Here is a 57,671-nt window from a genome sequence, read left to right as displayed (position 1 = left end):
CGGTGCCGATCAGCTCGCCGCCAAACAGGCCGGGCTGGTTAGCCTCTTTTCCCGCCTGAGCAACATCCAGGCCCCTGAGCTGGCCCCCGCCCTGGCAGGGGAGTCCCGTGCCTACCGCCGGGTCTGTCGCCTGGCCATCAAGTTTGACAAGAATGGCCGCTGCACCCGGCTTGGCTTTCGCCGTCGCCAGTCCAACGACCTGGTCGAGATAGGCAGCTGCCCTGTGCTGGCAGACCCCCTCTCGGTGTTGATTGCCCCGCTGCGCGCTTGCCTGAACGGGCTCAAGAGTCAGCGCGAACTGGGCCACGTAGAGCTGATCCAGGCTGAGCAGGGAGTGCTCATGTTGCTGCGTCACACCGGTCGGCCAAACGAGATGGATCGCGCCCTGTTGCTGGCATTTGCCGAGGAGCATGGCATCGACCTCTATCTGCAGGCGGCAGATGAGCAGATAGAAGCGCTAAGTCAGCGGTTTGCCCCCTCTTATCAACTAGATGGCCTGGCTCTTGCATTCGCTCCCGGTGATTTTATCCAGATCAATGGTGGCATCAACCAGGCCATGGTGGCCCAGGCCATCGACTGGCTCGGGGTGGGGGCCGGGGACAAGGTGCTGGATCTGTTCTGTGGCATAGGCAACTTCACCCTGCCGCTGGCTCGCAAGGCCCGGGAAGTGGTCGGGGTGGAAGGGGATCTTGCCATGGTGGCGCGCGCCACTCAGAACGCCGAGCGCAACGGTATTGGCAATGCCCGCTTCTACAAGGCGGATTTGAGCGGCGATATCGCCGGCATGTCCTGGGCGAGGGAAGGCTTCGATCTGGTGCTGCTGGATCCCGCTCGCCCCGGCGCCTTGGCCGTGATGGAGCATGTAGTGAAACTTTCCCCTAAGCGGGTGGTCTATGTCTCCTGCAATCCGGTCACCCTGGCTCGGGACAGCAAGGTGCTGATCGAGGGGGGCTATCGCCTGAGTCAACTCGGCATGCTGGATATGTTCCCGCACACAGGCCATCTCGAATCCATGGCGTTGTTCGAGCTGGGGTGATTGCAGTAATCTGATACCTCGCCAAGGAGGACAACCACAGCCGGGCAGTATCTCCGGCTTGAAATTCGGTTGTTGCATCCCCATTTGAGGCGAGTCTCGTCAAAGTGCGGGGGCAGGCGTCAGCCTGGGCCCCAATAATTAAGGATTGATACCATGGTTGCGGTTCGCGATATTCATTTGAAAGACAACTTCACCCTGGATGAGTGGATACGTTCTCTCTCCCTCGGTGAAGCTGAGAAAGACCAGTTGCGAACCGTATACCAGTATTGCGTGAGTCAGGGCGAGGAGGGGCTCACTTCCCGGCTGTTGGTGCGCGGCGTGGAAATGGTGGGCATCTTGATGATGCTCAACATGGACGTCGCCACCCTCAAGGCCGCCATCCTTTACCCCTTCGTCGAGACCGGCCTTATCCCGGCGGCCCGGATGGAAGAGGATTTCGGCACCAAGATCGCCAAGTTGGTGGAAGGTGTGCTGGAGATGGAGGCCATCCGCTCCCTGCAGACCCTGCATCGCAGCGAGACCTCACCGGAGCAGGTCGACAATGTGCGGCGCATGCTGCTCGCCATGGTCGAGGACGTGCGCGCCGTGGTGATCAAGCTGGCGGAGCGCATAGCCTGTCTGCGCGAAGCCAAGCTGGCGGATGAAGAGACCCGGGTGCTGATGGCCCAGGAGATCACCAACATCTATGCCCCGCTCGCCAATCGGCTCGGCATAGGTCAGCTCAAGTGGGAGCTTGAGGATCTCGCGTTTCGCTACCTGCACCCGGAGACCTACAAGCAGATCGCCAAGCAGCTCGACGAGAAGCGCCTGGACCGCGAGCGCTACATCCGCGAATTCGTACAATCCCTGCGCGATGCGTTGCAAGAGGCCGGGGTCGAGGCCGAGGTCTATGGCCGTCCGAAACACATCTACAGCATCTGGCGCAAGATGCAGAAGAAGCACCTCGAATTCAACGAACTGTTTGACGTGCGCGCGGTGCGGGTCGTCACCAAGCGGTTGCAGGACTGCTATGCGGCGCTTGGTATAGTTCACACCCATTTCCACCACATTCCCCGCGAATTTGACGACTATGTCGCCAACCCCAAGCCCAACGGTTATCAGTCCATCCACACTGTGGTCGTGGGTAACGAGGGCAAGGCGGTGGAGATCCAGATCCGTACCGACCAGATGCACCAGGATGCCGAGCTCGGCGTCGCGGCCCACTGGCGTTACAAGGAAGGGGCCCAGGTTGCCAAGACCACCACTTTCGAAGACAAGATCGAGTGGTTGCGCAAGCTGCTCGCCTGGCAGGAGGATCTCTCCGAGAGCGGCTCCCTGCTCGAAGATCTGCGCAGTCAGGTGTTCGAGGACAGGGTCTATGTGTTCACCCCGAAAGGGGATGTCATCGACTTGCCGGCGGGCGCCACGCCCCTCGATTTTGCCTATCACGTGCACAGCATGATCGGCCACCGCTGCATAGGTACCAAGATAGATGGCCGGATAGTGCCCTTTACTTACACCTTGCAGACCGGGGATCAGGTCGAGGTGATCACCCAGAAGGAGCCGAACCCGAGCCGGGACTGGATGAACCCCAATGCCGGTTTCCTGCGTTCGAGCCGGGCCCGCGCCAAGGTCGCCACCTGGTTCCGCAAGCTGGACAGGGACAAGAATGTCGCCGCCGGCAAGGAGCTGCTCGATAAAGAGCTGGACAGGCATAACCTGACCCTCTCCAAGGTGGACAAGCAGGCGCTGGAGCGCTTCAACGCCGAAGAGCTCGACGATTTGCTGGCGGGCATTGGCAGCGGTGATATCCGCATCAACCAGCTGCTCAATTACCTCGATACCCGCTACAACAAGCCATCGGCGGAAGAGGAAGATCGCCGCCTGCTGGCGAAGCTGGAGCAGAAGGCCAATACGCCCTTCCGCACCAAGCCCAAGGATCACATCGTCGTGGAAGGGGTGGGCAATCTGATGACCCACATCGCCCGCTGCTGTCAACCGATCCCCGGAGACGCCATCCAGGGCTTCATCACCATGGGCCGTGGCGTCTCGATCCACCGGGATGACTGCGAGCAGCTCAAAGAGTTGTCTCGCCGCAATCCTGAGCGACTTATCGATGCGGTCTGGGGTGAGAACTACTCCGGCGGCTACGGCCTGACCATCCGCATCCTCTCCAACGACAGATCCGGCCTGCTGCGCGACATCACCACAGTGCTCGCCAACGAGAAAATCAACGTGATGGGGGTGCGCTCGCGCTCCAACGTCAAGGATCAGACCGCCGAGATCGATATGGAGCTGGAGATCTACAACATCAACGCCTTCAACCGCGCCCTGGCCAAGCTCAGCCAGCTTAACGACGTGATCAGCGCCAAGCGCCTCTAAACTCCGCTGACCGGCCCGTGTGGCCGGTCACTCTTTTGACGAATCGAAAGCGAAGACCCCATGTCCAATACCCAAGGCTACGACCTGCCCCGACTGCTCGAAATAATGGCTCAACTGCGCTCCCCGCAGGGCGGTTGTCCCTGGGATCTCAAGCAGAGCTTCCAGACCATAGTGCCCCACACCCTGGAGGAGGCCTATGAGGTGGCCGATGCGATAGAGACTCAGGATTGGCAGGGATTGAAAGGGGAGCTGGGGGATCTGTTGTTCCAGGTGGTGTTCTATGCCCAGCTTGGCAAGGAGCAGGGCTTGTTTGACTTCGCCGATATCGTTGCGGCGGTGAGCGAAAAACTCATTCGCCGTCATCCTCATGTCTTCGCCGATGCAGACCTGAATGACGAGCAGGCAGTCAAGCTGAACTGGGAGGCGGAGAAGGCCAAGGAGCGTGCGGCGCTGGATAAGTCGAGCGTGCTCGATGATATCCCCCTCGCCCTGCCGGCCCTGACCCGGGCCGCCAAGATCCAGAAACGCTGCGCCACAGTGGGGTTTGACTGGAAGACCCTCGGCCCCGTGGTAGACAAGATCCACGAGGAGATCGACGAGGTGATGGAAGAGGCGTTGATGGCGGATGTGGACGAGGAGAGGGTCAGCGACGAGCTCGGCGATCTGCTGTTTGCCACCGTCAATCTGGTCCGTCATCTGGGCAAGGATCCCGAACAAGTGCTGCGTGGCGCCAATGCCAAGTTCGAGCGCCGCTTTCGCCAAGTTGAGCACTTTATCGCCGCAGAAGGGCTCAAGATGACCGATTGTTCCCTGGAAAAACTCGATGCCGCCTGGGACAAAGCCAAGCAAACCGAGCAAAGTTGATTTGGCGCAAGGCGTGCGGTGCCCGGGCCTGATAGATTTTTGTTCATTGTTTGGGAGAGGGGGTTTTGGTATACTGTTTCCCCGTCCTGCTTCATCCCCGAAGCACCCCTTAAAAATCCCTAAACTTCTTTCAGGTTCAGCATGACGACAAAATATATTTTTGTAACTGGTGGCGTTGTTTCATCCCTCGGCAAAGGCATTGCCGCAGCTTCTCTGGCAGCCATTCTGGAAGCCCGTGGTCTGGATGTGACCATCATGAAACTGGACCCCTACATCAACGTGGATCCGGGCACCATGAGCCCGACCCAGCACGGTGAAGTGTTCGTAACCGAGGACGGGGCCGAGACCGATCTGGATCTGGGCCATTACGAGCGTTTCATCCGCACCAAGATGACCCGTCGCAACAACTTCACCACAGGCCGTATCTACGCCGACGTGCTGCGTAAAGAGCGCCGTGGCGATTATCTGGGTGCCACCATCCAGGTTATTCCGCACATCACCAATGCCATCAAGGAGCGGGTGATTGCCGGTGCCGAAGGCCATCAGGTGGCCATCGTCGAAGTGGGCGGCACAGTGGGCGACATCGAATCCCTGCCGTTCCTCGAGGCCCTGCGTCAGCTGGCGGCAGAAGTGGGTCGCGACAGCGCCATGTTCATGCACCTGACCCTGGTCCCTTACCTGGCGGCTGCCGGTGAGGTCAAGACCAAGCCGACCCAGCACTCCGTCAAGGAGATGCTCTCCATCGGTATCCAGCCGGATGTGCTGATCTGCCGCTCCGACCGTGCCATTCCGGCCAACGAGCGTGCCAAGATAGCCCTGTTCTGCAACGTGCCGGAGCGCGCCGTCATCTCCATGAAGGACGTCGACTCCATCTACAAGATCCCGGCCCTGCTGCGCTCCCAGAACCTCGACAACTACTTCATCGAGCGTTTCGGTCTGGTGTGCAAAGAGGCGGATCTGTGCGAGTGGGAACAGGTTATCTATGAAGAAGCCAACCCGACTGCCGAAGTGACCATCGGCATGGTGGGCAAGTATGTCTCCCTGCCCGATGCCTACAAGTCCGTCAACGAAGCACTCAAGCACGGTGGTCTCAAGACCCGGCTGTCGGTCAATATTCGTTACATCGACTCTCAGGACATCGAGACCCGCGGTGCAGAGCAATTGGAAGGCCTGGACGCTATCCTGGTCCCGGGTGGCTTCGGCGAGCGCGGCGTGGAAGGTAAAATTCTGGCCGCCAAGTATGCCCGTGAGAACAAGATCCCGTATCTGGGTATCTGCCTCGGCATGCAAGTCGCGCTGATCGAGTTTGCGCGCAACGTCGCTGGCCTGGAAGGGGCTCACTCCTCCGAATTCAAGAAAGATTGCGCTTATCCGGTCGTCGGCCTCATCACCGAATGGGTTGATGAAGAGGGCAATGTCGAGACTCGTACCGAGAAATCCGATCTGGGTGGCACCATGCGTCTGGGTTCCCAGCTCTGCCACCTGGTCGAAGATTCCAAGGTGCGTCAGATGTACGGCAGCCCGACCATATACGAGCGTCACCGCCACCGTTATGAGGTGAACAACAAGCTGTTGCCGCAGATTGAAGCGGCGGGTTTGAAAGTGACCGGTCTCTCCGCCGACAAGAAATTGGTGGAAATTATCGAGATCCCGGATCACCCTTGGTTCGTGGCGGCGCAGTTCCATCCGGAGTTCACCTCGACTCCCCGTGATGGTCACGCCCTGTTTGCAGGCTTTGTTAAGGCCGCTGGTGAGTATCAGAAGCGCAATTTGAAGTAATTGAAAATCAAACGCGGTTGAGGCAATGTGCCACAACCGCTTTTTTTGAAATGCCTTTTGTTGTTTTTTTACGAAACCTGAGGAAATACACATGTCCAAGATCGTTAAAGTGATCGGTCGTGAAATCATCGACTCCCGTGGTAACCCGACCGTTGAGGCCGAAGTGCATCTGGAAGGTGGTTTTGTTGGTATGGCAGCCGCTCCGTCTGGCGCCTCCACCGGTTCCCGCGAAGCGCTGGAACTGCGTGACGGCGACAAGAGCCGTTTCCTGGGTAAAGGCGTGCTGAAAGCCATCGAAGCCGTCAACGGCCCGATCGCCCAAGCGCTGCTGGGTAAAGATGCCAAGGATCAGGCCGCTATTGACCAGATCATGATCGATCTGGACGGTACCGAGAACAAATCCAAGTTTGGCGCCAACGCCATCCTGGCCGTTTCCCTGGCCAACGCCAAAGCTGCTGCTGCTGCCAAGGGCCTGCCGCTCTACGCTCACATCGCCGAGCTGAACGGTACCCCGGGTGTTTACTCCATGCCGCTGCCCATGATGAACATCATCAACGGTGGTGAGCACGCCGACAACAACGTCGACATCCAGGAGTTCATGATCCAGCCGGTTGGCGCCAAGACCCTGAAAGAAGCCATCCGCATGGGTGCCGAGGTCTTCCACAACCTGGCCAAAGTGCTGAAGTCCAAAGGTTATGCGACTGCCGTTGGTGACGAAGGTGGCTTCGCGCCTAACCTGAAATCCAACGCCGAAGCGCTGGAAGTGATCGCCGAAGCCGTTGCTGCTGCCGGTTACAAGCTGGGTAGCGACATCACCCTGGCCATGGACTGCGCCGCTTCCGAGTTCTATGACGCCGAGAAGAACGAGTACAACCTGAAGGGCGAAGGTCGTATCTTCACCTCCAACGAGTTCTCTGACTACCTGGCCGACCTGACCACCAAGTTCCCGATCGTCTCCATCGAAGATGGCCTGGACGAATCCGACTGGGACGGTTTTGCCTACCAGACCAAAGAGCTGGGTAGCAAGATCCAGATCGTGGGTGACGACCTGTTCGTAACCAACACCAAGATCCTCAAGCGCGGCATCGACAACGGCATCGCCAACTCCATCCTGATCAAATTCAACCAGATCGGTTCCCTGACCGAAACCCTGGCTGCCATCAAGATGGCCAAAGATGCTGGCTACACCGCCGTCATCTCCCACCGTTCCGGTGAGACCGAAGACGCGACCATCGCCGACCTGGCGGTAGGTACTGCTGCTGGCCAGATCAAGACCGGTTCCATGAGCCGTTCTGACCGTGTTGCCAAGTACAACCAGCTGATCCGTATCGAAGAAGCCCTGGGTGCCAAGGCTCCGTTCCGCGGTCTGAAAGAAGTGAAAGGTCAGTAATTTCTGCCTGCACTTCAGCGTCACGCTGTTGAAAGCCCCGCCATCTGGCGGGGCTTTTTTATTTTTAACGCCAAGCTGGCGCTTTTCATCAGCGGCCGGGCCAAGATGCATCTGCTTTCTTTTGTCTTTCCCACGAATATGGGAAACTAGGCCGCTTGGAAGGAGACCCAGTGCATGCGGCTATTCACCCTGATCCTGTTCCTCCTGTTGGGGGGCTTGCAATATCACCTCTGGCTGGGGAAAAACGGCCTGTCCGATTACCATGAAATGTCCAATGCCATCGATCAGCAAGAGCAGGACAATCTGGCGCTTAAAGATCGTAATAGTCTGATTTATCGTGAGATTGACGATCTGACTTCGGGCCTTGAAGCCATCGAAGAGCTGGCGCGCAACGATCTCGGTTATATCAAGCAGGGAGAGACCTTCTACCGGATCATCCCAAACAAGAAGGATGAGCCTGCTGGCGGCGACGATGATGAATAACTGTCCCCCGGCGCCGTTCGGCTTGACGGCCGTGGTGCCTGCTGCCGGCATAGGTAGCCGCATGGGGGCCGAGTATCCCAAGCAGTACCTGTCCCTGGCTGGCAAGACCATTTTGGAACATACCCTGCTCCGGCTGCTGGCCCATTCGGCTATCACCCACATAGTGCTGGCACTGGCCCCCGATGACCGTTGGTTCGAGACCCTGGCGCTGGCTCGGGATCCCCGTATCCTGCGGGTATCCGGCGGCAGTGATCGTGCTCGTTCGGTACTCAATGCCTTGCATCAGGTGCAGAGTGACTGGGTACTGGTCCACGATGCTGCCCGTCCCTGTCTCACTTCGGCGGATATTGATGCGCTGCTTGCGGTTGGTCTGACCCCGGACGGTGCCATTCTTGGCTCCCGGGTGCGCGACACCATGAAGCGCAGCGACGAGGCGGACAACATCATCGCCACCGTGCCGCGGGAAGCTCTCTGGCATGCGCTCACCCCCCAGCTGTTTGCGACCCGAGCCCTCAAAGGGGCGCTGGAGGAGGGGCTGGCGCTAGGCGCCCTCATCACTGACGAAGCGTCCGCCATGGAGCGGGCCGGGCATGTGCCACGCATGGTTGAAGGGCGTGCCGACAATATCAAGGTGACCCGGCCCGAGGATCTCGCCCTGGCCGGGCTGTTTTTACGCCAGCAGCAAGACGAGCTGGCCACTAGGAGTAAGGAGCAGCCATGATCCGCATCGGCCAGGGTGTTGATATACACAAGATTGATGGGGCTGGTCCCTGCATGTCAGGAGGGCGTCAAGGATGATCCGCATCGACCACGGTGTTTATACACACAAGATTAATGGGGCAGGTCCCTGCATGTCAGGAGGGCGTCAAGCATGATCCGCATCGGCCACGGTTTTGATGTACATAAGTTTGGCGGGGTTGGCCCCTGCATGCTGGGCGGTGTCGCCGTGCCCTATGAACAGGGGTTGCTGGCTCACTCGGATGGCGACGTGGTATTGCACGCGGTGAGCGATGCCCTGCTCGGTGCCATAGGTGCCGGCGATATTGGCCGCCACTTCCCCGATACGGCGGCGCAATTCAAAGGTATTGATAGCCGTATCCTGCTGCGGGATGTCTTTGTGCGGGTACGGCAGGCGGGCTATGTCATCGGCAATCTGGACGTGACCATCATTGCTCAGGCCCCCAAGATGGCGCCTCATATCGAGGCCATGTGCGCCGTACTGGCCGCCGATCTGCAATGTGAACTGAACCGGGTGAACGTCAAGGCGACCACTACCGAACAACTGGGCTTTACGGGGCGCAAGGAAGGCATAGCCACCGAAGCCGTCGTCTTACTGGTGAAACAATAATGTCGCAACAACTCGCATATCTGCACGGTACCCCAGAGGCCCGTGGCATTCTCAAGGCCCAGGCCAGTGATTTCGTGGTGGTCGAGGATCTCGGCTTCGAGCCTTGCGGCGAGGGGGAACATATCTTCGTGCGAGTGCGCAAGACGGGCGAGAACACTGCCTGGGTGGCAGGCCTGCTGGCCGATGCTGCCGGGGTCAATCGCAATGCTGTGACCTGGGCTGGCCTCAAAGATCGCCATGCGGTAACCGAGCAGTGGTTCGGTATTCACCTGCCGGGCAAAGGTGCGCCGGACCTGTCGGTGATCGAGAGCGACAGCATCCAGATCCTGCAGGCCAAGCGCCACAACCGCAAGCTGCGGGTCGGTTACCTCAAGGGCAACCACTTTCGTCTGCGTCTGACTGCTCTGGAGCAAGCTGACAGTCTGGTGTCTCGCCTGCAGGCCATCGCCGCGCAGGGGGTGCCGAACTACTATGGTGAGCAGCGCTTCGGTCGGGGTGGCAGCAATCTGGACGCGGCCAAGGCGATGTTTGCCGGCAAACGGATCAAGGATCGCAACAAGCGTTCTCTTTACCTTTCTGCTGCGCGCAGCATGCTGTTCAATGTTATCGTCAGCGCCCGCGTCGAGCAGGGACTGGCTAGCGAGTTGCTGGCCGGGGATTGCGTGATGCTCAAGGGCAGCCACTCCATCTTCAGTGAAGAGAGCGTGACCCCTGAACTGGCTGCGCGTCTGGCCTCAGGCGACGTGCAGCTGACCGCCCCTCAGTGGGGGCGTGGCCGTCTGGCGAGCCAGGGCGCCGCCGCCGAATTTGAACAGGCGGCGTTGGCCCCTTATCACGACTGGTGTGATGGCCTGGAGAAGGCCGGGCTGGATCAGGACAGACGTCCGCTCTTGCTCAAGCCGGAAGCCATGAGCTGGACGTTGGATGCCGAGGCCCTGACCCTCTCGTTCTTCCTGCCGGCCGGTGCCTTTGCGACCAGCGTGGTGCGCGAATTGATGCAGGCTGAAGAGGCCGATCATGGGGTCAGGAATCAGGCAGATGGCAATGATGCGCCCTCTGTGGAATAACGACGTGGCAGCGGTGGCCTCTCGGCCCTCCCTTGTTTGATGGTTTCAGGAAGAGCACAGATGCGCATTCTGGTGAGTAACGATGACGGTGTTCATGCCGAGGGCATTCATGCCTTGAGCGAGGCGCTGCGCAGCTGCGGCGAGGTGATAGTGGTCGCGCCGGATCGCAATCGCAGCGGTGCGAGTCACTCCCTGACGCTGGAGACACCTTTGCGGGTCAGTTGTATCCCGCAAACCGGTTATCATGCGGTCAAGGGCACGCCGACCGACTGCGTGCACCTGGCGGTCAACGAACTGGTACGCCCCGAACCCGACATGGTGGTGGCCGGGATCAACCACGGTGCCAACCTGGGTGACGATGTCATCTATTCGGGCACGGTCGCTGCGGCGACCGAGGGGCGCCACTTGGGTTACCCCTCCCTGGCGATCTCCCTGGTGGGCCGGACGCATTTTGCCTCGGCCGCTCACTACGCCGTCCAGCTGGTCAAAGGCTTGATGCAGTTTCCGCTGCCGGCCAATCAGATCCTCAACGTCAATGTGCCCGACCTGCCCCTCGCCGAGATCAAGGGCATCAAGATCACCCGGCTCGGCAATCGCCACCGGGCCGAGTCAGTGATCCGCGCCCAGGATCCTCGCGGCCAGACTATCTACTGGATTGGCCCGCCCGGCTCGCAACAAGATGCGGGCGAGGGCACGGATTTTGCGGCTGTCGAACAGGGCTATGTCTCTATTACTCCCTTGACCATCGACATGACTGCTCACGGCAGTCTGGCCGGGTTGGGGGCATGGTTGGAACAACAGGGATGAAGGTGTGATAGTACAGCGCCTTTTAAATCAGCTTATTGCCCAGGGCGTCAGCGACTTTCGTGTACTCGCCGCGCTCGCCAAGGTGCCACGCCAGCTGTTTGTGGATGAGGCCATGGCCCATAAGGCCTGGGATAATACCGCCCTGCCCATTGGCCAGGGGCAGACTATTTCCCAGCCTTACATGGTGGCGCGGATGACAGAGTTGCTGATGCAAAACGATCCGGCCCATGTGCTGGAGATTGGCACTGGCTCTGGTTATCAAACTGCGGTGCTCGCCAACCTGGTTGAACAGGTCTATACGGTAGAGCGGATCAAGTCCTTGCAGTTCCAGGCGAGACGCAGGCTCAGGCAGCTGGATCTGCACAATGTCTCGGCCAAACATGGCAATGGCTGGCTCGGTTGGCCGAGCAAGGGACCCTTTGATGCCATTTTGGTGACCGCGGCGGCGAGTGAAGTGCCGACTGCCCTCACCGATCAACTGGCCGATGGCGGCCGCATGATTTTACCGGTAGGGGACAGTCATCAGACCCTGCAACTTATCGAACGCAACGGTTCCCAGTTGACCAGTCGAGTCCTGGAGCCGGTGCGTTTTGTGCCCCTTATTGACGGAGATGTTGAGTGAAGCTGTTTTCTCGCCTGTATGTGTTGGTGATGCAGTGGGCCCGCCATAAATATGCCCCCTATTACCTCTCGATCACCGCCTTCATCGAGTCAATCTTCTGGCCCATTCCGGTTGATGTGATGCTGGCGCCCATGGCGCTGGCCAAGCCGCACAAAGCCTGGCACTACGCGGCCCTGGCGACCTTCTTCTCAGTGTTGGGGGCCGTGGTGGGTTATGGTCTGGGTTATGCACTCTGGGATCCCGTGGTGCAGCCTCTGGTGGTCTCCGTCGGTTATCAGGACAAGATTGCCCTGGCCCAGCACTGGTTTGAACAATGGGGGATCTGGGTCATTTTCATTGCCAGCTTCACCCCCATCCCCTACAAGGTATTTACCGTGACGGCAGGGTTGCTCCATATGGCACTCCTTCCCTTCATCATCACCTCTCTCATCGGGCGCAGCATGCGTTTCTTCCTGGTGGCGGGTTTGATGCGTTGGGGTGGTGAGCGGATGGAGCAAAAGCTGATGCACTATGTCGATCTGCTTGGCTGGATCTGTATCGCCCTGGCTGTCGCGGCCTATTTCTGGTTTAGTCGTTAAGGATATTTTTATGAATGGGCATATATGGCGGGGGTGTGCCGTTACCCTCTTATCCGGTTTGTTGGCAGCCTGTTCTTCCAGCACAACCCCAGCGCCGGTACAGGGGTTGTCAAGCGAGGGCTCGGTGCGCGCGGTGCCAAGCCGGCAGGGAAGCATAAGCAAACCGACGATTTCGGGGCGCAGTTACACGGTCAAGCGTGGCGACACCCTCTACTCCATCGCATTCAATGCGGGTAGCGACGTGCCCTCCCTGGCCAACCTGAATGGCATAGGTGCGCCCTATAACATACATCCAGGCCAGGTGATCCGGCTGGATGGCGCCGAAGGCAGTCCGGTGATGGTCAGCAGTACCAGCAGCGGGAGCGCCGCGCGTACCTATCAGGTGCGCCGTGGTGACACCCTGAGCAGCATAGGCCGCCAGTTTGGTGTCGCCAATCAGACCCTGGCACAGCGTAATAACTTGAGTGCGCCCTACAATCTGAACGTCGGCCAGACCCTCAATGTGGGCGGTTCGGCAGCCGCATCCGGTACCACCATGGCGGTGGCAAGCAGCCGCCCAACCAGCACTGCGACCACCCCGGTCAGCACAGGTACGACCAGCGCATTTGTGACCAATAAAAGCGTTGCCCAGCCTGCTCCAAAAGCATACGCTGGCATCTCAGTACAAAATAACAACAGTGTCACACAGAACAATAACAATGCCTCATCATCGCGCCTCGCTTGGCACTGGCCCGCTCAGGGTCGGATAGTCGAAGGCTTCTCTGTCGCTGAACAGGGAAACAAGGGTATAGACATCGCTGGCCAGAAGGGGCAACCCGTCTACGCCGCCAGTGGCGGTAAAGTGGTCTATGCCGGAAGCGCATTAAGAGGCTATGGCAAGCTTGTCATCCTGAAACATGACGACGACTACCTCTCGGCCTATGCACATAACGATGCGCTGCGAGTCCGGGAAGGAGATGTGGTCAAGGGTGGGGCTGTTATTGCCGATATGGGAAGCACGGATGCGCCGGATGTGCGCTTGCACTTTGAAATCCGGTACCGAGGCAAGTCGATCAATCCAATGGGATACTTGCCAAAGCGTTAACCCCAGAGCGTAGTGCTAACTCTGGTTCAGGTCAGGGAGACACACCATGAGCCAAGAACAACTGGTTATGCAGGATGCAGAGTTCGATGAGGAGCTGGAGGTTGAAGAGGCTGAAGTGACAGAGACGGCGACAGCCGACACCGAGGAGTCTATCTCCGAAGAGTTGTTGGCGCCGGATCTGCACAAGGTGATGGATGCCACCCAGCTCTATCTGGGAGAGATAGGATTCTCTCCCCTGCTCACCGCCGAAGAAGAGGTCTATTACGCCCGTCGCGCCCTGCGCGGCGACAAGGCGGCCCGCAAGCGCATGATTGAATCCAATCTGCGCCTTGTGGTCAAAATTGCCAGACGCTACAACAATCGTGGCCTGGTGCTGCTGGATTTGATTGAAGAGGGCAACCTCGGCCTCATCCGTGCCGTGGAAAAGTTTGACCCAGAACGGGGTTTTCGCTTCTCGACCTATGCCACCTGGTGGATCCGCCAGACCATAGAACGGGCCATCATGAATCAGACCCGTACCATTCGCCTGCCCATTCACGTGGTCAAGGAACTCAACGTCTACCTGCGTACCGCCCGTGAACTGTCCCACCGCCTCGACCATGAACCCACGGCCGAAGATATCGCCTTTGCCCTGGATCGCTCGGTCGCCGACGTCAATCGTATGCTCAAGCTCAACGAGAAGATCACTTCGGTCGATACCCCGATAGGTGGGGATCGTGACAAGGCGCTGCTCGATGTGCTGTCCGATGAGCGCGGCATGGGTCCCGAGCTGGAGTCCCAGGAAGATGACATGCGCAGCAGCATAGTCCACTGGCTGGAGGAGCTGAATCCCAAGCAGCGCGAGGTGCTGGCACGTCGTTTCGGTTTGCTCGGTTATGAGCCTGCCACCCTGGAAGATGTCGGGGCCGAGATTGGCCTGACCCGGGAGCGGGTTCGTCAGATCCAGGTCGAGGGCTTGCGTCGTCTGAGAGAGATCATGGTGGGGCAGGGGCTCTCTATCGAGGCGCTGTTCCGCAGCAATTAGCGGCGTGCCGGTGAGAGATCGCAAAGCAACAGATGCAAGAAGGGGCCTCGGGGCCCCTTCTTTTATATGTACCGCCAGCGTGATTCAAACCGGTTGCAGCGTATCCAGCGGCCAGCGTGGCACCGCCTTGACCTCCAGTGGTTCAAACACGCCAGCTTTGAGTCGCTGCATGCCCGCGTAGGCAATCATGGCGCCATTATCGGTGCAGTATTCGGGGCGTGGGTAGAAGACCTCCCCCTTGAGAGTCGCCATCAAGTCGGCCAGCTGGGCGCGCAGATGGCGGTTGGCACTGACACCGCCGGCCACGACCAAGCGATTCAGCCCTGTCTCTTTCAGGGCGCGGCGACACTTGATGGCCAGGGTATCGACCACGGCATCTTCGAAGGCGCGGGCGATATCGGCGCGGGTCTGCTCATCATCCCCTTGTGCGGCTATGGTGTTGGCGGCGAAGGTTTTGAGACCGGAGAAACTCATGTCGAGCCCGGGTCGATCGGTCATGGGGCGCGGGAACTTAAAGCGCCCGGTGACGCCCTTCTCTGCCAGCCTGGAGAGCAGGGGGCCACCCGGATAATCGAGCCCCATCAGCTTAGCGGTCTTGTCGAAGGCCTCGCCGGCGGCGTCATCAATGGATTCACCGAGCAGTTGGTAACGGCCAATGCCATCGACCCGCACCAGCATGGAGTGACCACCGGAAACCAGCAGTGCCACGAAGGGGAACTCGGGCGCCGTCTCTTCCAGCATGGGCGCCAGCAGATGACCTTCCATATGATGCACGGCGATGGCAGGTTTGCCCCAGGCCATGGCCAGGGAGCGGCCTATGGTCGCACCGACCAGAATGGCGCCGACCAACCCGGGACCTGCGGTGTAGGCGATGCCATCGATGTCATCCTTGCCAAGGCCAGCTTCCAGCAATGCCGCCTGGATCAAGGGGATCGTCTTGCGAACATGATCCCGGCTGGCGAGTTCGGGGACGACGCCACCGTAGTCCGCATGCAGCTTGACCTGGCTGTATAACTGATGGGAAAGGATCCCTTTTTGATCGTCGAAGATCGCGATCCCGGTTTCGTCACAGGATGTCTCTATGCCCAATACACGCATTGCTAAAAAATTTCACTGCTAAAATGAGACGGCTATGGTAACCTTCGCGGGTTTTTTAAACCAGAGCGATCTCTGCGGGTTTACTTTTATTCCCTGTCCAGAGTATAATTTCGCACCATTTTAAGACATGCTGATCGACTGATGATCAGCTAACAATTTATCACTGAGGTGAAAGGCACATGCCAGTAATCAAAGTCCGTGAAAATGAGCCGTTTGACGTTGCTCTGCGTCGCTTCAAGCGTTCTTGCGAAAAGGCCGGTATCCTGTCTGAAGTTCGTAGCCGTGAGTTCTACGAGAAGCCGACTACTATCCGTAAGCGCGCCAAAGCGTCTGCCGTTAAGCGTCACGCCAAGAAGCTGTCTCGCGAAAACGCTCGTCGTATCCGCCTGTACTAATTAGAGTTTCTGCCATGTCTCTGAAAGATCAGCTCAAGGATCAACAAAAACTCGCCATGCTTGCCAGAGATAAGGCTCGCTTGGGGACGATTCGTTTGCTGATGGCCGAGATAAAACAGCGTGAAATTGATTCCCGTATTGAGCTAAATGATGAGGATATCCTCGCTGTCGTGACCAAGATGGTCAAACAGCGCCGTGATTCCATCAGCCAATATGAGGCCGCTGGTCGCCAGGATCTCGCCGATGTCGAAGCCGCCGAGATCCAGGTGCTGCAGGAGTTCCTGCCGCAACAGCTGACCGCTGCCGAAATTGAAGCCCTGATAGTGCAAGCCATCGCCCAGAGCGGTGCTGCCGTCATGGCCGATATGGGTAAAGTCATGGCTGTCTTGAAGCCAAAAATTCAGGGACGCGCCGATGTCGGTGCCGTCAGCGCGTTGGTGAAAACCCGCCTGGCGTAATAGGCAGAGCCCTTGTTGGTCGAAAGAAGCCGTGCTTCCCTGGGAATGCGCGGCTTTTTTTATTTTTTCTCTCATGAAACAGGATGGTTATGGCAGGCCGGATCCCGCAATCTTTCATCGATGATCTGCTCGCTCGTACCGATATTGTCGAGCTGATCGACTCCCGGGTACGACTGAAAAAGGCCGGCAAGAATTATCAGGCTTGCTGCCCATTCCATAACGAAAAGAGCCCCTCCTTCACCGTCAGTCAGGAGAAGCAGTTCTATCACTGTTTCGGCTGTGGCGCCCATGGCAATGCCGTTGGCTTTGTCATGGAGTATGACGGCCTCGAATTCCCTGATGCCATTGATGAACTTGCCAGCATGCAAGGCATGCAGGTACCCCGCGAGCAGAGTGGCAGTGGCGCTGCCGGATCCCAGCCTGCGGTCAGCAAGGATCTGTTTGAGCTGATGAACCAGATTGCCCGCTTCTATGAGAGCAACCTCAAGAGTGCGCCACAAGCGGTGGAGTACCTCAAAGGACGAGGGCTCAACGGCGAGGTGGTCAAGCGCTTCAACATTGGCTACGCCCCGGGAGATTGGGATCAGGTCAGGCGGCGTTTTGGTGCCAGTCGGGATCATGAGCAGTTGTTGATCACCGGTGGCATGTTGATCCCCCGTGACAGCGGTCCGGGCAGCTATGATCGTTTCCGCGATCGCATCATGTTCCCCATTCGTGACAAGCGGGGCCGGGTCATCGGCTTCGGTGGCCGGGTGTTGGGGGAGGGTACGCCCAAATATTTGAACTCTCCCGAGACGCCTATCTTCCATAAGGGCCGCGAGCTGTTTGGTCTCTATGAGGTCAAGCAGGCCCATAAAGAAGTACGCCGCGTCCTGGTGGTGGAAGGCTATATGGATGTGGTGGCGCTCGGCCAGTTCGACATCGACTATGCGGTGGCCGCGCTAGGGACGGCCACCACTAGCGATCACGTTCATACCCTGTTTCGCACCACGGCCGAGGTGGTCTGCTGTTACGACGGTGACAAGGCCGGACGTGAAGCGGCCTGGCGGGCGCTGGATAATGCCCTCTCTCATCTGCAGGATGGCCGCGAGCTCAAGTTCGTGTTTCTGCCCGATGGCGAGGACCCCGACTCTCTGGTGCGCCAGATAGGGAAAGAAGGCTTTGAACAGTTGCTGGATCAGGCACAGCCTTTTGCAGACTTCATGTTTGAGCGCCTGGCCCGGGATGCGGCACTCTCCGGCGAAGCGGGCAAGTTCGAGGTGGCCAACAAGGCTGCCGAACTGATACGTCGCGTCCCGGAAGGCTTCACCCGCGAGGGACTCATAACCCGACTCTCCAGCATGATGCGCTGGGGGGAAAACCAGCAGCGGATCACCGAACTATTCTCTCGCCATACCCCATCCAAGGTGGAGCAGGCTAAGCCGCACCGGGGCAAGCTGACCCCTCTGCGCCGGGCACTGGCGCTCATGGTGCAATACCCAGGCATCACCGCCGAACTACCAGCCATGCCGGAGCTGGCGGGGCTCAGGTTGCAAGGCATTGGCTTTTTGCTCAAGCTGCATCAGCAGATCCTGGCGCAACCCGGCATTACCACGGGCATATTGCTCGAGCACTGGCGTGGTACGAAAGAGGGGGAGATCCTTGCCCAGCTCGCCATGCATGACTTGTTCGAAATCCAGCTCGAACGTGAGCCTGATATCCTGGGGGAGTTGCAAGACACCTTTGTCGGCTTCATCAACCAGTTCTTGAAGCAGCGGATAGAAGAGCTACAGGCTAAGGTGGCCCAGCAGGGACTCACTGCCGAGGAGACCCAGGAGCTGATGATGCTGATCAGAGAGGTACAAAGTGAGAAAAGAAATGATATCGGGGCTTGATATTTGAGTGGTTGGTCCCAATATAAAGATTGTTGCCCGAATCGACGGGATTAGATGCAAAAACGTATAACCGCCTGGCCCCGACAAACAAAGCGGGCAGGGGTTTCTCAGACCGACGCCGCAACCAGACATAGCATGTCTGGCGGTTTTCTATTAGAATTGGCTATTTGCGCACCAGCGCATTGCTCGCGCAACCTAGCAACACCAACCGGATGAGTTCTATGGAGCAAACCCCGCAGTCTCAGCTTAAACTCCTCGTTGCCAAAGGTAAAGAACAGGGCTACCTGACTTATGCCGAGGTGAACGATCACCTCCCGCAAGAGATCGTTGACTCTGATCAGATCGAAGACATCATTCAGATGATCAACGATATGGGTATCCAGGTAGTGGAAAACGCACCGGATGCCGATGACCTTATCATGGCCGAAGGCGGTACCGCCGACGAAGACGCTGCCGAAGCAGCGGCCCAAGCACTGGCCTCTGTTGAATCTGAAATTGGTCGCACAACCGACCCTGTCCGCATGTATATGCGGGAGATGGGTACCGTCGAGCTGCTGACCCGTGAAGGCGAAATCGACATCGCCAAACGGATCGAGGACGGTATCAATCAGGTACAGAGCTCAGTCGCCGAGTACCCGGAAGCCATCACCTATCTGCTTGAACAGTACGATAAATTTGAAGCCGAACAGCTGCGCCTGTCCGACATCATTTCGGGTTTCATCGACCCTAACGAAGCCGATGATGTGGCGCCAACAGCGACCCATATTGGCTCCGAACTCAGCGAAGACGATCTCGCTGACGAAGATGAAGACGAAGATGAAGACGAAGATGAAGACGGCGACAGCTCGGACGATGAGGCGGACACAGGTCCTGATCCTGAAGTCGCTCGCGAGAAGTTTGGTGAGCTGCGTGCCCAGTACGAAGTCACCCGCCTCTCTATCCAGAACAATGGCCGTGCCCACGACGACACCCAGGCTGCCATAGCGCAGCTGGCCGACGTATTCCGTCAGTTCCGCCTGATGCCCAAGCAGTTCGACCGCTTGGTCAACAACATGCGCGAGATGATGGAACGGGTGCGGATCCAGGAGCGGATCATCCTGAAACTCTGCGTTGAGCAGGCCAAGATGCCGAAGAAGACCTTCGTCGCGGCCTTCACCAACAATGAGTGCGATACCGCCTGGTTCGAATACCAGAAGCAAGCCGGTAAAGCCTGGTCGCCCCGCTTGGTCGAGATGGATGAAGACGTGCTGCGTGCCATCGGCAAGCTGCAACAGATCGAAGTCGAGACGGGTCTGTCCATCGCCCAGATCAAGGACATCAACCGTCGCATGAGCATCGGTGAGGCCAAGGCCCGCCGTGCCAAGAAAGAGATGGTTGAGGCCAACTTGCGTCTGGTTATCTCTATCGCCAAGAAGTACACCAACCGTGGCTTGCAGTTCCTGGATCTGATCCAGGAGGGCAACATCGGTCTGATGAAAGCGGTAGACAAGTTTGAGTACCGTCGTGGCTACAAGTTCTCGACCTATGCTACCTGGTGGATCCGTCAGGCCATTACCCGCTCCATCGCGGATCAGGCCCGTACCATCCGTATCCCGGTGCACATGATCGAGACCATCAACAAGCTCAATCGCATCTCTCGTCAGATGTTGCAGGAGATGGGTCGCGAGCCCAATCCGGAAGAGCTGGCCATGCGCATGGGCATGCCGGAAGACAAGATCCGCAAGGTGCTCAAGATCGCCAAGGAGCCTATCTCCATGGAGACGCCCATTGGTGATGATGAAGACTCCCACCTGGGCGACTTCATCGAGGATACCACCCTGGCCCTGCCGGCCGATGCGGCCACCAGCGAGAGCCTGCGCAACGCGACCCGCGAAGTGCTGGCCGGTCTGACCGCCCGGGAAGCCAAGGTGCTGCGGATGCGGTTTGGTATCGATATGAATACGGATCACACGTTGGAGGAGGTCGGCAAGCAGTTCGACGTCACCCGCGAGCGTATTCGTCAGATCGAAGCCAAGGCTCTGCGCAAACTGCGTCACCCGAGCCGCTCGGAAGTGCTGCGCAGTTTCCTCGACGAGTAACGACTCGCTTGCTGACAAAGCCCCGCCATGCGGGGCTTTGTTTTATTTATGCCAAAGGGATCACGAACTTGCGGCCAGATTGGACAAAATGTCGCCAAGTGATTGATCTGGCTATGGACTAGGACTTTTTCATCCCCTATAATCCACGCCGCAAAGCAATACCCATGGCCCCTTAGCTCAGTTGGTTAGAGCATACGACTCATAATCGTCAGGTCCCCAGTTCAAGTCTGGGAGGGGCCACCAAATTCAGACAAAGCCGCTCATGTTGAGCGGCTTTGTCGTTTCTAGCCTCTCACCAACGCCTGTCCAGATCCTCGGCATAGAGCGCCATGGCGCCCTTGTACGGGGTCAGTGAAGGGTCCGCAGTACTCTGTGCAAGCAGACCGAGCAGTGCCTCGCAAGCCTCTTTATGACGCCCCTGGTTGTAATGGACCATGGCGCGAAAGGCCGTGAACTCGCTCGCCTGGGGAAACAGTGCCAAGCCCTGCTCCAGGGTGACCAGGGCCGCCTCATGCTGACCCAGGCTGCGATATGAGCTGCCGAGCCCCAGCAGGGCACCACGCAGGGAAGATCCAGCGAGTCCTAAGGTGATGGCCTGCTGATAGAGATGTATGGCCTGGGCCTCGCGCCCGAGCATGTCGTGCAGGCTGGCCACTTCATAATGCAGCTCGGCGTGTAGCGGGTGCTCGATGAGTTGCAACAGGCCGTGCTGGCGAGCTTCTTCGATCCGCCCCTCGACCCTGAGGGCTTCCAATAGTTTCATATGCGCTCCTGCATGGGGATGTACAGGCAGTATGCCTGCCGGTCGGCAAACAGGGAACGGTGGCCGTCTGGCTGAGGAGAGAAGAGTGATGGTGCTTGGCCCCATGAAAGGCCTCCTGCCCTGTGGGCAGGAGGCCATGGGAATGCCCGAGGGTCATAGGGGCATCCTCCCTCTGCGGCTTACTGGGCGCTCAGGCTGTAGGTCAGGGTCTGATCGTTGAAGCGCACACGGTACTGGCCGCTGACCGGGGTGAAGATGTCGGCACCACCCTGCTCGGCCACACCATCCTTGTTGGTGTCGCCGTAGTTCTGGGTCCAGTCACCCTTGACGTCGAACTTGAAGCGCTGGTTTGCCTGGCCGTCGAAACTGACTTGCGCTTCCCACAGGTTGTCGGCGACCAACGTCATGGCCTGCGATCCCCAACCGTTGGGCGTACCACGGAACTGCAGGGTCGGCAGCACGCTGTTGTAGGCACCGTTGCCGTCAGTGACGGTCACGGTGGCGCTGGCGCTGGAAGTCAGCCCTTCGGTATCGGTGACGGTCAGGGTGATGGTATGGGTGCCCGGAATATCGAACTGGACCGTCTCAGTGGGGGCGCTGCCGCCGCTGGACCAGCTATAGCTTGCCACGCCCTCATCGTCGCGAGAGGCGGAGCCATCGAACACCACGCTCTCCCCCGCCTTGATGCTGGGGGTCTTGGGCGAGAGGACGGCGACCGGTGCCTGGTTGCTGGCCTGGGAGGTGACCGTATAACGCAGGTCGCCTTCGCTCAGGGTGATGCGGTAGCTGCCCGCCCCGCTGACCAGGATATCCTTGCTGCTGCCCTTGTCGGCGATGCCGTCCCCTTCATTGTCGCCGTAGTTCTCTGTCCAGTTGCCGAAGACGTCGAACTTGAAGCGCTGGGCACCGGTGGCGTCACCGCTGCCGCTCAGGGTCAGGGTGGCGGACCAGACGCGGTTGGCATCGACTGTCATAGGGGTGTTGCCCCAGGCGTTGTGGGTGCCGCGCAGGTTCATGCTGCTGAACTTGTTGCCAGGCAGGGCGGTGCCGCCGCAGGGGCTGGCCTTGGTGCAGCCGGCGATGATGGCGGCGGCCTTCATGGCCGGCACGTTCAGGCTGGCCTTGCCGCTGCCGTCGACGGTGACATAGCCCCCGCTGCAGTAGTCATTGCCACCCAGGAGGTTGCAGTACTCGCCCGCCGGCAGGCCGGTCTGCACCGAGGCCACCAGGCTGCCGCTCTCGTTGTTGATGGCGACGAAACCCTTGTCTCCCCGACCGAAGGCTATCTGGTTGTTGCCGTTATCCCACCAGTGACTGACAGCTTGCCCCTCGGTGCTGTTGTGGAACAGGGCCATGTTCATGATGGTTGGCCGGCGCTGCTCGCAGTTCCACTGGCCATCGGTGCAGGGCGTGCTGCCCGGCGCCCCCTTGTCGGTTTCATAGGTGCCCATGTTCTCGAAGCGGTAGCCCGACATCACCTGCTTCCAGCCATAGGGCCAGGCCATCATGAAAGTGTTGGCCAGCTCATAGCGGGCACCGCTCATGAAGGTGAGCATGCCGCCGCCGCCGTGGCCGCGCTCGCGGTCGTGGTTGACCACGAAGACGAAGGCCTTGTTGGAGGGGAGCAGGCCCCAGCTCTCGCCGAGGGTCTTGAGGTTCTTGATCTGGCCGTTGAAGTTGGCGGCGAGATCCGTGCCGTATTTGAAGTCGGTGACTGTGTCTATGTAGGTGTAGCGACCCGGCTGGATGTCCGCCGATTCCCCGCCTGCACCTATCACCTCCAGATAGGCTTTGGGGCTGCCCGCCTTGTCGAGTATGGCCTTCACCTCGCCGGGGGCCATGTGCTTGGCCGCATCGATGCGAAAGCCCGCCACGCCCCAACCCAGCAGGGTCTTCATGTAGCTGGCTATCTGATCCTGCACGTAGGGAGAGCCGGTATTGAGATCCGGCATGCCGTAGAGGGCGCCGTTCCAGACGTTGTTGCTGTCGCCGTAGTTGGTGATGTCACCGCTGTGGTGGAAGTCGTTGTAGCCGAACTGGGGATACTGATATTGCCCCGAGTTGTAGCTGCCGCCGCCGGTGGCTGTTCCGGTGCCCGAGGCCAGCTGGTTGAAGACGGCGTCGGCATAGACCTTGACCCCGGCCGCATTGCAGCGGGTGATCATGCTCCTGAGCTCCGCCTCGCTGCCGCCGAAGCTGTTGAAGTTCTTGAAGCTGACGGGCTGGTAGACGGTCCACCAGACCTGGCTCCCCTGCTTGTGCTCGGCGGGTGGCGTGATCTGGACGCCGCCGAATCCCTTGGGACCGAGCACTGTCTCGCACTCGTTGGCGATGTCGTTGAACTTCCATTGGAACAGGTGGACCATGACCCCTTCGGCGGCGGCTGTGTGGCTGAATGAGCCCAGCACCGCGGCGAGCATGGCGGTTCGAAACACTGTGTTGTGCATGACGATTTTCCCTTCGATCTTGTTATTGACGTGTCACTGTCTTTTGATATCGAACGGACCGCAAACTACCTCGTTCGGCTCAGTAGCATTGATGAAATCGAGGTAATTGAAAATCGAACAGCAGAGATTAATTAAGAATTGTGAATGAAAATGCTTTCATGGCAGGGGGGCAAGAGGGGGATGCGTCCTGGCCGATGAAGGGCTAAAGCAGTTGTAGCCGCCGGAGAGAGGCGCTCCTGCGGGCGGATGAGCAGGGAAAGGAAGAGGGGCACCCTGGTGCCCGTCTGCTTCAGGAGTGAGGCTCCTGCTGGCGCTGAGGTTGCCGGCGCCGGGGCAACATGCGACCGATCAGGTTGCTGCGCTGACGCCAGGAGGTATAGACGATGGCGCCCAGATGCAGAGCGATCAGCCCCTGCAATGCCCAGGTACACCAGGTGTGCCACTCATCGGCGCCCCAGTCGAACCCCAGCTCGGTGTTCTGAAACCAGCCGGTGAAGCCGGTGGCAAGCACGGTGAACCAGATGGCCCAGACGGCCAGCTTGCCGCTGCCATGATGACCGGGGGAGGCGGGGGCGCGCTCGCTCATCTCTCTGGCCTGCAGGCGAAAATCCTCCCCGCTGGGGATCAGGGCGGCCAAGCGGGCATAGCCCTTGGCCAGGGTCAGTCCCCATAGCAGGCGCAAGCCGATGACCGACATGGCGAGGTAGCCCAGCCACTCATGCCACTCCTCCCCCGTTTCATTGAGCCAGAGGTTGGCGACACAGGCGGCGGCCAGGCTCCAGTGCGTCAGGCGTACCAGGATGTCCCAGCGAAAAGGATCAGCCTTTCTGCTTGGCATATTGGTGGTACTCCTTCTTCAGGTCATTGACCTTGGCCAGGTGCTCACGGGCCTTGGCCTCATCACCCGCCTTGAGAGCGGCCAGACTGGCATCCAGCTCGCCCTGTACCTCGTTGAGGCCCTCGAGGAACTTCTCCTGCTTGGCGGTTGGCATCTTGCGCGTCTTGGCGTCATCGATCTCACTGCGCATCTGGGTGATGTATTTTTCCATGGCGGCGGGATCGCTCGCCTTGGTTGCCTGCTTGTAGTTGAAGCCCATCTTCTTCATCGGCTGCTCCAGATCACCGGCCAGGGCGGGCAGGGCGATCAGACCAAACATCAGTGGTAGCAGGCGAGCAGTTTTCAACATGGGATCTCCTTAAGTTGGTTGCAAATGAACCCTAGTTTGAGTTCTTACCCTGCATGATGCCATGAGGGACAGTGAACTGTTTGTGAATAGTTGGTTTTTTTGTGACAAAAGGTGACAGGGCATTAACCTTGCCCCAACCCTGGGTGGCTCGTGCTCTTGGCTATCTCATTGGTCGGGAAGGGGGGGGGCGCGGGAAAGAGAATGGCGGGCCATTCAGCCAGGGTTTACGTTTCCCGGCGCGATCCGCGCTATAGATAGCAGGTACCTTTACCCTTGTGAGCGAATCATTCATGAAAATTACCCATTCCCTTAGCGCGATTGCCCTTTCTCTGTCTCTGGTGTTTGCAGGTTCCGCCATGGCCCAGGCGCCGGGCCCGGTCAATCATGGCTCCATCGAAGACATGATCGTCAAGACCCTGGAGCTGACGCCGGATCAGGTCAGCAAGATCAAGGCCATCCGCGCCGAGAGCGACCAGCAGATTGCGGGTATCGATCAGAGCAAACTCAGTAATCAGGCGCTGCAGGGCGCCATCAAACATGGCACCTGGGACGATGGGGCCATCCGTCGCGAACTGGCCGAGGTGGGCAAGGTGCAGCAGGAGGTGCGTTACTATCGCACCAAGAAGATCTACGAGATCAGTAAAGTGCTGACCGCGGATCAGAAGGTCAAACTGGCCGAGATGCTGGACTCCGCGCCGCACTGATCCTCAGCCCGGTTTGATTGATGGAAGAGCCTCGGCCGCCATGGGCAGCCGAGGCTCTTTGCTTTGGTGGCTCCTGCGGCCTGGGGGTGGTTGCCTTTTCTTCGCAACGCTTTATCCTGCCGGACAACGAAGTCGAGCCGGGGTGGGACATGCAGGTCAATGGAGAGGGCGCCGTCCTGGCTGCCGATCGAGAATCCAAGCGAGCCGCCCTCGTGCTGGCGCTCTGCCTGCCCGGGGATACCCTGCTCTATCTGTTGCTGCCCATGCATGCCGAGTTGTTTGGCATCAGCTTGCTGGAGGCGGGCATCCTGCTGGCAGCCAACAGGCTGATCCGCATTCTGGGCTATGGCAACGTGGTGCGTTTCTATGGCCAGCGGGGAGACAGGTTCTGCTGCACCCTGGCCGCCTTGAGTGCCCTGCTCTGCGCCCTTGGTTACACCTTGCTCTCAGGTTTCTGGGCCCTGCTTGGACTCAGATTGCTGTGGGGGCTGAGTTTTGCCACCTTCAATCTCTCCACTCAATCTCTGGCGACCAGCGAAATGCAGGGGGCGGCGCGACGCAGTGGTCGCTCCCGGGCGCTCATCTCGGCAGGCCCGGTCCTGGCCCTGCCTCTGGGAGCCTGGTTGGCGCAATGCTATGGCCCCAGGCCCGTCTTCTTGCTGATGGCCCTTGCCGCCCTGATTGGCCTTGTCTGGGCCCGGGGTCTGCCCGAGCGCCCTCACCCCTTGACGTTCGATGGCAAACGGCGGCTGCGCGCCCCGGACAGCGTGGCGGTCTGGTCCTTTATCGAGGGACTGACCCTGGATGGCCTCTTCATCTTCGGCCTCTCCCTGCTGGCCCAATCCCAGCTGAGCGGCGGCGCCATTCTGGTGGTCGGCTGTCTGATGGCGGTGCGCTACCTGAGCGAGATAGCATTCAGCCCGCTGGGAGGGCATCTCGCCGAGCGATGGGGCGCCCTGCCCCTGCTGGTAGGCAGCTCGCTGCTGGCTTCCTGTGCGCTGTTGTTGTTTGGCCTGGACTGGTTCGTGGTCGGTGCCGGCCTGGTCTTGCTGCTGCGGGCGGTGCAACTGCCTCTGGTGGCCACCATAGTGGCGGCCCGTTATCCACAGCAACGGATCCAGGCCCTGGCCAGCAACGCGGTCTGGCGTGACATGGGCGCAGGACTGGGCCCCTTGCTCGCCGGTTGGCTGGTACCCATGCTGCCCGGAGCCTGGCTTTATGGCGGCGCGGCCCTGGCCCTGGCGCTCAGTGCGCTGGCCTGTCTGAACCGGGGAAAAACCCCGAGGCGGCATTGATCCTGCGGGAATGCAGCGCAATAAAAAGGGCCCCGAGGGGCCCTTTTTCGTGGCGGGGGCGCGATTGCCCACACCTAGGGATTCACTTCCCTTGCTCGCGCTCTATGGCGCGCCAGCCGATGTCCCGGCGGCAGAAGACCCCTTGCCACTTGACCCGATCGGCCAGCTGGTAGGCGCGGGCCTGAGCCTCGGCCACCGTCTGACCCAGCGCCGTGGCGCAGAGTACCCGGCCACCGCTGGTGACCACGGTATCGCCTGCAAAGCGGGTGCCGCCGTGGAACAGTTTCTCACCGGCGCACTCTTCGTTCGGCAATCCGCTGATGGGCAAGTCCCTGGCGTAGTCACCGGGATAGCCGCCAGCGGCCAGCACCACACCGATGGCCGCGCGGGTATCATAACGGGCCTCTTTACCCTCCAGCTCCCCATGGCAGGCGGCCAGGCAGAGCTCAACCAGGTCGGACTGCATGCGCAGCATGATGGGTTGGGTCTCGGGGTCGCCGAAGCGGCAGTTGAACTCGATCACCTTGGGATTGCCCTGGGGGTCAATCATCAGGCCCGCATAGAGGAAGCCTGAGTAGCGATTGCCTTCTGCGGCCATGCCACGCACGGTCGGCATGATCACCTGCTCCATGGCACGCTGGTGCACGAGATCCGTGACCACGGGGGCGGGGGAATAAGCCCCCATGCCACCGGTGTTGGGGCCGGTGTCCTTGTCGCCGACCCGCTTGTGATCCTGACTGGTGGCCATGGGCAGCACCTGCTCACCATCGACCATGACGATGAAGCTGGCCTCTTCACCGGTGAGGAACTCCTCGATCACCACCCGGGCGCCAGCGTCACCGAAGGCATTGCCGGAGAGCATGTCCTGCACCGCGTCTTCGGCCTCTTGCAGGGTCATGGCCACTATCACCCCTTTGCCGGCAGCCAGGCCATCGGCCTTGATGACGATAGGAGCGCCCTGGGCGCGCAGATACGCGAGGGCGGGTTCCACTTCGGTGAAGTTCTGGTAGGCGGCAGTCGGGATCTGGTGACGAGCCAGGAAGTCCTTGGTGAAGGCCTTGGAGCCTTCGAGCTGGGCGGCGGCAGCGGTCGGGCCGAAGATGGTCTGACCCTCGGCACGAAATGCATCCACCACCCCCTTCACCAGGGGGGCCTCCGGACCCACTATGGTCAGCCCAATCTGCTGCTCCTTGGCAAAGGCCAGCAAGGCGGGGATGTCGGTGGCCTCGATGGCGACGTTCTCGATACCGGGCTCAAGCTGGGTGCCGGCATTGCCCGGCGCCACGAACACCTGAGTGACCCGCGGGGACTGTTTGGCCTTCCAGGCCAGGGCGTGTTCACGACCGCCGTTACCAATTATCAATACTTTCATCGTCTGGGCTCTCCCATAGGAATAACGATTACGGATCTGAAGAGGGCTGCCTGGGCAGCCCTCAATGAATGATCAGTGGCGGAAGTGGCGCATGCCGGTGAACACCATGCACATGCCATGTTCGTCGGCGGCGGCTATCACCTCGTTGTCGCGCATGGAACCACCCGGCTGAATGACGCAGGCGATGCCGGCGGCGGCGGCGGCATCGATGCCATCGCGGAACGGGAAGAAGGCATCGGAAGCCATGACGGACCCCGCCACCACCAGCCCTTCATCCTCGGCCTTGATGCCAGCTATCTTGGCGGAGTAGACCCGGCTCATCTGGCCTGCACCGACCCCTATGGTCTGGCCAGCTTTGGCGTAGACGATGGCGTTGGATTTGACGAACTTGGCCACCTTCCAGCAGAACAGCAGGTCTTTGAGCTCAGCCTCGGTCGGTTGGCGCTTGCTGACCACGGTCAGGTCACCCAGGCTCACCATGCCATGGTCGCGCTCTTGCACCAGCAGGCCGCCGTTGACACGCTTGAGATCGAACCCCTGAGCGGCAGCGGCCCACTGGCCACACTCGAGCAGGCGCACATTTTGCTTGGCGGCCACGGCGGTGCGGGCTTCCTCGCTGATGCTGGGGGCGATGATCACTTCCACAAACTGGCGGGCGACGATGGCGGCGGCGGTGGCGCCATCCAGCTCGCGGTTGAAGGCGATGATGCCGCCAAAGGCGGAGGTGGGATCGGTCTGGTAGGCGCGATCGTAGGCAGCGAACAGGTCGTCACCGATGGCGACGCCGCAGGGGTTGGCATGCTTGACGATGACGCAGGCGGGCTCCGGGAACTCCTTCACGCACTCCAGGGCCGCATCGGTATCGGCGATGTTGTTGTAGGAGAGCGCCTTGCCTTGCAGTTGAATGGCGCTGGCCACTGAACCGGGGGCGGCCTGCTCTTCGGCGTAGAAGGCGGCAGCCTGATGGCTGTTTTCGCCGTAGCGCATATCCTGCTTCTTGATGAACTGAGCATTGAAGGTGCGCGGGAACTGGGACTCAGCGTCGCCCTCCTTGTTGTCGCCGTAGCTGGGCACCAGGGTGCCGAAGTAGTTGGCAATCATGCCATCGTAGGCGGCGGTGTGCTCGAAGGCGGCAATGGCGAGATCGAAGCGGGTGGCGAGGGTCAGGCTGTTGTCGTTGCCATCCATCTCGGCGATCACCCGGCCATAGTCGGCGGCCTTGACGACGATGGTGACATCTTTGTGGTTCTTGGCGGCGGAGCGCACCATGGTCGGGCCACCGATGTCGATGTTTTCGACCGCATCGGCGAGGGTGCAACCGGACTTGGCGACGGTGGCGGCGAAGGGATAGAGGTTGACGACAACCATGTCGATGGGGGAGATGCCGTGCTGGGCCATGATGGCCTCATCCTGGCCGCGACGGCCGAGCACGCCGCCATGCACCTTGGGATGCAGGGTCTTGACCCGGCCATCCATCATCTCGGGGAAGCCGGTATAGTCGGACACTTCAGTCACCGGCAGGCCAGCCTCGGCCAGCAGCTTGGCAGTACCGCCCGTCGAGAGCAGCGCCACACCACGCTCGTTGAGTGCCTTGGCAAATTCCAATATGCCGGTCTTGTCAGAAACACTCAGCAGTGCGCGGCGAATGGGCCTGGCTTGTTCCATCACTCTATCGTCCTCAGGGTGCGGGGACTTCCATGGCAGGCAGGCGATAAGCGCAAGATGACACAGAGCGTCCCCAAATAAATGGATGTGGGGGTATTTCGCAAATCACTCTTTGGGGCCATCTTGGCCAAGAGTGTTTTAGGAAATGCCCGCTTGGTGCGATGCTCTCTTGTGGGCGCGTATTCTACACAAAAATTGTGAGCCATGGTGGATTTTTTATTTCAGCAACCCCTTATGTGGCAAGGGGCTAAACGTTTTCCGCTGTCGGGATGGCAAACGTTTGTGATTTGAGTGGTTTAGGCCAGGAAGGGCTGTCTGTCGGGGCGCTGGCGTGGCTTTTCGGGCCTTGGCTGGCAATTGCGGGACAAAGGCGGGATAGTAGCGATATTTGGTGTCAAATGGCTTTGCTTGCTGAGCCTGGCTCAAGGGCGCAGGCCGCTGATGGTTGGGCAGAAGGAGGATGAATGTACCGGATTGGAGAGTTGGCCAAGGCCTGCAAGGTCAAGGCGGATACCCTGAGGTTTTACGAGAAGAGTGGTCTGATAGCACCCAGCATCCGCAACGAGTCAGGCTATCGGCTCTACAGTGAGCAAGACAGACGGCGGCTGGAGTTTATCATCCGCGCCAAGTCGGTTGGCTTCTCCCTGGCGGAGATTGGTGAGCTGCTCGATCTTGATACCCACAAGGCCGAGGTGACCTGTCAGGAGGTCAAGGCGGTGGCCGATGCCAAACTCGCCCAGGTGGAGGAGAAAATCGCCGAGCTGATGCGTTTTCGCCGCAATCTCAGCGAGCTGTCGGAGATCTGCTGCGGCGGGGCCCGTTCCGCCGAGCATTGCGCCATCCTGGAGGTGCTCGAGTCCGGCGCCGCGGGTCAGCATGAACATCATGCCCACGATTGACGAAAAGGCCCAAGGAGTGGCGCCGCACACTGTTTGATGACAAGATTGCCGGGTTTTTGAGCGGGCGCCCCCTTGCCTCCCTATGGCGATGAGGGAGGGCCAAGCTCACACTCGCGATTCCCAAGAGGTAATGAAGGAGCCAAAGATGGCCAATGAGAGAGGAAAACTGCTCAACGTGGAAACGGAGCAGTCAGGTGGCGGTGGGCACTATGCCCATCAGCGTGGCGAGATCAAAGATAACCACTTGCAGGCGCTGCTCGGGGATCCGCTGTTTCGGGCCCGGGTCGAGCAAAACAAGAAAGGCAAAGGCAGTTACCAGCGCAAGGCCAAATATGGCAAGCGGTGGGAGCCCGGCCAACAGCGGATGATGCGCGTCTGCTGCTGAGCGGGTTTCTACCGATGAATGGGATAAGAGAAGGGCGCCGAGGCGCCCTTCTCTTTGGTGCTGACCAGATGGCATCAGCCCATCCCGGTGGCTACTCGTCCATAAATAGTTCGAGCAACACATTGAGATAGCGGTGACCCAGCGCCGTCAGCTGCCAGTGATCCCCATGGTCATCGATCAGCTCCTTGCTGTGGGCGATGTCGAGCATGGTCTCAACCCGCTCAAGGGGCAGGCCGGTATAGGCCTCGAACTCCCACTTGGGCACGGGTTCGAACAGACGGAAGCGGTTCATGAAGTATTCGAGGGGCAGATCGGCCGCCTCGACCTGCCACTGGCTGTCGAGGTAGTCCCGCGCCGGATCAAGATACCCCTTGGGATGCTTGACCTTGGCACTGCGCAGCACTCTTTGCCCCACGAGATCGGTCACCTTGCCGTGGGCGCCACAGCCGATGCCCAGATAGTCGCCAAACCGCCAGTAGTTGAGATTGTGGTGGCACTGGTAACCCTCCTTGGCGTAAGCCGAGATCTCGTACTGGCGGTAACCCTGGGCGGTGAGCAGTGCATGGCCCCGTTCGTAGATGTCCCAGAGGATGTCGTCATCGGGCAGGGTCGGCGGCTTGGAGGCGAAGGCCGTGTTCGGCTCTATGGTGAGCTGATACCAGGAGAGATGCGGCGGCGCGCAGTCGATGGCCTGCTGCACGTCATAGAGGGCGTCGTCCAGGCTCTGATCCGGCAGGCCGTGCATCAAGTCCAGATTGAAGGTGGGCAGCGCGATGGCATGAGCCAGGGCGGCGGCCTTGCGGGCCTCCTCCGGGCCATGAATGCGGCCGAGACGGGTCAGCTTCTCCTGCTGGAAACTCTGCACCCCGATGGAGATGCGGTTGATGCCAGCCTGCTTGAAACCCGCGAATTTGTCCGCCTCGACGGTGCCCGGGTTGGCCTCCATGGTGATCTCGCAGTTTTCCATCAGCACAATCCGTGCCCGGACCCCGTCCAGCAAGGCGTGCATCGCCTCGACGGAGAGCAGGCTGGGGGTGCCGCCACCGATGAAGATGGAGTGCAGCGCCCGGCCCTGGGCCCACTTCAGCTCCCCATCCAGATCCTCGAGCAGGGCGGCCACATATTCCATGTGGGGCAGCTCACCCTTCTGGGCGTGGGAGTTGAAGTCGCAATAGGGGCACTTCTGGACGCACCAGGGCACATGAATATAGAGGGAGAGGGGCGGCAGTTGCAGCATGGGATTATCCAGGGATCCAGTGAGGGGCCTGAGCCCCAGTGTAAGACAGGGTGGGGGACAAGGGGGCGTTGGCAGTGCGAATGACGCGAGCCGGGCAATGAAACGGGGGCCTGGGCCCCCGTATCGACCATGACACAGCTGGCATCAGTGTGCGGCGAGGGCAGCTTTGAGCTTGGCGAGCGCCTGACCACGATGGCTGAGCTGGTTCTTGAGCTCGCTTGGCATCTGGGCGGCGGTGCAATCGTGATCCGGCACGAAGAAGACGGGGTCATAGCCAAAGCCGTGTTCACCACGGGGGGCATCAATGATGAGGCCCTCCCAGCTTGCCTGGCAGATGATGGGGGTCGGGTCATCGGCGTGGCGCATATAGACCAGCACGCACCAGAAGCGAGCGCTCTTGAGGTAGTCGGGGGCACCGTTGAGTTCCGCCAACAGCTTGTCCAGATTGGCTCTGTCGCTGGCTCCTGCCCCTGCGAAGCGGGCCGAGTAGACGCCGGGGCGTCCATGCAACAGATCCACTTCCAGGCCTGAGTCATCGGCCACGGCTGGCAAGCCGGTGAGGCGAGCGGCATGACGGGCCTTGATGATGGCGTTTTCGACGAAGGTGGTGCCGGTCTCATCGGCATCTGGCACGGCAAACTCGCTCTGGGGGATCACCTGGATCTTCATATCGGCCAACATGGCGGCCAATTCCTTGACCTTCTTCTGATTCCCTGTTGCCAGGACAAGCTTGTTCATCGTACACCTCCGCAAAAATAACCTGCGCATTCTACGGGCAGGACCTCGCCAGTCAAAGCGGCAATTACCGAGTTTGCGCCGCCTGGCTGCAAAGAAGGAGCAAGATGGGAGGGAGAGGGGGTAGGAAGTGGCGCCATGAGCGGATCACCTATGCCCGATGGGAGTCCAGGCAAGGGGCCGGGGGCCATCGAGGAGGTCAGCTACAGCGTCAGGGTATCGGGTTCTAGCAGGGTGAGCTCACCGCCATAGACGGCGCCGGTGTCTATCCAGCAGAGGTTGCCATGACGCAGCCAGCCATGCTCAAGCGGGGTATGGCCCATCACCACCAGACTGACATTGGCTATCCACTGTGGCGGCTGGTTGAGATCGCGCTGCAAACGTTGGAGGCGACTGCGCTCCCACAGCATGTCTCGCCGGTGGCGGGTCATAAAGGTCGCATCGAGCTTGGCCCAGTCATGGCTGACGGGATCGGCATGGACCAGGCCAATGCGCCGCCCCAGGGCCGTGGTGAGGGTCAGCGCCAGGGGCAATCGGGCCAACTGCGGCAGCCGCCCCCTTATCTCGTCTTGGGCGGCGGGGCTCAACTCATCAAACCAGTCGCCGCCATTGCGGCGCCAGCGAGCCCGCTCCTGGGCGTGGTGTCTGGTGCGACCAGCACCGACTAGCCCCTCAGGGGTGAGGGCGTCGAGCAGCATGGCCTCATGGTTGCCGAGTACGGCATGAAACCAGGGCTGGTCGAGCAGGGCCAGACAACCTGGGCTATCCGGCCCTCGGTCGATGAGATCCCCCACGGAGCAGAGTCTGTCTCCTGCCGCCGGATCGAAGGCGAGCCGGGCCAGGGCCGCCTGCAGCTGCCCCAGGCAACCATGGAGATCGCCGACGATCAGGGTGCGACCCGGGACAGTGATATGGGGGGGCATGAGGCCTCCAGCAGGTTAAGGGGGCTTGGGTTACTATCGGTCAGCAGGGGACGCTGGGCAAGGGGGATGTTTTTTCCTATTTGGAATAACATAAGTGAGTAAATACCATTTCTGTTCATTTCACTGAGCCAGTAGACTGCCGCCCCACTCTAGTTCAGCTTTGGCCTTTTTCTGGTCCGTATTGAGGTAAGTCATGCCCCTGATCCTGTTACTCGTGCTCCTGGTGTTGTTCAGCCCCCTGGCCATCGACATCTATCTGCCCGCAATCCCGCAGATGGCCGAGCAGTTGGGGGCCGAGGTGACCCTGATGCAGGGCACCATCACCTGGTTCCTGTTCAGCATGGGCTTGGGCCAACTGCTGGTGGGCCCGCTGGCCGATCGTTATGGTCGCAAGCCGATCGCCCTGTGTGGTGTCGTGCTCTATGGCCTGAGCGCCCTGGCCGCCGGCTTTGCCGCCAGCCTGGGTGAGTTGATGCTGGCCCGGGTGCTGCAAGGCTTCGGCGCCTGCGCTACGTCAGTTGCCGCCTTCTCCGTGGTGCGTGACAGCTATGGCCCCAAGAAGAGCGGCCAGATGATCTCCTACCTCAATGGCGCCATCTGCTTCATCCCGGCGCTGGCCCCTCTGCTCGGTGGCTGGCTGACGGCCCAGGCGGGTTGGTCTGCCAACTTCTGGTTCATGGCCGGTTATGCGGCCCTGGTGGGTGGCTGGCTGATGTGGCGCATGCCGGAGACCCGCCCCGATGAGACCCGCAGTGAGGGCACCCTGATCAGCTGGGCTCGTTACAGTCCGGTACTGCGCTCTCCCAGCTTCTTGTTCAATGCCAGCCTCTGCATGTTGGCGATGGCGGTGATCCTGGCCTATGTCACCGCGGCGCCTGTGCAGTTGATGGTCAAGCTGGGGCTGGACATGGATGGCTTCAGCCGCTGGTTTGCCGCCAATGCGGTGCTCAATATCGCGACCTGTTTCCTGGCACCCCGCTTCATCGCCTGGGTCGGGGCCAGACGTACCCTGCGCCTGGGGCTGCTGGTGATCTGCCTGTCTGCACTGGTGCTGACCCTGGTGCAAGATGTCCAGCATCCTCTGGCCATGATGGGGCCGGTCTTCCTCTCCAGCATCGGCTTTGCCATGGTGTTGGGGGCCGCCGCCGGCATGGCACTGGCTCCCTTTGGTCACTGTGCTGGCACGGCCGCTGCCTTGCTTGGGCTCTTCCAGATGAGCGGAGCGGGTGCCCTGGTAGGTATCACAGGGGCGCTGGTTGCGGATCCCCTCAACCAGCTGGCGTTGCACATGTGGTTATTGTTGCCGCCTCTGCTGATGCTGCTGACCCGGCATGGGCGTAGCCTCTGCGCCAGTGCCTGAGTGTGATGGTGATGTGCAAGACGGGGGCTCAGGCCCCCGTTTGCATAGCGGGTCCTCAAGGCGGATTTAGCCGCCACCCTGTCAGAAGCTGTCCGATCTCCAGACTTCACATGATGGGGTTGAGGGTAGCGAGAGAGAGGAGCCGGTCGACCTGAATGTGCATTAATCATTCACAAAATCGTTTTTTGTTGATGTTTTGTATCAAATAATCAAGGTTGTTTAGGTTTTTTCATCCAATGGGTGAGAAAATATCATTGTGATACTCGTTTCCATTAACCAGCGTTAGGGTTATATTTCGCGCGTCTCTTGGCTCCCTTATTCATCTCTGTACGAAGGGGGGCAAAGTGCTCTGTGATGGCAACGCTGCCATCTCTCCATTTTTTGAGGGTATGCACATGAACAAAGTACTGGTAGCCGGTATCCTGGGTCTGATGTTGACCGCCTGTGGTCAGAAAGAAGAAGCTGCTCCTGCTGCGACTCCTGCCGCTGACGTTGCTGCCACCGTAGAAAAAGCCGCCAGCGAAGCTAGCGCCACTGTTGAGCAAGCCGCTGACAAAGCCGGTGAAGTGACCAAGCAAGCTGCTGCCGATGCAGGCGCTGCCGTAGAAAAGGCCGCCGACAAGGTTGAAGCCGCCGTGAGCGATGCCAAAGCCAACTAAGCGTGCTTTGATTGAAGAGACGGGCCCGGGGATCATCCCCGGGCCCGTTTTTATTGCGGTTATCTGTGCGGGCATCGGGCTTAGCGCGGCGCCCAGGCCGGATTAAGCAGGGCGGTCAGCACATGATCCTCCCAGCGGCCGTTGATCATCAGGTAGTCGCGGGCATATCCCTCTCGCTCGAAGCCAAGTCGAGCCAGCAGGGCGGCGCTGCGCAGGTTGGCGGGCATGTGACTGGCCATGATGCGATGCAGCCCCAGCTCGCCGAACAGATAATCTATCCCCCCTTGCACCACTTCCTGCATCAGCCCCTGACCCTGATGGGCCTCATCCACCGAGTAGCCAAGATGGCAGGCCTGAAACATGCCTTGCACTATGTGGGTGAAGTTGCAGGTGGCGATGACCCGCTCACCACTGGCATCGAGTGCCACCAGGTTGACCGCCTGGCCTGCGAAGAACTGGCCGTAGCTCTCTCGCAGCCGGGCAAACCAGCAACCCAGGGTATAGAAGTCAGGATCCCGTTTGGGCTCCCAGGGGGCCAGGTGCAGGCGATTTCGTTGATGGTAATCGAGCATCAGATCTGCCCGCTCCGGCGGCAATATGGTGAGCCGGGTACGAGGCGTCTCAAGATGAGGCAGCGCCATTACAGATCCCTCTGCTGTAGCCATTCATCCCGCAACAGGCCGTAGAGGGCGTGATCCACGACCCTGTCCCCCAACCGCTCGGCCCGGCGCACTATCCCCTCCTGGCGCATGCCGAGCCGCTCGCACACCGCCCGGCTGGCTTCATTGTCGAGGGCGGCGCTGATCTCTGCCTTCTCCATGCCCATCTCCTCGAAGGCATGATGAATGAGGGCCTGACAGGCGCGGCCTATGATGCCGTTGCCCTGCCAGCGCTCCGCCAGCCAATAGCCCAGGGTGACCTTGCCCAGGCTCTGATCGATCCGGTTGTAACCAATGACACCGACCAGTTCCCCCTGATACTCGATAGCCGTGGTGAGCGAGTCGCCACGGGCGAAGCCTTCGATGGCATGGCGGATGAAGGTGGCCGTGTCATCACGGCGCTGGATGAACGGCACCCAGGGCAACCATTGGGAGAGGTACTCCCGGTTCTGCTGACAGAGCCCATAGAGCTCGGTCGCCATGTCGGGTTGCAAGAAAGTCAGTGCCAGTTCGTCATCCAGTTGCCAGGTGAACATAGGGTCGTCCCTCGGTGCGTCTCTGCCGTGCGTTATGGTGCCTGCCAATGTAGCCAATTGGCCTACAGAGTGCCATGGCGAGCGTGCCCTTACCCCTTGAGGATCTCTCGCCGCCAAAGATGGGGGGGCAAGGGAGACATATCGCTCATTCGCTGGCAGGAAATGCTGTCTGCCCTCGCTCTTGCTGCCCATTGCTGGCCCTTCAGCAGATCCTGCTGCTCCTTTGTGCTGCGCTGTCAGTTCTGACAGGGCGCAATCTGCGACCGTCCCGCTAGCTTGGAGGCGCCGGGAGTGGCCCGGGATATCATCGACCTAAGGAAAGAAGAGATGAACAGAGTCTATTTGGCCGTTGCGCTGGCCTGTTGGGGTGGCGTCGCCCTGGCTGCCGATCAAGTCACCGTTGAGCAGGTTGCCGGTATGCAGGGCGCGCCGAGTGGCGCGGCGGGGGTGAGCGCACTGGCGGGTGAGGGGGAGTATCGTCAGGTCCGTGCCGTCACCCTGCCCAATGGTCAGCAACGGGTCCGCTATGAGCAGACCTGGCACGGCATCCCTGTCTGGGGTCAGGTGCTGGTGGCCGAGCAATCCCTCGGTGGCCAGATCAGCAAGCTGTCTGGTCAGATGCTTCGCCAGATCGATAACGATGTGGCGAGCCCGGCGGCGACACTCAGCCCGGCAGACGCGGCGGCCAAGGCGCGCGATGGCGCCAAGGGTAACAGTGAGCGGGTCAAGCTGTTCGTGGTGCAGGATGAGGCCGGGCAGGCCCGCCTGGTCTATCTGGTCTCCTGGCTGGCGGCGAGCGAAACACCGAGCCGTCCCTTCGTGATGGTCGATGCCCACACTGGCGCCGAACTCAAGCGCTGGGAGGGGATCAACCATCAGAACGCCAGTGGTCCGGGCGGCAACGCCAAGACCGGCAAGTACTTCTACGGCGCCGATTTCGGCCCTCTGATCGTCGATGCCAACTGCCGCATGAGCAGCACCAATGTCGATACCATCAACATGAATCACGCCACCTCGGGGGGCAGTGTGCATCAGTTCAGCTGCCCGGAAAACAGGGTCAAGGAGATCAACGGCGCCTTCTCCCCCCTCAATGATGCCCACTACTTCGGCAACGTGGTGTTCGACATGTACCGCAATTGGTACAACACGGCGCCGCTCAGCTTCAAGCTGAAGATGCGGGTTCACTATAGCCGCAACTATGAAAACGCCTTCTGGGACGGCAGCCAGATGACCTTTGGTGATGGTGCCACCACCTTCTATCCCCTGGTCAGCCTGGATGTGGCCGCTCACGAGGTGAGCCACGGCTTTACCGAACAGAACTCGGGGCTGGTCTATGCCAACCAGTCCGGCGGCATCAACGAGGCTTTCTCCGACATGGCGGGGGAGGCGGCCGAGCACTTCATGAAGGGCAGCAACGACTGGCTGGTGGGCGCGCAAATCTTCAAGGGCAACGGCTCCCTGCGCTACTTCGAGGATCCGACCCGGGATGGCAGCTCCATAGGTCACGCCAGTGACTATCGCAGCGGCATGGATGTGCACCACAGCTCCGGGGTCTACAACCGCGCCTTCTACCTGCTGGCAACCAGCAATGGCTGGAACACCCGCAAGGCGTTTGAGGTGTTCGTGCTGGCCAACCGCCTCTATTGGGGGCCCAACACCGATTACGATCAGGGCGCCTGTGGTGTGACCAAGGCGGCGACCGATCTGGGTTACAACCTGACCGACATCAGTCGTGCCTTCCAGACGGTCGGCGTCAATGCCAGCTGTGGTGGCACGCCACCCTCAGGGGGCAATGTGCTGCAAAACGGCGTGGCCCTGACCGGTTTGACGGGGGCTCAGGGGGGCAAACTCAATTACACCATCGAGGTCCCGGCCGGCAAGAGCACGCTGGTGGTCGCCAGCAGTGGTGGCAGCGGGGATGCGGATCTCTATGTGAAGTTTGGTACTGTGCCGACCAGTACCAGCTATGATTGCCGTCCCTACCAGAGCGGCAACACCGAGACCTGTACCCTCAATGCGCCCAAGGCGGGAACCTGGCATGTGCAGTTGAGCGGCTTCAGTGCCTTCTCCGGGGTGAGCCTCAAGGCAAGCTATTGATAGAGTGACATTTTATTTCTGACGCATAGCAAGACCACCTCTTCATGAGGTGGTTTTTTTATCTCAGCTGTCGAGGCGACAAGGATGAGCGGCCGATTGCCGGGCTATTTACCCGCCCAGTGGCTGGCGAGCATGCGGGCGGCCTCGATCACTCTCTCCTTTTCCCGGTTGGGGCGCTTGCCGCTGCGCCAGGCCATCATCACATCCCAGTGATCCGGCGGCAGATCCGTCACATCGAGCTGCACCAGGCGGCCAAATTCCAGATCCCGCGCGATGGCCAGCGCCGGCATCAGGGTGATGAAGCCGTGCTCTAGCGCGAGCTCACGGGCTGCGCTGGCTGGCTGGATGGCGTGTAGCGGGCGGTTTACCTGGCGCAGCAGCCGCAGCTGGATCAGCAGCTCGTCGCACCCCGTGCCCCACTGCTGGGGGGCGAGCCGCTCGTTGGCAATGTCTTGCAGGGTCAGCCCCTGGCGTCCCGCCAGGGGATGGGTGGCACAGGCCACCGCGATGATGGGGGAGCGGTAGAGCAGTTCGAGCTGAATACCGGCGATGGCGGGGCACTTGAGGATGAAGCCCACATCCGTCTCTCCGGTCAGCAGCTCCTGCATGATGATACCGGAGTGATCCGTGCTGCAGCGGATCTCGAAGCTCTCATCCACCAACTCCAGCAGCAGGGGACCGAATACCACTGTGGTGAGGGAGGGGAGGCAGGAGAGCCGAATGCGTGGCAGCAGGGGAGTGCCCTGCAAGGCGAGCTGGCCGGCCTCCAGGGCATTGAGGGCGGTGCTGACCGCGGGCAGAAACTGCTCGCAGGCGGCGGTGGGGGTGGCGCCGCGGCGGTGGCGGCGAAACAGCGGCTGGCCGAGGGCGTGTTCCAGTACGGCGATGCGCTGACTCACCATGGGTTGTGACCAGCCCCGCACCGCGGCCGCCTTGCTGAAGCTGCCCCGGTTGACCACATCGAGCAGCAGTTGCAGATCATCGAGCGTCATAGCCATAAAAAATCCCGATATGAAATATAGCCAGTTGTCGGCTACCACTATATCTGGTGCCCTCGCAGAATAGCAGCATCAATTGGAGTCTGAGGTGGTTATGGTAGAGCGGGCGCGGCGGCGGGGACGCTGGTTTTTGGCATTGGATTCTCTGCTGGTGATCCTGGGATTCTTCGTGGTGATGCCCATGATAAGCCTGAGATTTGTCGATCAGCTTGGCTGGGCGGCGGGGGTGGTGGGTCTGGCGCTGGGTCTGCGTCAGCTGACCCAGCAGGGGTTGGGGATCTTTGGCGGTTCTCTGGCTGACCGCTTTGGTGCCAGGCCGCTGATCGTCGGCGGCATGCTGCTGCGGGCGGTGGGTTTTGCCAGCCTGGCCTATGCCGAGAGCGGTCTGGCGCTTATTGTCTCCTGCATCATCTCGGGTCTGGGCGGTTGCCTGTTCGATCCTCCGAGAGCGGCCCTGGTCATCAAGTTCACCCGGCCCCATCAGCGCGGACGCTACATCTCGCTGCTGATGATGCTGGAGAGTGCCGGTGCCGTGCTCGGCGCCCTGCTCGGCAGCTGGCTGCTCAATTTCGATTTCGAATATGTCTGTCTGCTGGGGGCTTGTCTGTTCGTCACTGCCGCCCTGTGCAACTGGCTCATTCTGCCCGCCTACAAGATCTCCTTGCGACCAACCCCCATCAAGACAGGGCTGGGCCGGGTGCTGGCGGACAAGGCATTTTGCCGGGTGGTGCTGATCCTGAGCGGCTACTACGCGCTCTGGGTGCAGGTGATGCTGATCTTTCCCATTCTGGTCAAGCAGATGGCGGGCAGCAGCACGGCGGTGGGCTGGATGTATAGCCTGGAGGCGGCGCTGTCGCTCGCCCTGCTCTATCCCCTGGCGCGCTACGGCGAGCGTCACTTCCGGCTGGAGACCCGGCTGCTGGCGGGCATGCTGCTGATGACCGCAGGCATAGGGCTGGTGGCGTTTGCCACCAGCCTGGAGGCGATTTTTGCGCTGCTGGCCTGTTTCTATCTCGGCATCATCATCGTGGAGCCGGCCCGGGAGACCTTGATGACCCGGTTGGCCCACCCGAGTGCGCGGGGCAGCTACATGGGCTTTAGTCGGCTAGGGTTGGCGTTGGGCGGCATGAGTGGTTACGTAGGAGGCGGCGCTTTGCATGACTATGCCAGCGCTCAGGGGCAGCCCTGGTTGCCCTGGCTGGTGCTGGGCAGCGTCGGCGTGGTGACCCTGCTGCTGCTCAGCCACTGTTTTGCCCGTCGTCCCGAACTGGCACAACTGCGCGCTTGAGTCCGATATAAAAAAACCGGCCGCTGATGCGGCCGGTTTGGTATCGAGAGCTGGCTTGACGCCAAATCCGGACTTAGAAGTTGTACTGCAGTGCGACACCAACGACGTCGTCAGAGACTTGGCCCAGGCTGCTGTAGCCATCGGAGCCATCTTCGTCGAGCAGGTTGATCTTGTAGTCAACATAGGCGTTGAAGTTGTCGGTGAAGTTGTACCAGGCACCCACACTGACGTACTCGGTCAGGGTGTCGTCGATATTGGCACCGCTGCGGTCATCCTTCACGTCGGTACGCAGGTAGGCGACGGACGGCTTGAATTTCGGGGTGACGCTGTACTGGGCAACGGCTTCATAACCGTCACTCTTCTCGGCATAGCCGCTCTGGCCATTCTTGCTGACGAAGATGTGATCCTGGCCATGAGCATAGGTGGCTGCCAGGTAGAGGTTACCGGCACTGTACTTGATACCGGCGCCATACAGCTGGGCATCGTCATCCCCACCGAAGGAGGCCAGCTCTTTCTGGTCACCAGTCTTGGTGGCCATGTTGTAGACGGCGCCCAGGGAGAGACCCATGTCGAAGTCATAGTTGGCGGACAGGGCATAACCCTCGTCGGAACCCTTCATCCACTTGCTGTCCTTGTCATTCCAAGGATCGTTCTTGCCAGTGAACTGGGCACCCAGGGTAATGCCCTGATAGGTATAGATGTACTGGGCCAGGCCGTTGTTACGACCGGTACCGAACACGTCAGTGTCCTTGCCCAGGCCGTCACCACCCCATTCCGGCAGCACGTCGGTATAGTTGTTGACCGCTTTGGCGAACAGACCATCCTGACGGCCGTAGCTGAAGGCGCCGAAGCGATCGTTCTGGATACCCACGTAGCCGTAACGCAGCTCGTCGTTGTCAGAACCTGAGGTCGGCAGGTTGTATTCGGCGAAGGCGAAGGCTTTGGTTTCGTCATCGATGCGAGTCTCACCGGCGACGTGCAGACGCAGGTAGCTCTGATCGCCTTCCAGGGCGTCACTGCTGGTACCGTAGTACATACCTTGAACGCGACCACCAATATCCAGCTTGGTGCCGTCTTGATCATACAGGGTGGCAGCCTGGGCGGTACCGGCCAGCATCAGGCTGGAAACAGCCATGGTCAATGCAGTCTTTTTCATTGTCTATTCCTCTGGGGTAAGTACTCTCCAGGTCCCTCTAGGAGCCTGAATGATCGGTATTTTTCCGATATGGCAATTCTATGGGGGGCAAGCTTGACTGGAGCTGAAGCCGGAATCTTTTTGCATATTAAGGCATCATTTTTGTGACGCACAACGACAAAAAAGCGACCCGGAGGTCGCTCTTGATTAACGGGGGTGAGGCTATCAGAGCATCAGGCCACCGAAGAAGAAGCCCAGGGTCACGGCCATGGCGATAGTAGCCACACCCGGGATGAAGAAGGGGTGGTTGAACACCGCCTTGCCAATCCGGGTCGAACCTGTGTCATCCATCTCCACTGCCGCCAGCAGGGTCGGGTAGGTGGGCAGCACAAACAGGGCGCTCACGGCGGCAAAGGAGGCGATGGCGGTCAGCGGGCTGACGCCCAGCGCCAGGGCGGCAGGCATCAGTGCCTTGGTGGTGGCACCCTGGGAGTAGAGCAGCATGGAGGAGAAGAACAGCACCACGGCCAGCAGCCAGCTATAGCTGTTGAGCAGATCGCCCGCCACGAGCTGGATAGTGTCCATGTTGCCTTTCACGAAGACGTTACCCAACCAGGCGACACCCAGTACGCAGATGCAGGCTGACATACCGGATTTGAAGGTCGGCATGTTGGTGACCTGAGTCGCGTCCAGCTTGCAGACCAGGGTCATGATGGTGGCGGCGGCGAGCATGATGCCCATGATGGCGCCATCACGGGGGATGGGCGGATGGGCAATCAAGCCTACATTGCTCGAAATGGCCGTGGCATAGGCCATGACGGCGACGATGGCGGCGACGAAGATGCCGACCGAGAGTTTGGCATAGGGTTTGAGCTCGACCTGGCTGGTGCCGCGCAGCTTGATCAGACCCTTGGCCTTGCGCTCCAGATAGACTTCATCTTGATCCAGCGGCTTGCCCATCATGTTGGCGACGAAGGCGCCGACCATGCAGGCGAGGAAGCTGGACGGAATGCAGATGGCCAGCAGGGTCAAGTAATCGACACCAAAAGGCTCCAACATCCCGGAGAAGGCGACCACGGCTGCCGAAATGGGCGAGGCGGTGATGGCGATCTGGGAGGCGATAACCGCGATGGAGAGCGGACGGGAGGGGCGAATGCCTTGCTCCTTGGCCACCTCGGCGATGACCGGCAAGGTGGAGAAGGCAGTGTGGCCTGTCCCGGCGAGCATGGTCATCAGGTAGGTGACGACAGGGGCGGCGAAGGTGATGTGCTTGGGATTCTTGCGCAGCGCCTTCTCGGCCAGGGAGACCAGATAATCCATGCCGCCAGCCAGTTGCATACAGGCGATGGCACAGATCACGGACGCGATGATCATGATCACGTCCCAGGGAATATAACTGACCAGCTGGTCGCTTGGGATCTCCATGCCCAGACCCCAGGTCAATACCAGCACCCCCAGGCCACCGGCGAAGCCGATGCCGATGCTGCCTATCCGGGCTCCCAGATAGATAGCGGCGAGTACGACGGCTAACTCGATTCCAATCATAGTGAACACTCCATTATTTTTAGTTTTTAAGAATCGTTCTGGCACAAAGCCATTTCCCGATGGGCTGGCGGCAAGCAAGCGGGTCGGGAAATGGCTTTAAGGGCCGGGAGTGATCCCGGCCCTGGCTCGCTTATACGGCGGCGCTGCGCGCGAAGCGCTTGGCCTTGTATTGCGGGTTCATCAGGTTTTCGATAGAGAGGATCTCGTCGAGCTGTTCTGCGGTCAGCAGACCGCGCTCCAGTACGACTTCACGGACGTTCTTGCCGGTTTGGGCGCAGATCTTGCCGACAATGTCCCCCTCGTGGTGACCGATGAAGGGGTTGAGGTAGGTCACGATGCCGATGGAGTTGAGCACATGGTTCATGCAGATCTCCGGGTTGGCGGTGATCCCTTCCACACACTTCTCGCGCAGGGAGATACAAGCATTCTTCATCAGGCTCAAGGATTCGAACATGGCCTGACCTATCACGGGTTCCATCACGTTCAGCTGCAGTTGACCGGCTTCTGAGGCGAAGGTGATAGTGATGTCGTTGCCAAACACCTTGAAGCAGGCCTGGTTGACCACTTCCGGGATGACCGGGTTGACCTTGGCTGGCATGATGGAGGAGCCCGCCTGCATCTCCGGCAGGTTGATCTCTTTGAGGGCGGTGCGTGGGCCGGAAGAGAGCAAGCGCAGATCGTTACAGATCTTGGAGAGCTTCATGGCCAGGCGTTTGATGGCGCTGTGCAGCATCACATAAGCGCCGCAATCCGAGGTGGCTTCGATCAGATCTTCTGCCGGCACATAGGCGCGACCGGTGATCTCGGCCAGACGCTGGATGGCCAGGGCAGAATACTCGGGCGGGGTGTTCAGGCCGGTACCGATGGCGGTGGCGCCCAGGTTCACTTCCAGCAGCAGCTCCTGGCAACGCTTGATGGACTTGATCTCTTCCCGCAGGGTCACGGCAAAGGCATGGAACTCCTGACCCAGGGTCATGGGCACCGCATCTTGCAACTGGGTGCGTCCCATCTTGAGCACAGAGCTGAACTCCTTGGCCTTGGCGTCGAAGGCGGTGATCAGATCGTCCAGGGCATCCAGGGTGGTGTCGGTGCTGTTGACCACGGCGACGCGGAAACCGGTCGGGTAGGCATCATTGGTGGATTGGCACTTGTTGACGTGGTCGTTGGGGTTGATGACGTCGTAGCGACCCTTCTCCAGCCCCATGATCTCCAGGGCTATGTTGGCCAGTACTTCGTTGGTATTCATGTTGACCGAGGTTCCGGCGCCGCCTTGGTAGACATCGACAGGGAACTGATCGAAACACTTGCCGGTGTTGAGCATCAGATCGCAGGCTTCGACGATCTTGTCGGCAATTTCGGGGGGCATGGTGCCCAGTTCGCCGTTGGCCAGGGCCGCTGCCTTCTTGGTCAGCACCATGCCACGGACAAACTCAGGGACATCAGAAATTTTCTGAGTGCTCAGCTTGAAGTTCTCGACCGCCCGCAGGGTGTGGACGCCGTAATAGAGCTCGTTGGAAACTTCTTTGGTGCCCAGCAGATCTTCTTCAATGCGGACGTTTATGATGTCGCTCATTGTAATGCCTCAGAAATCAAATAAATGGAAATGATCCTCACCGAGTGGTCGCGAGTTCCTTGCGCACAGCTCATCCTGAAGCACCACACATCGAGTGGGGCGGTAGGGAATAATTCCCCGTTAACTGTCAGGGATCTTACCTCAATGGGGGTACCCCATGTTAGATGTAGATCACTAAATTTGAGGGATTCCCAAATTTTTTGCGACGATTAAACATATGTTGCAAATGACCCAATTACTGTGACAGAACAAGGGACTCACGCCCAGCCATCTCAGGGAAAATATTCCCTAAAATCACGGCTGGATCGCGCTTTGCCTTGAAAAAGCCGATAGCTCCCCCATCTAGTAGAGAGGAATGCCGCCTCCTGCCCTGGCCGGATGGAGAGGCGAGCGCCAGTCAGACTGGCCACCACATCAAGCCGTACTGAGGTCAATATGGGTAAGTTATTTTTGTTATTTGTCGGCCTGTCTCTGCTCGAACTGACCGTCATGATCCAGGTGGGTACCGTCATCGGTGCTCTGCCAACCGTGATCCTCATCGTGCTGACGGCCATGCTGGGCAGTTCGCTGGTGCGTCGCCAGGGGCTCAAGACCCTGATGGAAGCCCAACAGCGGATGCAGGTCGGCGAGATGCCGGCCCGTGAGCTGATGGGGGGCATGATGCTGGCCCTGGCTGGTCTGCTGTTGATCGTCCCGGGCTTTGTCACCGACCTGCTGGGTCTGTTGCTGCTTCTGCCGCCGCTGCGCAGCCGTCTGGCCGACAGACTGGTCAAGGGGGTCAGGGTGCAAGGGGCCATGGGAGGCTTCCAGTCTCAGGGGCCTTACTCCCCATCGTCCCCGCTGCGCGATGAGTCCAGCACCATCATAGAGGGTGAGTTCGAGCGCAAGGACAAGGAGTAATCTCAGCGGCCACGTCGGTCGGCGCCAGCAGTGGCGAAGAGAGAAACCTGAAGGGGCCGCAGCAAGCGGCCCTTTTGTTGCCTGCTACCCGGCCTCTGAGGGGGGCTGCTGCGGGTTGATGGGGAGAAGGCGGCGCCGCTGCTCAGGGACGCCCTTGATGGCAGAGTTGTTCGAAGCGATGGCGGGCATAGAGCCAGGCCAGGCTGCCCGCCGCCAGATTGGCGATGAGTATCCCCAGATAGATGCCCTCTTCCCCGCCCAGCCTGGCGCCGATCCAGGCCCCGGGCAGCAAGAAGCCAAACAGTCGCAGGCCATTGAACAGAAATGAGATGCTGGAGGCGCGCACCCCGTTCAATGCCGAGGCCAGCAGCATCACCATCCCCTGAAAACCATACCCGATGGGTACCAGGTGCAGGTAGAGCACGATCAGGCGGCTCACCTGGGGATGGTCGCTGAACAGGCTGGCAATCAGCGGGGCCAGCAGCCAGGTCAGCCCATAGATGGCGAGCTGAAACAGCAAGGCAAAACGCATGCAGAGCTGCAAGGCCGCCCTGGCCCGTGCCGGATTGCCTGCCCCGCAGTTCTGGGAAACAAAGGGGGCCAGCACCGAGGAGAGCGCCATCATGACGATGAGCAGCAGTGCCTCAACCCGGGACGCGGCCCCATAGGCGGCGACCACCTCGGTACCAAGGCCTGCGAAGATGACCATCAGCATGGCGTTGGCCAGGGGGTTGAGCATATTGGTGAAGGAGGCGGGTACAGCCACATGCAACAGGGCGCGCCAATGGGCCAGCAGGCGCTGGCGTGGGGAGAGCCGCCAACGTAGCAGCCCCTCCCTGTGGCGCAATATATAGAGGCTGACCAGCATGGCCATCAACCAGGAGACGGAGGTGGCGATGGCGGCGCCACTGATACCCCACTCGGGAAAGGGACCTATGCCGAAGATGAGCAAAGGATCCAGCACGCCATTGACCAGCCCGGCGACCGCCATCACCAGACTCGGCGTCTTGGTGTCCCCGGTGGCGCGGATGGCGGCATTGCCGACCATGGGCAGCACCAGCATGGGTACCGTCAGATACCAGATCAGCATGTAGTCGTGGATGAGGGCGATCAGGGCCTCGCTTGCCCCCAGCAGACGAAACAGCGGGTCTATGGTGAGGGCACCCAGCAGGGAGAGCAGGGTGACCAGCAGCACCGCGAGAAACAGACTGTCGGTGACCAAGTGAGCGGCCTCTTCATGCTTGCCCTGACCCAGGGTGTGGCCAATCACGGCCGAGAGCCCGGCCCCGAGTCCCATGGCGAGCGAGGTGACCACGAAGGTCACCGGGAAGGTAAAGCTGATGGCGGCCAGCGCCTGGGTGCCCAGCATGCCGATGAAGAAGGTATCGACCAGATTGAATGCCAGTATGGCGATGATGCCGAGGATCATGGGCCCTGTCATGCGCAGCAATACGGCGGGCATGGGGGCAGTCAGCATGGGATTGGGTCGGGTCAAGGGCAAGTCTCTTCACGGCTGGAAACTGATCTCTGGTTTGCCGAAAGACAAACTCGGAACCATGGCGGGCATGGCGATCCATCGAAGATATTCATGGTACGTGAAAAACTTTTTTTTGTATCCGCCCTTGAAGGGGAGAGATAAGTGCCCCACATCTGGGTCATATGCAATTTGGCCAGGAATGGCCATTCCTCAAGTAACAAAGTGACTCATTTTGGGAGAGTTATCGATGAAAATTCGTCCACTGCACGACCGCGTCATCATTAAGCGCATCGAAGCTGAAGCTAAATCCGCTGGCGGTATCGTCCTGACTGGTACTGCGGCTCAGAAGTCCACCCGTGGTGAGGTTCTGGCCGTGGGGACTGGTCGAATTCTGGATAATGGCGAAGTGAAGGCGCTCGCTGTCAAGGTCGGCGACAAGGTGATCTTCAACGAAGGTTACGGCGTCAAGAGCGAGAAGCTGGACGGTCAGGAAGTGTTGATCCTGTCCGAGACCGACATCCTGGCGATCGTCGAAGCGTAATTTTTCCTTCCCCCGAATTGACTAAAGGATTCAAGAATCATGGCAGCTAAAGACGTTAAATTTGGCAACGAAGCCCGTATCAAAATGCTGGAAGGCGTGAACATCCTGGCCGACGCCGTCAAAGTGACCCTGGGCCCGAAAGGCCGCAACGTGGTGCTGGACAAGTCCTTCGGCGCCCCGACCATCACCAAGGATGGCGTCTCCGTTGCGCGCGAAATCGAGCTGGAAGACAAATTCCAGAACATGGGCGCCCAGATGGTCAAGGAAGTCGCTTCCAAGGCCAACGACGCCGCCGGTGACGGTACTACCACTGCTACCGTACTGGCTCAAGCCATCGTCAACGAAGGCCTGAAAGCCGTCGCTGCAGGCATGAACCCGATGGACCTGAAGCGTGGTATCGACAAAGCCGTTGTGGCGGCCGTTGCCGAGCTGCAGTCCCTGTCCCAGCCTTGCGCCGACAGCAATGCCATCGCTCAGGTGGGTACCATCTCCGCCAACTCTGACGAGAAAGTGGGTGCATTGATCGCCGAAGCCATGGACAAGGTCGGCCGTGATGGCGTCATCACCGTTGAAGACGGTCAGGGCCTGGAAGACGAGCTGGCAGTGGTTGAAGGCATGCAGTTCGACCGCGGTTACCTCTCCCCTTACTTCGTCAACAAGCCGGAAACCGGCGCCGTCGAGCTGGACGATCCCTTCATCCTGCTGGTCGACAAGAAAGTCTCCAACATCCGCGAAATGCTGCCGGTGCTGGAAGGCGTTGCCAAAGCGGGTAAACCGCTGCTGATCGTTGCCGAAGACGTAGAGGGCGAAGCCCTGGCTACCCTGGTGGTCAACACCATGCGTGGTATCGTGAAAGTGGCTGCCGTCAAGGCGCCGGGCTTCGGTGACCGTCGCAAGGCCATGCTGCAAGATATCGCCATCCTGACCGGCGGTACCGTCATCTCCGAAGAGGTGGGCATGGAGCTGGAAAAAGCGACCCTGGAAGACCTGGGCCGTGCCAAGCGCATCGTCATCACCAAAGAGAACACCACCATCATCGACGGTGTGGGCGATGCAACCCTGATCGAGAGCCGTGTTGCTCAGATCCGTCAGCAGATCGAAGAGACCTCTTCCGATTACGACCGTGAGAAGCTGCAAGAGCGCGTAGCCAAATTGGCTGGCGGCGTTGCCGTTATCAAAGTCGGTGCTGCCACCGAAGTTGAGATGAAAGAGAAGAAAGCCCGGGTTGACGACGCCCTGCACGCCACTCGCGCTGCGGTAGAAGAAGGCGTGGTTGCCGGTGGTGGTGTTGCACTGGTGCGCGTTGCGGCCAAACTGGCTGGTCTGCGTGGCGACAACGAAGATCAGAACGTGGGTATCAAGGTTGCACTGCGCGCCATGGAAGCCCCGCTGCGTCAGATCGTCATCAACGCCGGTGAAGAAGCCTCCGTCATTGCCAACGCCGTGAAGAATGGTGAAGGCAACTTCGGCTACAACGCCTACACCGAGCAGTACGGTGACATGCTGGCCATGGGCATCCTGGATCCGACCAAGGTGACTCGTTCCGCCCTGCAGTTTGCCTCTTCCATCGCCGGCCTGATGATCACCACTGAGTGCATGATCACTGACCTGCCGAAGAAAGATGGCCCGGCCATGCCTGATATGGGCGGCATGGGTGGCATGGGCGGCATGATGTAATCTCGCTCTCGTCATTAAACGGCTCGCATTGGCGGGCCGTTTTTTTTAAGGCGGCTAAACTGGACGTATTGATAATAAAATCATTGGTGTATCTATGATCAAAATTGGCTTTATCCCCCTTATCTTCTGCCTCGCGGGCCCGGCCCTGGCCTTGGAGGCGCCACAAGGCCCCGTGATATTGACCGTCTCCGGCAATGTGGATGCCGAAGGGGCACAAGCTGGCAAGGTGGAGCTGGACCTCGCACTCATTCAGTCCCTGCCACAACACGAAATAGTCACCAGCAATCCCTGGGTCGACAAGCCTCATCACTACAGGGGCCCCAAGGTGGCCGATCTGCTCGCAGCACTTGATGCCAAAGGCAAGACCATCACCCTGACCGCCCTCAACAGTTTTCAGATCAAGGTGGACTGGGAGAAGGTAAAGCAATATGACCCCATTCTGGCCTGGCAGGACGATGGCATCACCATGCGGGTACGTGACAAGGGGCCCCTTTGGTTTATCCTACCCTTGGATCAATATCCGGAACTCAAGCAGTCTGCCTACACCGACATGATGATCTGGCAATTGAGCGCCCTAGATATTCAGAACTGACAAGGTGGGAGTCCGGGTGAAAAGAAAGAGTTGGCCACTGTTGCTCATTCTCTATATTTCCATCCTCTCATTCACGGGGAGCACCCTCTATTGCCTGGTGCAGATCCAGAATGCGACCCGGGTCATGGAGAAGTATACCTACGACGTCTCCTGGGCCCTGATGCAGTTGCAGCTGGAGTTGGGGCGTTTCCTCAACTCGGTCGAGCTCTACCACTATGGCGGCATAGACCACGACACCCTGATGCTGCGTTATGACATCTTGTGGAGCCGCACCCCGGTATTGTTGAGTGGGCAGCTGCGCGAGAGCCTGCATGACAAGCAGAAAGCCTTGCGCCTGGTACAACTCATCGAGAGTACGATCCGCGAACTCGAACCTCGCATTTCGGCCCTCAAGGCAGGTAATGGCGACTATCAGCAGATCATGATGCGGTTATCACCCCTGCAAGAACCGCTCTCTTATTCCCTCGCCTCCGTGATGCAACAGAACATCAAGGTATACACCAGTAACGACCAGCGTTTCGGTACCTTGCGCAACTCTCTGCTGCTCATGGTCAGCGGCTTGCTGGTATCGGTGATCATGCTCAGCGTGTTGCTGATCCGTGAGGGGCGGCGCCACTATCGGGAAGCTCGCTTCGACCCGCTCACAGGCCTCTCCAATCGCCTCGCCCTGCTGGAACAGATGGAGGAGTGCGTTACCCGGGAACAGCCCTTTGGCCTGGTGCTGATCGATATCAACGAGTTTCGCGACATCAACAGCAAGTTTGGCTACAACATTGGCGATCTTCTGCTGCAAGAGTTGGCCCGGCGTCTCGATACGCTCTGTAATGACAGTGAATGGGCTGCCCGTTTGGTGGGGGATCAATTCGCCATCATCCAGAAGGACAGCAGCGATCTCAAACAGGTGCGAGAGCTGGTCGCCCGCGTGCTGTATGCCGTCAAGCAGGATATTCCCCTGGATCACTACCCATTTAGGCTGGAGGTGGGGATAGGCATCGCCTTCTACCCCATGGATAGCGAGGAGACTCAGGATCTGCTGAGCCGGGCCGAGCAGGCGCTGTTCCACAGCCGCAAGACCCATGTGCCCTATGTCATCTACGACAAATCACTGCAAAATGAGACGGCGCGGCGTAAACACCTTGCCTCCGACATGGTGGTGGCGCTCGAACGCAATGCCCTCGAGCTTTATTATCAGCCCATCATCAATCTGGAGACCGGGCGCTGTGAAGCCGTTGAGGCCCTGCTGCGCTGGCGTCACCCTGAACTTGGTTTCATCCCGCCCAACGAGTTGATCCAGGTTGCCGAAGAGTTCCAGCTGTCTGAAAAATTGGGGGGCTGGGTGCTCAATACCGCGTGCGCCCAGCTTTACCAATGGCAGCAACTGGGTCTTCTTGACCTGCAGATGTGCGTCAATATCTCCCCCGGAATGTATCAACGCAGCCTGCTCAAGCTGGTCGCCAAGGCCCTGATGGAGCATCGTATTTCTGCCGCTCATCTGGTATTGGAAGTGACGGAAGACACCACAATGCGCGAGGTGAAAAACTCGCTGCAACTGATGCAGGATCTGAGTCAGCAAGGGGTGCAGCTGGCGCTGGATGATTTTGGGACAGGCTACTCCTCCCTCAGTTACCTGCAGAAGCTGCCAGTGAACAAGGTGAAGATCGACCGATCCTTCATCCAGGGGATAGACAGCTCCACCGAGGCTTCGGAGCTGGTTGCCAATATTTGTCGACTCGGTTCCATGCTTGGCAAGACGCTGGTGTGCGAGGGGATTGAAACTCAGGCCCAGCTCGATGTGTTACGCGGGCTGACCGACATTCATCTTTATGGTCAGGGTTATCTGTTCAGCCGCCCGGCCCAGGCGGAGGCCGTGTATCAGACGCTGCTGGAGATGGAAGAGCGCTGGCTGGATGGCAAGGTACCAAGCAGAGCCTGTCACAGCTAAGCAGTTGTGACTCATGCTTTCGTCATCATGGCCGATAGCCAGAGGGCAGGAGGAATGCAAATGGAAATATCTGGTTCAACATCTTATGGCAGTGCCCTCATGGTCGCCAGCCTCGCCAAGAAGCAACAAGCTCAAGAGGGGGAAACCGCTCTGGCCCTGTTGCAGGGAGCCGCCGAATCGGCACAAGCCCCCAGGAGCACGGCAGGCAGCACCCTGGGTGGCAACATCAATATTCACGTATGATGCCAAGTAATAAAAAAGCCTCGGTCTGTTGACCGAGGCTTTTTTCGTTCTGGCGCTTTACTGATGCAGATTAACCGGCGAAAGGCGCTGGTGCTTCAAACGTCATCCGCTCTCCGCTGCGTGGATGGCTGATGGTCAGCATGGCCGCATGCAGGTATAGATGGGGTGCCGCTGCCAGCGCCTCGGGGTGGGCATAGAGGTTGTCACCCAATATGGGATGCCCCAGTTCCAGCATGTGAACCCGCAACTGATGGGATCTGCCGGTGATGGGCATCAGCTTGATCAAGCTGTTGCCATTTTCCACTCTCAGCTTCTCCCACAGGGTCAAGGCATGGCGTCCCTCCTCGAAATCAACCTTCTGCTTGGGGCGGTTGGGCCAGTCCACACACAGGGGCAGATCAACCTGGCCTGAGTCCGCCTCCGGTTCGCCCCATACCCAGGCAAGATAGTGCTTCTCGGTCTCCCGCTCGCGAAACTGTCTGCTTAACTCGCGATGAGCATTGGGATTGAGGGGGATCACCAATACACCCGTGGTAGACATGTCGAGGCGATGGGCCGCGGCTGCCTTGGGGTGTTGCTGCTTCACCCTGTGCAAGACACTGTCTTCGTTTTCTGGGCCACGCCCCGGCACACTGAGCAGGCCGGTCGGCTTGTTGACCACCATGATGTCTTTATCCTTGAACAGGATATCGAGCCAGGGCTCCAGGGGAGGGCAATATTCGAACATAGCGTCTCGCATCAAAGGTTAAGGTGGGGACGCGTCCCCATCAGTTATGGTTCACCACGATAATAAAGTGCATGGCATCCAGCTTGAGCCGAGTCTGGCTGCGTCGGCTTCAGTATCTCGTCAGTTATGGGTCACCACGATAATAAAGTGCATGGCATCCAGCTTGAGCCCAGTCTGGCTGCCTCGACGTCAGTATCTCGTCAGTTATGGTTCACCACGATAATAAAGTGCATGGTATCCAGCTTGAGCCGGGTCTGGCTGCCTCGACTTCAGTATCTTGTCAGTTATGGGTCACCACGATAATAAAGTGCATGGCATCCAGCTTGAGCCAGGTCTGGCTGCCTCGACTTCAGTATCTTGTCAGTTATGGGTCACCACGATAATAAAGTGCATGGCATCCAGCTTGAGCTGGGTCTGGTCGCGCCGACTTCAGTATCTCGTCAGTTATGGGTTACCACGATAAAGCGGATGGCATCCAGCTTGAGCTGGGTCTGGTCGATCAGGTGATGCAGCTCGGCCTGCAGGTCGCGCAGGTAGTCGAGTTCGCTGTCCCGCACATTGGGGTTGACGGCCTTGAGTGCTTCCAGCCTGTCCAGATCCTGTTGCAGAGTCTGCGCCATCTGGCCACGGGCCTCATCGACAATGGTCATTTTCAGCTGTTCGGCAATGGCTTGCCCCTTGCCGATCAGACCGTGGATCACCGGTTGCGAGGCGGTGACCAGCTTGCTGCCCAGGTGACGATTGACCGGGGTCAGCTGGCGATTGAAGGCATCAAATGCCACCTTCTCTCCCAGATTCTGCCCGTTCTTGTCCATCAACAGCCGGATCGGCGTCGGTGGCATGAAACGGTAGAGCTGGGAATGGGCGGCAGATTCGGCCACAAAGATGAGTTCCAGCAGGATGGAGCCGATAGGGAGCGCTTTATTCTTGAGCAGCGCGACCGAGGTGGCGCCTATCTCCGATCCCAGAATCAGGTCGATACCGCCCCGCATGATGGGGTGATCCCAGGAGAGGAAGAACATATCGTCCCTGGACAGCGCCGTGTCTCTGTCAAAGGTAACCGTCATGCCGTCATGGGGCAGGCCCGGGAAGCTGGAGACCAGCATATGATCCCCCGGCGTCAGTACCAGGGCATTTTCACCGCGATCATCCTGATTGACGCCAATCTCATCGAACATCTTGAGGGCAAAGGAGATCATGGCGGTGTCGCCATCCTCTGCCGCCAGTCTGTCGGCCAGTTGCTGGGCCGCTTCCCCCCCGCAGGAGTGGATCTCCAGCAGGCGATCGCGACCTTGCTCCAGGCGAGCCTTGAGCGGTTCGTGCAGTTCCCGGGTCCGGGTGAGCAGCTCGTCGAGCGCGGCTTGCTCTCCGCTGTTGGCGGCTAACAGTTCGAACAGCTGATCGCGCACCGCTTCAAATACGGGGCGAGCGGTGGGGCAGGTCTGCTCGAACGCATCCATGCCATCGTGGTACCAGCGCAGCAGGGCCAGCTGGGCGCTACCTTCCAGATAAGGAACGTGGATTTCGACCGTATTTTGCTGACCGATGCGGTCGAGACGACCGATACGCTGCTCCAGCAAATCCGGGTTAAGGGGCAGATCAAATAGCACCAAGTGGTTGGCAAATTGGAAGTTGCGACCCTCGGAGCCTATTTCGGAACAGATCAGCACCTGAGCGCCACCATCTTGCTGGGCGAAATAGGCTGAGGCCTGATCCCGTTCCAGGATGGACATGCCTTCGTGGAAGACGGTCGCCCGTATTCCCTCGCGGGTACGCAGTGCCTCTTCCAGGGCGAGGGCTGTGCTCGCTTCGGAACAGATCACCAAGACTTTCTGCTGGCGGGCGCCGAGCAACAGCTCCAGCAACCAGGTGATGCGGGGATCAAACTGGGTCCAACTGGCGCTGTCACCCTCGAACTGCTGATAGATCTTCTCGGGATAGAGATAACGCAGGGCACGGGCCTGCAGATCGCCACCGCTCCCCCCCATCATGCTCATGACCTTGATGGCAGTCTTGTACTGATCCGGTAACGGCATGGGGTAGACATTGAGATGGCGCTCGGGGAAGCCTTGAATATTGGCTCGGCTGTTACGAAACAGCACCCGGCCGGTACCGTGTTGGTCGAGCAGCGTGCTGACCGCCTGCTGACGCGTTTTGCTGTCGGTCAGATCCAGCCCTGCGAGCTGGTTGGCGAGGAGCTGCTGAGCGGCATCGCTCAGGGGCTCGCCAGCGAGCAGCGCCTGGGCTGCCGCCGCAACTTGACCATAAGCCTGCTCCTCTGCCAGGAAAGCCTCGTAGTCGTAGAAGCGCTCGGGATCGAGCAACCGCAACCGGGCGAAGTGGCTCTGATGGCCCAGCTGATCCGGAGTGGCGGTAAGCAGCAGCACGCCCGGTACCTGTTCGGCCAGGGCTTCGACCATCTCATAGGCTCGGCTCGGGGCTTCCTCGCTCCACTCCAGGTGATGCGCCTCATCAACGACCAGCAGATCCCATTCGGCTTCCAGTACCTGTTCGAAGCGACGACGCTTCTTGCGCAGGAAGTCGAGGCTGCAGATCACCAGTTGTTCTGTCTCGAACGGGTTCTCCGCATCGGCGAAGGCCTCAATACAACGCTCCTCGTCAAACAGAGAGAAATGCAGATTGAAGCGGCGCAGCATCTCGACCAGCCATTGATGCTGCAGGGTCTCAGGTAGCAAGATCAGCACGCGTTGGGCACGGCCGGACAGCAGTTGCTGATGGATGATCATCCCGGCTTCTATGGTCTTGCCCAGACCGACTTCATCGGCGAGCAGGACGCGCGGGGCATAGCGGTGGCCCACTTCGTGGGCAATATAGAGCTGATGCGGGATCAGGCTGACTCGCCCCCCGGCCAGGCCGCGGGTCGGATTGCGACGGCGCTTGTGCTGATTGTTCAGCGCCTCATAACGCAGAGTGAAGCGGGACATGCGGTCTATTTGACCGGCGAACAGGCGCTCCTGCGGCTTGTTGAACTTGATAAAGTTACTGAGAAACACTTCCTTGAGGGCCACAGGCTCACCGGTATCGGTGCGTGTGCCTACATATATAAGAAGGCCATCCTTTTCCTGCACTTCGTCGACAGTCAGGGTCCAGTCCTCGTGGCTGGCAATCTGATCGCCCACATTGAAGCTGACCCGGGTCACGGGTGCCTCTTCTTTGGCATACATGCGGTTTTCACCGGTAGCCGGAAACAACATGGTCACCATACGGCCTTCGACAGCCACTACAGTACCCAATCCCAGATCCGTCTCGGTATCACTAATCCAACGCTGGCCAAGTGCAAAAGGCATTAAACTCTCCAAAGCCCAAGAGTGTGTCACCACAAAGGGGCGCTATATTACCCGAAGGCGTGAGCACTATCACCATGGTTATGGTGGCTGGCCTTGCTAGGAGGGCGGATGGATAGCAAGAGAGTCCGTTCATCTCAGTCAGGGGCTCTATCAAGGCTGAGATGTTCAATAAGTGAGGCTTTTGCTGCTTTTAACAGCGAACGCACCCAGAACGTCATATTTCTGTCATTTAGCCCTTGCCAGCGCGGCTGCCATCCCTATAATGCGCCCCTACCAGCACGGCACAACACGCCGGACTGATGAGCTAGCTTCACAGTGAAGCAGGCGCCGAAAGAAAAGCGAAAACAACCGCTTGACTTTAGAAGTGAGGAGCGTAAGATGCGCCTCCTCAACGCGATAAGCGTGACGCTCTTTAACAATTTGAATCAAGCAATCTGTGTGGGCACTCACAGCATC

Annotated in this window: 51 protein-coding genes and 1 tRNA gene (1 of these 52 running past the window's edge); 33 read left to right on the top strand and 19 right to left on the bottom strand. The window is 59.6% G+C overall.

The features are described from left to right. From rlmD to rpoS, 14 genes are all read left to right on the top strand, one after another. Positions 1-1,036: the 3' portion of a 23S rRNA (uracil(1939)-C(5))-methyltransferase RlmD gene (gene rlmD / locus M2366_RS16515; RefSeq protein ID WP_224431230.1), read on the top strand. Its footprint begins 287 nt before the window's first position; the window shows 1,036 of its 1,323 coding nt (coding positions 288-1,323); the start codon falls outside the window, past its left edge; it ends in the stop codon at positions 1,034-1,036. A gap of 153 nt (positions 1,037-1,189) precedes the next feature. Next, positions 1,190-3,397, top strand: coding sequence for a GTP diphosphokinase (gene relA, locus M2366_RS16510; RefSeq protein ID WP_224431229.1), 2,208 nt, complete (start codon positions 1,190-1,192; stop codon positions 3,395-3,397). Positions 3,398-3,457: 60 nt separating this feature from the next. Then, entirely contained in the window at positions 3,458-4,261 is an 804-nt protein-coding gene (gene mazG, locus M2366_RS16505; RefSeq protein WP_224431228.1) for a nucleoside triphosphate pyrophosphohydrolase, read from the top strand. 141 nt (positions 4,262-4,402) lie between these two features. Then, positions 4,403-6,040 carry a glutamine hydrolyzing CTP synthase gene (pyrG, locus tag M2366_RS16500; RefSeq protein WP_042042981.1) on the top strand — a complete coding sequence of 546 codons (1,638 nt, stop codon included), beginning with the start codon at positions 4,403-4,405 and terminating at the stop codon, positions 6,038-6,040. 91 nt (positions 6,041-6,131) lie between these two features. Then, positions 6,132-7,430, top strand: coding sequence for a phosphopyruvate hydratase (eno, locus tag M2366_RS16495; protein ID WP_259270185.1), 1,299 nt, complete (start codon positions 6,132-6,134; stop codon positions 7,428-7,430). Between the two features lie 174 nt (positions 7,431-7,604). After that, positions 7,605-7,913: a cell division protein FtsB gene (gene ftsB, locus M2366_RS16490; RefSeq protein WP_042042983.1), complete on the top strand. Its 309-nt coding sequence runs from the start codon at positions 7,605-7,607 to the stop codon at positions 7,911-7,913. Beyond that, on the top strand, positions 7,903-8,634 hold the full coding sequence (gene ispD / locus M2366_RS16485) for a 2-C-methyl-D-erythritol 4-phosphate cytidylyltransferase (protein ID WP_198135290.1): 732 nt from the start codon (positions 7,903-7,905) through the stop codon (positions 8,632-8,634). Before ftsB ends, ispD begins: the two co-directional genes overlap by 11 nt. A gap of 150 nt (positions 8,635-8,784) precedes the next feature. Then, a complete protein-coding gene (ispF, locus tag M2366_RS16480) occupies positions 8,785-9,261 on the top strand; it encodes a 2-C-methyl-D-erythritol 2,4-cyclodiphosphate synthase (RefSeq protein ID WP_042042985.1) in 477 nt (158 codons plus the stop codon). Beyond that, the gene (gene truD / locus M2366_RS16475) at positions 9,261-10,328 is read left to right on the top strand and encodes a tRNA pseudouridine(13) synthase TruD (protein WP_042042986.1); all 1,068 of its coding nucleotides are present in this window, start codon (positions 9,261-9,263) and stop codon (positions 10,326-10,328) included. Before ispF ends, truD begins: the two co-directional genes overlap by 1 nt. 60 nt (positions 10,329-10,388) lie before the next feature. After that, positions 10,389-11,135: a 5'/3'-nucleotidase SurE gene (gene surE / locus M2366_RS16470; protein WP_042042987.1), complete on the top strand. Its 747-nt coding sequence runs from the start codon at positions 10,389-10,391 to the stop codon at positions 11,133-11,135. Positions 11,136-11,139: 4 nt separating this feature from the next. Then, entirely contained in the window at positions 11,140-11,757 is a 618-nt protein-coding gene (locus tag M2366_RS16465) for a protein-L-isoaspartate(D-aspartate) O-methyltransferase (protein ID WP_042042988.1), read from the top strand. After that, positions 11,754-12,335 carry a YqaA family protein gene (locus tag M2366_RS16460; RefSeq protein ID WP_042042989.1) on the top strand — a complete coding sequence of 194 codons (582 nt, stop codon included), beginning with the start codon at positions 11,754-11,756 and terminating at the stop codon, positions 12,333-12,335. Before M2366_RS16465 ends, M2366_RS16460 begins: the two co-directional genes overlap by 4 nt. A gap of 10 nt (positions 12,336-12,345) precedes the next feature. After that, the gene (locus M2366_RS16455; protein ID WP_259237341.1) at positions 12,346-13,419 is read left to right on the top strand and encodes a peptidoglycan DD-metalloendopeptidase family protein; all 1,074 of its coding nucleotides are present in this window, start codon (positions 12,346-12,348) and stop codon (positions 13,417-13,419) included. A gap of 46 nt (positions 13,420-13,465) precedes the next feature. Beyond that, a complete protein-coding gene (gene rpoS, locus M2366_RS16450) occupies positions 13,466-14,443 on the top strand; it encodes an RNA polymerase sigma factor RpoS (RefSeq protein ID WP_042042991.1) in 978 nt (325 codons plus the stop codon). Between the two features lie 84 nt (positions 14,444-14,527). Here the strand turns inward: rpoS and tsaD are convergent, their stop codons facing one another. Continuing rightward, on the bottom strand, positions 14,528-15,541 hold the full coding sequence (gene tsaD / locus M2366_RS16445) for a tRNA (adenosine(37)-N6)-threonylcarbamoyltransferase complex transferase subunit TsaD (RefSeq protein ID WP_042042992.1): 1,014 nt from the start codon (positions 15,539-15,541) through the stop codon (positions 14,528-14,530). Between the two features lie 179 nt (positions 15,542-15,720). On the opposite strand from tsaD, the gene rpsU reads away from it, so the two are divergent. The 5 genes from rpsU to M2366_RS16420 all read left to right on the top strand — a co-directional run bounded on the left by rpsU (position 15,721) and on the right by M2366_RS16420 (position 20,589). Next, the gene (gene rpsU, locus M2366_RS16440) at positions 15,721-15,936 is read left to right on the top strand and encodes a 30S ribosomal protein S21 (RefSeq protein ID WP_005309452.1); all 216 of its coding nucleotides are present in this window, start codon (positions 15,721-15,723) and stop codon (positions 15,934-15,936) included. 14 nt (positions 15,937-15,950) lie between these two features. After that, a complete protein-coding gene (locus tag M2366_RS16435) occupies positions 15,951-16,394 on the top strand; it encodes a GatB/YqeY domain-containing protein (RefSeq protein ID WP_042042993.1) in 444 nt (147 codons plus the stop codon). Positions 16,395-16,483: 89 nt separating this feature from the next. Then, positions 16,484-18,268 carry a DNA primase gene (gene dnaG / locus M2366_RS16430; RefSeq protein ID WP_259270184.1) on the top strand — a complete coding sequence of 595 codons (1,785 nt, stop codon included), beginning with the start codon at positions 16,484-16,486 and terminating at the stop codon, positions 18,266-18,268. Positions 18,269-18,450: 182 nt separating this feature from the next. Beyond that, entirely contained in the window at positions 18,451-20,346 is a 1,896-nt protein-coding gene (gene rpoD / locus M2366_RS16425; RefSeq protein ID WP_259270203.1) for an RNA polymerase sigma factor RpoD, read from the top strand. Between the two features lie 166 nt (positions 20,347-20,512). After that, positions 20,513-20,589, top strand: a tRNA-Ile gene (locus M2366_RS16420). Positions 20,590-20,638: 49 nt separating this feature from the next. On the opposite strand, the gene M2366_RS16415 is transcribed toward M2366_RS16420, so the two are convergent. From M2366_RS16415 to M2366_RS16400, 4 genes are all read right to left on the bottom strand, one after another. Continuing rightward, entirely contained in the window at positions 20,639-21,109 is a 471-nt protein-coding gene (locus M2366_RS16415; RefSeq protein WP_042042996.1) for a tetratricopeptide repeat protein, read from the bottom strand. Positions 21,110-21,288: 179 nt separating this feature from the next. Then, positions 21,289-23,556 (bottom strand): alpha amylase C-terminal domain-containing protein, encoded by a 2,268-nt coding sequence (locus M2366_RS16410; RefSeq protein ID WP_259270183.1) that lies wholly within the window; start codon positions 23,554-23,556, stop codon positions 21,289-21,291. A gap of 289 nt (positions 23,557-23,845) precedes the next feature. After that, positions 23,846-24,394: a cytochrome b/b6 domain-containing protein gene (locus M2366_RS16405; protein WP_259270182.1), complete on the bottom strand. Its 549-nt coding sequence runs from the start codon at positions 24,392-24,394 to the stop codon at positions 23,846-23,848. Beyond that, on the bottom strand, positions 24,375-24,743 hold the full coding sequence (locus tag M2366_RS16400) for a cytochrome b562 (protein ID WP_224431217.1): 369 nt from the start codon (positions 24,741-24,743) through the stop codon (positions 24,375-24,377). Before M2366_RS16400 ends, M2366_RS16405 begins: the two co-directional genes overlap by 20 nt. Positions 24,744-25,033: 290 nt before the next feature. Between M2366_RS16400 and M2366_RS16395 the strand changes: the two genes are divergently transcribed. Together M2366_RS16395 and M2366_RS16390 are read left to right on the top strand one after the other, a co-directional pair. Then, on the top strand, positions 25,034-25,447 hold the full coding sequence (locus M2366_RS16395; protein WP_259270181.1) for a Spy/CpxP family protein refolding chaperone: 414 nt from the start codon (positions 25,034-25,036) through the stop codon (positions 25,445-25,447). An 86-nt stretch (positions 25,448-25,533) separates the two neighbouring features. Beyond that, a complete protein-coding gene (locus tag M2366_RS16390) occupies positions 25,534-26,742 on the top strand; it encodes an MFS transporter (RefSeq protein WP_259270180.1) in 1,209 nt (402 codons plus the stop codon). An 82-nt stretch (positions 26,743-26,824) separates the two neighbouring features. On the opposite strand, the gene purD is transcribed toward M2366_RS16390, so the two are convergent. Both purD and purH read right to left on the bottom strand, forming a co-directional pair. Beyond that, positions 26,825-28,114: a phosphoribosylamine--glycine ligase gene (gene purD / locus M2366_RS16385; RefSeq protein ID WP_259270179.1), complete on the bottom strand. Its 1,290-nt coding sequence runs from the start codon at positions 28,112-28,114 to the stop codon at positions 26,825-26,827. Positions 28,115-28,186: 72 nt separating this feature from the next. After that, positions 28,187-29,779, bottom strand: a complete 1,593-nt coding sequence (purH, locus tag M2366_RS16380) for a bifunctional phosphoribosylaminoimidazolecarboxamide formyltransferase/IMP cyclohydrolase (protein WP_259270178.1) — start codon at positions 29,777-29,779, stop codon at positions 28,187-28,189. A 464-nt stretch (positions 29,780-30,243) separates the two neighbouring features. Between purH and zntR the strand changes: the two genes are divergently transcribed. Both zntR and M2366_RS16370 read left to right on the top strand, forming a co-directional pair. Then, entirely contained in the window at positions 30,244-30,678 is a 435-nt protein-coding gene (zntR, locus tag M2366_RS16375; RefSeq protein WP_224431213.1) for a Zn(2+)-responsive transcriptional regulator, read from the top strand. A gap of 145 nt (positions 30,679-30,823) precedes the next feature. Beyond that, positions 30,824-31,063: an alternative ribosome-rescue factor A gene (locus M2366_RS16370; RefSeq protein WP_259237335.1), complete on the top strand. Its 240-nt coding sequence runs from the start codon at positions 30,824-30,826 to the stop codon at positions 31,061-31,063. 91 nt (positions 31,064-31,154) lie between these two features. Here M2366_RS16370 and hemW read toward each other — a convergent pair whose 3' ends face one another. The 3 genes from hemW to M2366_RS16355 all read right to left on the bottom strand — a co-directional run bounded on the left by hemW (position 31,155) and on the right by M2366_RS16355 (position 33,958). After that, positions 31,155-32,300, bottom strand: coding sequence for a radical SAM family heme chaperone HemW (hemW, locus tag M2366_RS16365; protein WP_042043005.1), 1,146 nt, complete (start codon positions 32,298-32,300; stop codon positions 31,155-31,157). A gap of 144 nt (positions 32,301-32,444) precedes the next feature. After that, positions 32,445-33,038 carry an RdgB/HAM1 family non-canonical purine NTP pyrophosphatase gene (gene rdgB, locus M2366_RS16360; RefSeq protein ID WP_042043006.1) on the bottom strand — a complete coding sequence of 198 codons (594 nt, stop codon included), beginning with the start codon at positions 33,036-33,038 and terminating at the stop codon, positions 32,445-32,447. Positions 33,039-33,238: 200 nt separating this feature from the next. Then, complete coding sequence (locus M2366_RS16355; RefSeq protein ID WP_259237333.1) at positions 33,239-33,958, bottom strand: metallophosphoesterase; 720 nt, start codon at positions 33,956-33,958, stop codon at positions 33,239-33,241. Positions 33,959-34,151: 193 nt separating this feature from the next. On the opposite strand from M2366_RS16355, the gene M2366_RS16350 reads away from it, so the two are divergent. Next, complete coding sequence (locus M2366_RS16350; protein WP_259270177.1) at positions 34,152-35,318, top strand: multidrug effflux MFS transporter; 1,167 nt, start codon at positions 34,152-34,154, stop codon at positions 35,316-35,318. Positions 35,319-35,713: 395 nt separating this feature from the next. After that, positions 35,714-35,977, top strand: a complete 264-nt coding sequence (locus tag M2366_RS16345; protein WP_224431210.1) for a hypothetical protein — start codon at positions 35,714-35,716, stop codon at positions 35,975-35,977. 80 nt (positions 35,978-36,057) lie between these two features. Here M2366_RS16345 and M2366_RS16340 read toward each other — a convergent pair whose 3' ends face one another. Continuing rightward, a complete protein-coding gene (locus M2366_RS16340; RefSeq protein WP_042043009.1) occupies positions 36,058-36,618 on the bottom strand; it encodes a GNAT family N-acetyltransferase in 561 nt (186 codons plus the stop codon). Next, positions 36,618-37,172, bottom strand: coding sequence for a GNAT family N-acetyltransferase (locus tag M2366_RS16335; RefSeq protein ID WP_224431209.1), 555 nt, complete (start codon positions 37,170-37,172; stop codon positions 36,618-36,620). The genes M2366_RS16340 and M2366_RS16335 overlap by 1 nt, the downstream gene beginning before the upstream one ends. Before the next feature lie 327 nt (positions 37,173-37,499). Between M2366_RS16335 and M2366_RS16330 the strand changes: the two genes are divergently transcribed. Next, a complete protein-coding gene (locus tag M2366_RS16330) occupies positions 37,500-39,269 on the top strand; it encodes a M4 family metallopeptidase (RefSeq protein ID WP_224431208.1) in 1,770 nt (589 codons plus the stop codon). A 104-nt stretch (positions 39,270-39,373) separates the two neighbouring features. Here M2366_RS16330 and M2366_RS16325 read toward each other — a convergent pair whose 3' ends face one another. Continuing rightward, entirely contained in the window at positions 39,374-40,267 is an 894-nt protein-coding gene (locus tag M2366_RS16325) for a LysR family transcriptional regulator (RefSeq protein ID WP_224431207.1), read from the bottom strand. 94 nt (positions 40,268-40,361) lie between these two features. On the opposite strand from M2366_RS16325, the gene mdtH reads away from it, so the two are divergent. Then, positions 40,362-41,555, top strand: a complete 1,194-nt coding sequence (gene mdtH, locus M2366_RS16320; RefSeq protein WP_042043013.1) for a multidrug efflux MFS transporter MdtH — start codon at positions 40,362-40,364, stop codon at positions 41,553-41,555. A 73-nt stretch (positions 41,556-41,628) separates the two neighbouring features. Here mdtH and M2366_RS16315 read toward each other — a convergent pair whose 3' ends face one another. The 3 genes from M2366_RS16315 to aspA form a co-directional block, all read right to left on the bottom strand. Beyond that, the gene (locus M2366_RS16315) at positions 41,629-42,711 is read right to left on the bottom strand and encodes a porin (protein WP_259270176.1); all 1,083 of its coding nucleotides are present in this window, start codon (positions 42,709-42,711) and stop codon (positions 41,629-41,631) included. Between the two features lie 204 nt (positions 42,712-42,915). Further along, complete coding sequence (locus tag M2366_RS16310) at positions 42,916-44,235, bottom strand: anaerobic C4-dicarboxylate transporter (protein WP_042043015.1); 1,320 nt, start codon at positions 44,233-44,235, stop codon at positions 42,916-42,918. Positions 44,236-44,365: 130 nt separating this feature from the next. Continuing rightward, a complete protein-coding gene (gene aspA / locus M2366_RS16305) occupies positions 44,366-45,808 on the bottom strand; it encodes an aspartate ammonia-lyase (RefSeq protein WP_042043016.1) in 1,443 nt (480 codons plus the stop codon). 435 nt (positions 45,809-46,243) lie between these two features. On the opposite strand from aspA, the gene M2366_RS16300 reads away from it, so the two are divergent. Then, positions 46,244-46,708, top strand: a complete 465-nt coding sequence (locus tag M2366_RS16300) for an FxsA family protein (RefSeq protein ID WP_042043017.1) — start codon at positions 46,244-46,246, stop codon at positions 46,706-46,708. A 142-nt stretch (positions 46,709-46,850) separates the two neighbouring features. On the opposite strand, the gene M2366_RS16295 is transcribed toward M2366_RS16300, so the two are convergent. Continuing rightward, positions 46,851-48,185, bottom strand: a complete 1,335-nt coding sequence (locus M2366_RS16295) for an MATE family efflux transporter (RefSeq protein WP_224433039.1) — start codon at positions 48,183-48,185, stop codon at positions 46,851-46,853. A 247-nt stretch (positions 48,186-48,432) separates the two neighbouring features. Here M2366_RS16295 and M2366_RS16290 point away from each other — a divergent pair, with 247 nt between their 5' ends. The 5 genes from M2366_RS16290 (at position 48,433) to M2366_RS16270 (ending at position 53,180) form a co-directional block, all read left to right on the top strand. Beyond that, a complete protein-coding gene (locus tag M2366_RS16290; RefSeq protein WP_005901665.1) occupies positions 48,433-48,726 on the top strand; it encodes a co-chaperone GroES in 294 nt (97 codons plus the stop codon). A 39-nt stretch (positions 48,727-48,765) separates the two neighbouring features. Further along, complete coding sequence (groL, locus tag M2366_RS16285; protein ID WP_042043020.1) at positions 48,766-50,403, top strand: chaperonin GroEL; 1,638 nt, start codon at positions 48,766-48,768, stop codon at positions 50,401-50,403. Positions 50,404-50,497: 94 nt separating this feature from the next. Beyond that, complete coding sequence (locus M2366_RS16280; RefSeq protein ID WP_259270175.1) at positions 50,498-50,995, top strand: molybdopterin-binding oxidoreductase; 498 nt, start codon at positions 50,498-50,500, stop codon at positions 50,993-50,995. A 124-nt stretch (positions 50,996-51,119) separates the two neighbouring features. Next, the gene (locus tag M2366_RS16275) at positions 51,120-52,937 is read left to right on the top strand and encodes a bifunctional diguanylate cyclase/phosphodiesterase (protein WP_224433038.1); all 1,818 of its coding nucleotides are present in this window, start codon (positions 51,120-51,122) and stop codon (positions 52,935-52,937) included. 60 nt (positions 52,938-52,997) lie between these two features. Beyond that, positions 52,998-53,180 carry a hypothetical protein gene (locus M2366_RS16270; protein WP_232302013.1) on the top strand — a complete coding sequence of 61 codons (183 nt, stop codon included), beginning with the start codon at positions 52,998-53,000 and terminating at the stop codon, positions 53,178-53,180. Positions 53,181-53,250: 70 nt separating this feature from the next. Here the strand turns inward: M2366_RS16270 and rluA are convergent, their stop codons facing one another. Further along, positions 53,251-53,907 carry a bifunctional tRNA pseudouridine(32) synthase/23S rRNA pseudouridine(746) synthase RluA gene (rluA, locus tag M2366_RS16265; protein WP_042043024.1) on the bottom strand — a complete coding sequence of 219 codons (657 nt, stop codon included), beginning with the start codon at positions 53,905-53,907 and terminating at the stop codon, positions 53,251-53,253. Between the two features lie 440 nt (positions 53,908-54,347). Continuing rightward, positions 54,348-57,215 carry an RNA polymerase-associated protein RapA gene (rapA, locus tag M2366_RS16260; protein WP_259270174.1) on the bottom strand — a complete coding sequence of 956 codons (2,868 nt, stop codon included), beginning with the start codon at positions 57,213-57,215 and terminating at the stop codon, positions 54,348-54,350. Positions 57,216-57,671 lie beyond the last annotated feature (456 nt).

The organism is Aeromonas sp. BIGb0405, from assembly GCF_024807335.1.
Classification (GTDB): Bacteria; Pseudomonadota; Gammaproteobacteria; order Enterobacterales; family Aeromonadaceae; genus Aeromonas; species Aeromonas rivuli.
This window is presented reverse-complemented; position numbering and strand designations above follow the sequence as displayed.

Coding starts and splice junctions, on each gene's coding strand:
- eno (WP_259270185.1), top strand. CDS start 6,132: ATGTCCAAGATCGTTAAAGTGATCGGTCGTGAAATCATCGACTCCCGT.
- rapA (WP_259270174.1), bottom strand. CDS start 57,215: ATGCCTTTTGCACTTGGCCAGCGTTGGATTAGTGATACCGAGACGGAT.
- rpoS (WP_042042991.1), top strand. CDS start 13,466: ATGAGCCAAGAACAACTGGTTATGCAGGATGCAGAGTTCGATGAGGAG.
- M2366_RS16275 (WP_224433038.1), top strand. CDS start 51,120: ATGGAGAAGTATACCTACGACGTCTCCTGGGCCCTGATGCAGTTGCAG.
- dnaG (WP_259270184.1), top strand. CDS start 16,484: ATGGCAGGCCGGATCCCGCAATCTTTCATCGATGATCTGCTCGCTCGT.
- mdtH (WP_042043013.1), top strand. CDS start 40,362: ATGGTAGAGCGGGCGCGGCGGCGGGGACGCTGGTTTTTGGCATTGGAT.
- M2366_RS16300 (WP_042043017.1), top strand. CDS start 46,244: ATGGGTAAGTTATTTTTGTTATTTGTCGGCCTGTCTCTGCTCGAACTG.
- tsaD (WP_042042992.1), bottom strand. CDS start 15,541: ATGCGTGTATTGGGCATAGAGACATCCTGTGACGAAACCGGGATCGCG.
- ftsB (WP_042042983.1), top strand. CDS start 7,605: ATGCGGCTATTCACCCTGATCCTGTTCCTCCTGTTGGGGGGCTTGCAA.
- ispD (WP_198135290.1), top strand. CDS start 7,903: ATGATGAATAACTGTCCCCCGGCGCCGTTCGGCTTGACGGCCGTGGTG.
- M2366_RS16270 (WP_232302013.1), top strand. CDS start 52,998: ATGGAAATATCTGGTTCAACATCTTATGGCAGTGCCCTCATGGTCGCC.
- ispF (WP_042042985.1), top strand. CDS start 8,785: ATGATCCGCATCGGCCACGGTTTTGATGTACATAAGTTTGGCGGGGTT.
- M2366_RS16370 (WP_259237335.1), top strand. CDS start 30,824: ATGGCCAATGAGAGAGGAAAACTGCTCAACGTGGAAACGGAGCAGTCA.
- M2366_RS16400 (WP_224431217.1), bottom strand. CDS start 24,743: ATGTTGAAAACTGCTCGCCTGCTACCACTGATGTTTGGTCTGATCGCC.
- M2366_RS16415 (WP_042042996.1), bottom strand. CDS start 21,109: ATGAAACTATTGGAAGCCCTCAGGGTCGAGGGGCGGATCGAAGAAGCT.
- M2366_RS16355 (WP_259237333.1), bottom strand. CDS start 33,958: ATGCCCCCCCATATCACTGTCCCGGGTCGCACCCTGATCGTCGGCGAT.
- pyrG (WP_042042981.1), top strand. CDS start 4,403: ATGACGACAAAATATATTTTTGTAACTGGTGGCGTTGTTTCATCCCTC.
- rpsU (WP_005309452.1), top strand. CDS start 15,721: ATGCCAGTAATCAAAGTCCGTGAAAATGAGCCGTTTGACGTTGCTCTG.
- purH (WP_259270178.1), bottom strand. CDS start 29,779: ATGGAACAAGCCAGGCCCATTCGCCGCGCACTGCTGAGTGTTTCTGAC.
- M2366_RS16435 (WP_042042993.1), top strand. CDS start 15,951: ATGTCTCTGAAAGATCAGCTCAAGGATCAACAAAAACTCGCCATGCTT.
- M2366_RS16290 (WP_005901665.1), top strand. CDS start 48,433: ATGAAAATTCGTCCACTGCACGACCGCGTCATCATTAAGCGCATCGAA.
- M2366_RS16295 (WP_224433039.1), bottom strand. CDS start 48,185: ATGCTGACTGCCCCCATGCCCGCCGTATTGCTGCGCATGACAGGGCCC.
- M2366_RS16350 (WP_259270177.1), top strand. CDS start 34,152: ATGCCCCTGATCCTGTTACTCGTGCTCCTGGTGTTGTTCAGCCCCCTG.
- truD (WP_042042986.1), top strand. CDS start 9,261: ATGTCGCAACAACTCGCATATCTGCACGGTACCCCAGAGGCCCGTGGC.
- M2366_RS16340 (WP_042043009.1), bottom strand. CDS start 36,618: ATGGCGCTGCCTCATCTTGAGACGCCTCGTACCCGGCTCACCATATTG.
- M2366_RS16395 (WP_259270181.1), top strand. CDS start 25,034: ATGAAAATTACCCATTCCCTTAGCGCGATTGCCCTTTCTCTGTCTCTG.
- surE (WP_042042987.1), top strand. CDS start 10,389: ATGCGCATTCTGGTGAGTAACGATGACGGTGTTCATGCCGAGGGCATT.
- M2366_RS16345 (WP_224431210.1), top strand. CDS start 35,714: ATGAACAAAGTACTGGTAGCCGGTATCCTGGGTCTGATGTTGACCGCC.
- M2366_RS16455 (WP_259237341.1), top strand. CDS start 12,346: ATGAATGGGCATATATGGCGGGGGTGTGCCGTTACCCTCTTATCCGGT.
- M2366_RS16405 (WP_259270182.1), bottom strand. CDS start 24,394: ATGCCAAGCAGAAAGGCTGATCCTTTTCGCTGGGACATCCTGGTACGC.
- M2366_RS16325 (WP_224431207.1), bottom strand. CDS start 40,267: ATGGCTATGACGCTCGATGATCTGCAACTGCTGCTCGATGTGGTCAAC.
- rdgB (WP_042043006.1), bottom strand. CDS start 33,038: ATGAACAAGCTTGTCCTGGCAACAGGGAATCAGAAGAAGGTCAAGGAA.
- groL (WP_042043020.1), top strand. CDS start 48,766: ATGGCAGCTAAAGACGTTAAATTTGGCAACGAAGCCCGTATCAAAATG.
- purD (WP_259270179.1), bottom strand. CDS start 28,114: ATGAAAGTATTGATAATTGGTAACGGCGGTCGTGAACACGCCCTGGCC.
- M2366_RS16410 (WP_259270183.1), bottom strand. CDS start 23,556: ATGCACAACACAGTGTTTCGAACCGCCATGCTCGCCGCGGTGCTGGGC.
- rluA (WP_042043024.1), bottom strand. CDS start 53,907: ATGTTCGAATATTGCCCTCCCCTGGAGCCCTGGCTCGATATCCTGTTC.
- relA (WP_224431229.1), top strand. CDS start 1,190: ATGGTTGCGGTTCGCGATATTCATTTGAAAGACAACTTCACCCTGGAT.
- M2366_RS16310 (WP_042043015.1), bottom strand. CDS start 44,235: ATGATTGGAATCGAGTTAGCCGTCGTACTCGCCGCTATCTATCTGGGA.
- mazG (WP_224431228.1), top strand. CDS start 3,458: ATGTCCAATACCCAAGGCTACGACCTGCCCCGACTGCTCGAAATAATG.
- M2366_RS16280 (WP_259270175.1), top strand. CDS start 50,498: ATGATCAAAATTGGCTTTATCCCCCTTATCTTCTGCCTCGCGGGCCCG.
- M2366_RS16330 (WP_224431208.1), top strand. CDS start 37,500: ATGAACAGAGTCTATTTGGCCGTTGCGCTGGCCTGTTGGGGTGGCGTC.
- zntR (WP_224431213.1), top strand. CDS start 30,244: ATGTACCGGATTGGAGAGTTGGCCAAGGCCTGCAAGGTCAAGGCGGAT.
- aspA (WP_042043016.1), bottom strand. CDS start 45,808: ATGAGCGACATCATAAACGTCCGCATTGAAGAAGATCTGCTGGGCACC.
- M2366_RS16335 (WP_224431209.1), bottom strand. CDS start 37,172: ATGTTCACCTGGCAACTGGATGACGAACTGGCACTGACTTTCTTGCAA.
- M2366_RS16315 (WP_259270176.1), bottom strand. CDS start 42,711: ATGAAAAAGACTGCATTGACCATGGCTGTTTCCAGCCTGATGCTGGCC.
- hemW (WP_042043005.1), bottom strand. CDS start 32,300: ATGCTGCAACTGCCGCCCCTCTCCCTCTATATTCATGTGCCCTGGTGC.